51 protein-coding genes (2 of these 51 running past the window's edge) are annotated in these 56599 nt (G+C 71.9%); 27 read left to right on the top strand and 24 right to left on the bottom strand.

From position 1 onward, the window contains the following. A protein-coding gene (locus tag AB0G84_RS08710; protein WP_361317478.1) for a substrate-binding domain-containing protein crosses the window boundary here: on the top strand, window positions 1-850 show its 3' portion. It extends 287 nt beyond the left edge of the window; the window shows 850 of its 1137 coding nt (coding positions 288-1137); its start codon lies off the left edge, out of view; its stop codon occupies window positions 848-850. A 130-nt stretch (window positions 851-980) separates the two neighbouring features. Here AB0G84_RS08710 and AB0G84_RS08705 read toward each other — a convergent pair whose 3' ends face one another. From AB0G84_RS08705 to AB0G84_RS08695, 3 genes are all read right to left on the bottom strand, one after another. Beyond that, entirely contained in the window at window positions 981-1985 is a 1005-nt protein-coding gene (locus tag AB0G84_RS08705; protein WP_361317475.1) for a hypothetical protein, read from the bottom strand. Between the two features lie 746 nt (window positions 1986-2731). Next, on the bottom strand, window positions 2732-3181 hold the full coding sequence (locus AB0G84_RS08700) for a hypothetical protein (protein ID WP_361317473.1): 450 nt from the start codon (window positions 3179-3181) through the stop codon (window positions 2732-2734). 153 nt (window positions 3182-3334) lie between these two features. Continuing rightward, entirely contained in the window at window positions 3335-4036 is a 702-nt protein-coding gene (locus AB0G84_RS08695) for a DUF4232 domain-containing protein (RefSeq protein ID WP_361317470.1), read from the bottom strand. A gap of 290 nt (window positions 4037-4326) precedes the next feature. On the opposite strand from AB0G84_RS08695, the gene AB0G84_RS08690 reads away from it, so the two are divergent. Further along, complete coding sequence (locus AB0G84_RS08690; RefSeq protein ID WP_361317467.1) at window positions 4327-4608, top strand: helix-turn-helix transcriptional regulator; 282 nt, start codon at window positions 4327-4329, stop codon at window positions 4606-4608. Window positions 4609-4708: 100 nt separating this feature from the next. Further along, on the top strand, window positions 4709-5632 hold the full coding sequence (locus AB0G84_RS08685; protein WP_361317464.1) for a transcriptional regulator: 924 nt from the start codon (window positions 4709-4711) through the stop codon (window positions 5630-5632). Between the two features lie 258 nt (window positions 5633-5890). On the opposite strand, the gene AB0G84_RS08680 is transcribed toward AB0G84_RS08685, so the two are convergent. After that, complete coding sequence (locus AB0G84_RS08680) at window positions 5891-6088, bottom strand: hypothetical protein (RefSeq protein ID WP_361317462.1); 198 nt, start codon at window positions 6086-6088, stop codon at window positions 5891-5893. A gap of 395 nt (window positions 6089-6483) precedes the next feature. Here AB0G84_RS08680 and AB0G84_RS08675 point away from each other — a divergent pair, with 395 nt between their 5' ends. Continuing rightward, a complete protein-coding gene (locus tag AB0G84_RS08675) occupies window positions 6484-7218 on the top strand; it encodes a hypothetical protein (protein WP_361317459.1) in 735 nt (244 codons plus the stop codon). 132 nt (window positions 7219-7350) lie between these two features. Here the strand turns inward: AB0G84_RS08675 and AB0G84_RS08670 are convergent, their stop codons facing one another. After that, on the bottom strand, window positions 7351-7854 hold the full coding sequence (locus AB0G84_RS08670; RefSeq protein WP_361317457.1) for a hypothetical protein: 504 nt from the start codon (window positions 7852-7854) through the stop codon (window positions 7351-7353). Between the two features lie 290 nt (window positions 7855-8144). On the opposite strand from AB0G84_RS08670, the gene AB0G84_RS08665 reads away from it, so the two are divergent. The 5 genes from AB0G84_RS08665 (at window position 8145) to AB0G84_RS08645 (ending at window position 13430) form a co-directional block, all read left to right on the top strand. Next, window positions 8145-9227 (top strand): hypothetical protein, encoded by a 1083-nt coding sequence (locus AB0G84_RS08665; RefSeq protein WP_361317454.1) that lies wholly within the window; start codon window positions 8145-8147, stop codon window positions 9225-9227. Between the two features lie 218 nt (window positions 9228-9445). Beyond that, the gene (locus AB0G84_RS08660) at window positions 9446-10126 is read left to right on the top strand and encodes a DUF3159 domain-containing protein (RefSeq protein WP_361317452.1); all 681 of its coding nucleotides are present in this window, start codon (window positions 9446-9448) and stop codon (window positions 10124-10126) included. Between the two features lie 103 nt (window positions 10127-10229). Further along, the gene (locus AB0G84_RS08655; RefSeq protein ID WP_361317449.1) at window positions 10230-11435 is read left to right on the top strand and encodes an FAD-dependent oxidoreductase; all 1206 of its coding nucleotides are present in this window, start codon (window positions 10230-10232) and stop codon (window positions 11433-11435) included. 10 nt (window positions 11436-11445) lie between these two features. Next, entirely contained in the window at window positions 11446-12762 is a 1317-nt protein-coding gene (locus AB0G84_RS08650; protein ID WP_361317447.1) for a histidine kinase, read from the top strand. Next, window positions 12759-13430 carry a response regulator transcription factor gene (locus AB0G84_RS08645; protein WP_361317444.1) on the top strand — a complete coding sequence of 224 codons (672 nt, stop codon included), beginning with the start codon at window positions 12759-12761 and terminating at the stop codon, window positions 13428-13430. Before AB0G84_RS08650 ends, AB0G84_RS08645 begins: the two co-directional genes overlap by 4 nt. A 33-nt stretch (window positions 13431-13463) precedes the next feature. On the opposite strand, the gene AB0G84_RS08640 is transcribed toward AB0G84_RS08645, so the two are convergent. Next, window positions 13464-13997 carry a DUF1648 domain-containing protein gene (locus tag AB0G84_RS08640; RefSeq protein ID WP_361317442.1) on the bottom strand — a complete coding sequence of 178 codons (534 nt, stop codon included), beginning with the start codon at window positions 13995-13997 and terminating at the stop codon, window positions 13464-13466. Window positions 13998-14286: 289 nt separating this feature from the next. Here AB0G84_RS08640 and AB0G84_RS08635 point away from each other — a divergent pair, with 289 nt between their 5' ends. Together AB0G84_RS08635 and AB0G84_RS08630 are read left to right on the top strand one after the other, a co-directional pair. Continuing rightward, window positions 14287-15405 (top strand): amidinotransferase, encoded by a 1119-nt coding sequence (locus AB0G84_RS08635; protein WP_361317439.1) that lies wholly within the window; start codon window positions 14287-14289, stop codon window positions 15403-15405. A gap of 342 nt (window positions 15406-15747) precedes the next feature. Next, complete coding sequence (locus AB0G84_RS08630) at window positions 15748-17967, top strand: NADP-dependent isocitrate dehydrogenase (protein WP_361317436.1); 2220 nt, start codon at window positions 15748-15750, stop codon at window positions 17965-17967. A 218-nt stretch (window positions 17968-18185) separates the two neighbouring features. Here AB0G84_RS08630 and AB0G84_RS08625 read toward each other — a convergent pair whose 3' ends face one another. The 7 genes from AB0G84_RS08625 to AB0G84_RS08595 all read right to left on the bottom strand — a co-directional run bounded on the left by AB0G84_RS08625 (window position 18186) and on the right by AB0G84_RS08595 (window position 27647). Beyond that, window positions 18186-18884 (bottom strand): HAD family hydrolase, encoded by a 699-nt coding sequence (locus AB0G84_RS08625; RefSeq protein WP_361317434.1) that lies wholly within the window; start codon window positions 18882-18884, stop codon window positions 18186-18188. Window positions 18885-18888: 4 nt separating this feature from the next. Further along, complete coding sequence (locus AB0G84_RS08620) at window positions 18889-19563, bottom strand: phosphatase PAP2 family protein (protein WP_361317431.1); 675 nt, start codon at window positions 19561-19563, stop codon at window positions 18889-18891. Window positions 19564-19572: 9 nt separating this feature from the next. Then, window positions 19573-20508: a M56 family metallopeptidase gene (locus AB0G84_RS08615; RefSeq protein ID WP_361317429.1), complete on the bottom strand. Its 936-nt coding sequence runs from the start codon at window positions 20506-20508 to the stop codon at window positions 19573-19575. 151 nt (window positions 20509-20659) lie between these two features. After that, window positions 20660-21274: a DUF5134 domain-containing protein gene (locus AB0G84_RS08610; protein ID WP_361317427.1), complete on the bottom strand. Its 615-nt coding sequence runs from the start codon at window positions 21272-21274 to the stop codon at window positions 20660-20662. Between the two features lie 221 nt (window positions 21275-21495). Next, on the bottom strand, window positions 21496-24891 hold the full coding sequence (locus AB0G84_RS08605) for an NACHT domain-containing protein (protein WP_361317425.1): 3396 nt from the start codon (window positions 24889-24891) through the stop codon (window positions 21496-21498). Window positions 24892-25598: 707 nt separating this feature from the next. After that, window positions 25599-26597 (bottom strand): hypothetical protein, encoded by a 999-nt coding sequence (locus AB0G84_RS08600; RefSeq protein ID WP_361317422.1) that lies wholly within the window; start codon window positions 26595-26597, stop codon window positions 25599-25601. A gap of 663 nt (window positions 26598-27260) precedes the next feature. Further along, window positions 27261-27647 (bottom strand): VOC family protein, encoded by a 387-nt coding sequence (locus AB0G84_RS08595; protein WP_361317420.1) that lies wholly within the window; start codon window positions 27645-27647, stop codon window positions 27261-27263. 154 nt (window positions 27648-27801) lie between these two features. Here AB0G84_RS08595 and AB0G84_RS08590 point away from each other — a divergent pair, with 154 nt between their 5' ends. Beyond that, entirely contained in the window at window positions 27802-28335 is a 534-nt protein-coding gene (locus AB0G84_RS08590; RefSeq protein ID WP_361317418.1) for a GNAT family N-acetyltransferase, read from the top strand. A gap of 16 nt (window positions 28336-28351) precedes the next feature. Here the strand turns inward: AB0G84_RS08590 and AB0G84_RS08585 are convergent, their stop codons facing one another. From AB0G84_RS08585 to AB0G84_RS08570, 4 genes are all read right to left on the bottom strand, one after another. Then, window positions 28352-29170, bottom strand: coding sequence for an amino acid ABC transporter ATP-binding protein (locus AB0G84_RS08585; protein ID WP_361317416.1), 819 nt, complete (start codon window positions 29168-29170; stop codon window positions 28352-28354). Beyond that, complete coding sequence (locus AB0G84_RS08580; protein ID WP_361317413.1) at window positions 29167-30066, bottom strand: amino acid ABC transporter permease; 900 nt, start codon at window positions 30064-30066, stop codon at window positions 29167-29169. Before AB0G84_RS08580 ends, AB0G84_RS08585 begins: the two co-directional genes overlap by 4 nt. Further along, window positions 30063-30944 carry an ABC transporter substrate-binding protein gene (locus tag AB0G84_RS08575; RefSeq protein WP_361317410.1) on the bottom strand — a complete coding sequence of 294 codons (882 nt, stop codon included), beginning with the start codon at window positions 30942-30944 and terminating at the stop codon, window positions 30063-30065. Before AB0G84_RS08575 ends, AB0G84_RS08580 begins: the two co-directional genes overlap by 4 nt. Before the next feature lie 187 nt (window positions 30945-31131). Beyond that, the gene (locus tag AB0G84_RS08570; protein WP_361317408.1) at window positions 31132-31815 is read right to left on the bottom strand and encodes a glycerophosphodiester phosphodiesterase family protein; all 684 of its coding nucleotides are present in this window, start codon (window positions 31813-31815) and stop codon (window positions 31132-31134) included. Window positions 31816-32344: 529 nt separating this feature from the next. On the opposite strand from AB0G84_RS08570, the gene AB0G84_RS08565 reads away from it, so the two are divergent. From AB0G84_RS08565 to AB0G84_RS08550, 4 genes are all read left to right on the top strand, one after another. Further along, entirely contained in the window at window positions 32345-33742 is a 1398-nt protein-coding gene (locus tag AB0G84_RS08565; RefSeq protein ID WP_361317405.1) for a DUF6421 family protein, read from the top strand. A gap of 59 nt (window positions 33743-33801) precedes the next feature. Further along, window positions 33802-34563 (top strand): SDR family NAD(P)-dependent oxidoreductase, encoded by a 762-nt coding sequence (locus AB0G84_RS08560; RefSeq protein ID WP_361317403.1) that lies wholly within the window; start codon window positions 33802-33804, stop codon window positions 34561-34563. Beyond that, window positions 34542-35630 (top strand): low specificity L-threonine aldolase, encoded by a 1089-nt coding sequence (locus AB0G84_RS08555; RefSeq protein ID WP_361317400.1) that lies wholly within the window; start codon window positions 34542-34544, stop codon window positions 35628-35630. The genes AB0G84_RS08560 and AB0G84_RS08555 overlap by 22 nt, the downstream gene beginning before the upstream one ends. 391 nt (window positions 35631-36021) lie before the next feature. Beyond that, window positions 36022-36744, top strand: a complete 723-nt coding sequence (locus tag AB0G84_RS08550) for a phenylalanine--tRNA ligase beta subunit-related protein (RefSeq protein WP_361317398.1) — start codon at window positions 36022-36024, stop codon at window positions 36742-36744. Between the two features lie 121 nt (window positions 36745-36865). Here the strand turns inward: AB0G84_RS08550 and AB0G84_RS08545 are convergent, their stop codons facing one another. Next, window positions 36866-37573 (bottom strand): lysophospholipid acyltransferase family protein, encoded by a 708-nt coding sequence (locus AB0G84_RS08545; RefSeq protein ID WP_361317395.1) that lies wholly within the window; start codon window positions 37571-37573, stop codon window positions 36866-36868. Between the two features lie 277 nt (window positions 37574-37850). Here AB0G84_RS08545 and AB0G84_RS08540 point away from each other — a divergent pair, with 277 nt between their 5' ends. The 4 genes from AB0G84_RS08540 (at window position 37851) to AB0G84_RS08525 (ending at window position 41038) form a co-directional block, all read left to right on the top strand. Then, window positions 37851-38216 carry a thioredoxin family protein gene (locus AB0G84_RS08540; RefSeq protein ID WP_361317849.1) on the top strand — a complete coding sequence of 122 codons (366 nt, stop codon included), beginning with the start codon at window positions 37851-37853 and terminating at the stop codon, window positions 38214-38216. A gap of 234 nt (window positions 38217-38450) precedes the next feature. Then, entirely contained in the window at window positions 38451-38957 is a 507-nt protein-coding gene (locus tag AB0G84_RS08535) for a flavin reductase family protein (RefSeq protein ID WP_361317847.1), read from the top strand. A gap of 212 nt (window positions 38958-39169) precedes the next feature. Continuing rightward, on the top strand, window positions 39170-39958 hold the full coding sequence (locus AB0G84_RS08530; protein WP_361317393.1) for an electron transfer flavoprotein subunit beta/FixA family protein: 789 nt from the start codon (window positions 39170-39172) through the stop codon (window positions 39956-39958). 117 nt (window positions 39959-40075) lie between these two features. Beyond that, window positions 40076-41038 carry an electron transfer flavoprotein subunit alpha/FixB family protein gene (locus tag AB0G84_RS08525; protein WP_361317391.1) on the top strand — a complete coding sequence of 321 codons (963 nt, stop codon included), beginning with the start codon at window positions 40076-40078 and terminating at the stop codon, window positions 41036-41038. 123 nt (window positions 41039-41161) lie between these two features. Here the strand turns inward: AB0G84_RS08525 and AB0G84_RS08520 are convergent, their stop codons facing one another. After that, on the bottom strand, window positions 41162-41677 hold the full coding sequence (locus AB0G84_RS08520; protein WP_361317388.1) for a DinB family protein: 516 nt from the start codon (window positions 41675-41677) through the stop codon (window positions 41162-41164). A 228-nt stretch (window positions 41678-41905) separates the two neighbouring features. Here AB0G84_RS08520 and AB0G84_RS08515 point away from each other — a divergent pair, with 228 nt between their 5' ends. After that, complete coding sequence (locus AB0G84_RS08515) at window positions 41906-43225, top strand: aldolase (RefSeq protein WP_361317386.1); 1320 nt, start codon at window positions 41906-41908, stop codon at window positions 43223-43225. A 745-nt stretch (window positions 43226-43970) separates the two neighbouring features. Here the strand turns inward: AB0G84_RS08515 and AB0G84_RS08510 are convergent. Beyond that, window positions 43971-45011, bottom strand: a complete 1041-nt coding sequence (locus AB0G84_RS08510; RefSeq protein WP_361317383.1) for a LacI family DNA-binding transcriptional regulator — start codon at window positions 45009-45011, stop codon at window positions 43971-43973. Between the two features lie 140 nt (window positions 45012-45151). On the opposite strand from AB0G84_RS08510, the gene AB0G84_RS08505 reads away from it, so the two are divergent. Both AB0G84_RS08505 and AB0G84_RS08500 read left to right on the top strand, forming a co-directional pair. After that, a complete protein-coding gene (locus AB0G84_RS08505) occupies window positions 45152-46108 on the top strand; it encodes an ROK family protein (RefSeq protein ID WP_361317381.1) in 957 nt (318 codons plus the stop codon). A gap of 156 nt (window positions 46109-46264) precedes the next feature. Beyond that, window positions 46265-47056 carry a hypothetical protein gene (locus tag AB0G84_RS08500; RefSeq protein ID WP_361317378.1) on the top strand — a complete coding sequence of 264 codons (792 nt, stop codon included), beginning with the start codon at window positions 46265-46267 and terminating at the stop codon, window positions 47054-47056. A 108-nt stretch (window positions 47057-47164) separates the two neighbouring features. Here the strand turns inward: AB0G84_RS08500 and AB0G84_RS08495 are convergent, their stop codons facing one another. Further along, window positions 47165-49243, bottom strand: a complete 2079-nt coding sequence (locus AB0G84_RS08495; protein WP_361317376.1) for an NPCBM/NEW2 domain-containing protein — start codon at window positions 49241-49243, stop codon at window positions 47165-47167. A gap of 700 nt (window positions 49244-49943) precedes the next feature. Here AB0G84_RS08495 and AB0G84_RS08490 point away from each other — a divergent pair. Continuing rightward, window positions 49944-50996: an NUDIX domain-containing protein gene (locus AB0G84_RS08490; protein ID WP_361317373.1), complete on the top strand. Its 1053-nt coding sequence runs from the start codon at window positions 49944-49946 to the stop codon at window positions 50994-50996. A gap of 201 nt (window positions 50997-51197) precedes the next feature. On the opposite strand, the gene AB0G84_RS08485 is transcribed toward AB0G84_RS08490, so the two are convergent. After that, complete coding sequence (locus AB0G84_RS08485) at window positions 51198-52559, bottom strand: dipeptidase (protein ID WP_361317370.1); 1362 nt, start codon at window positions 52557-52559, stop codon at window positions 51198-51200. A gap of 176 nt (window positions 52560-52735) precedes the next feature. Here AB0G84_RS08485 and AB0G84_RS08480 point away from each other — a divergent pair, with 176 nt between their 5' ends. Then, complete coding sequence (locus AB0G84_RS08480) at window positions 52736-53941, top strand: geranylgeranyl reductase family protein (RefSeq protein ID WP_361317368.1); 1206 nt, start codon at window positions 52736-52738, stop codon at window positions 53939-53941. A gap of 266 nt (window positions 53942-54207) precedes the next feature. On the opposite strand, the gene AB0G84_RS08475 is transcribed toward AB0G84_RS08480, so the two are convergent. Together AB0G84_RS08475 and AB0G84_RS08470 are read right to left on the bottom strand one after the other, a co-directional pair. Then, on the bottom strand, window positions 54208-54990 hold the full coding sequence (locus AB0G84_RS08475; RefSeq protein WP_361317366.1) for a maleylpyruvate isomerase family mycothiol-dependent enzyme: 783 nt from the start codon (window positions 54988-54990) through the stop codon (window positions 54208-54210). A gap of 134 nt (window positions 54991-55124) precedes the next feature. Beyond that, window positions 55125-56300, bottom strand: coding sequence for an MFS transporter (locus AB0G84_RS08470; protein ID WP_361317845.1), 1176 nt, complete (start codon window positions 56298-56300; stop codon window positions 55125-55127). On the opposite strand from AB0G84_RS08470, the gene AB0G84_RS08465 reads away from it, so the two are divergent. Beyond that, on the top strand, window positions 56260-56418 hold the full coding sequence (locus AB0G84_RS08465; protein ID WP_361317871.1) for a hypothetical protein: 159 nt from the start codon (window positions 56260-56262) through the stop codon (window positions 56416-56418). The genes AB0G84_RS08470 and AB0G84_RS08465 overlap by 41 nt on opposite strands. A gap of 136 nt (window positions 56419-56554) precedes the next feature. After that, on the top strand, window positions 56555-56599 hold the start of the coding sequence (locus AB0G84_RS08460; protein ID WP_361317363.1) for an ROK family protein. 1176 nt of this gene lie beyond the right edge of the window; the window shows 45 of its 1221 coding nt (coding positions 1-45); it begins with the start codon at window positions 56555-56557; its stop codon lies off the right edge, out of view.

Below are 56599 nucleotides of genomic sequence, written 5' to 3'. Positions count from 1 at the left end.
GGAAGCGGCCGGGATCGTCGGGTGGCACGCCCGCACCCTCAACGGCCAGGGCACACCGGCCGGCCAGCGCGCCGCCTTCAAGCAGGCCGTCGGTCTCAAGCCGGACGGCATCGTCATCAGCGGTTTCGACCCCGCGACCGCCGCCGAGAGCGTCAAGAAGGCCCGTAAGGCCGGAATTCCGCTGATCGGCTGGCACGCCGCCCCGGCGCCCGGACCCAGTGCCGATGCGCAGCTCTTCACCAACATCACCTCCAGGGTCGAGGACGTGGCGAAGATCAGCGCCGACTGGATCATCGCGCGGTCCCGCGGCCGTGCGGGCGTCGTGCTGTTCACCGACGCCACGGTGCCCTTCGCCAAGCACAAGTCCGACCTGCTCAAGAAGGAACTCGCCACCTGCTCGGACGTCAAGCTGCTGAGCTACACCAACATGCCCATCCCCCAGGTCAACGCCCGCTCCATCGGGGAGGTTCGCTCCCTGCTGTCCCGGTTCGGCCGCAAGTGGACCTACTCCGCCGCGATCAACGACCTGTACTTCCAGCACGCCGCCCCCGCCCTGCGCGCCGCGGGCAAGGACGGCGCCGGCGCCCCGTTCAACATCGGTGCCGGTGACGGCGACCCGTCCGCCTTCCAGCGCGTCAACGGCAAGCAGTTCCAGGCCGCCACCGTGCCCGAGCCGCTCTCCGAACAGGGCTGGCAGATCGTCGACGAGTTCAACCGGGCCTTCGCCGGCGCCCGGGACAGCGGGTACGTCGCTCCCGTCCACATCGCCACCGCCACCAACAGCGGCGGCGCACTGTCCTGGGACTCCGAGGGCTACCGCCAGGCCTACCGCAAGATCTGGGGCCGGTGACGGGCCCCCGTCTGGTGACGGACCCCCGTCCGGGGCCGGATTGCGGCCCCGGACGCCCCGTGGTCGCCGCGATGCCCTGACGGCGGCGCTCCCCGCCGTCGGGGTACGCAGCTGTCACGGCACGCGGGCGTCAGCGGCGGAGGGCCAGCCCCGGAAGGGCCAGCAGGCCGCCGTCCTCGCACCGCACCTCCGTCACCGCCACCTCGCCCGGCGAGCGGACACCCCGCAGCCGCAGTTCCCCGACCGCCATCCGGGCAGCCGCCGCGGCGCCCGCGGCACCGAGGTCGTGGAAGTCCCGCTGCCACCAGCCCATGACCTGCTGCCCCCACCCCCTGCCCACCATGACCGCACCGGGGGTCCCGCCGGGCACCGTGCGGTCGTCCACCAGCAGCTGCACACCGTCCGCCTCCGAGCACAGCACCGACAGCCCGTCACCGCACCGCGCCCGGCCGCCGGGAGCCACGAGGTTGAAACCCGCCACGTCGTGCGGCCCGATCTGCGCCGGTAACTGCTCCCACCACGCACCCAGCAACGCGGTGAGCGACGCCTCCAGCCACGACCAGTCCCGTGCCGCCGGCACCGAGGGCAGGTCGAGCGGCGGGCTGCCCGCCGAGTGCCGGTGGAGCTGCCACAGATAGGGCACCTGGCGGTAGTACGAGGCCGGGTCGGACCGCGACCCCGGCGTGAACCGCGCCCGCTCCTCGGCCTCCAGCTCCGCGGTACGCCGTACCGACAACCGCAGCCCCTCCTCGCCGCGGTCGAGCAGCAGGGTCCGCCCCGTGGTGCGCCACCGGACGACCGGACCGTCGGCAGCGCCGCCGTACAGCGTCGGCGGTCCGATCCGCAGGGTCACCGCATCCAGTACCTCCCGCGTCAGCGCCCTGCGCTGCGCGGCCGACGAGGTCGCGCCGAACGCCCGCACGGTGATCGCCGGCCGGTGTAAGTCCCGTTCCGACGGCCGGTGGTGGAGCCTCTCGGCGAGCTCTCCGACCGCGCCGTCGTCCGGAAGTCCGGCCGTACCGTCGCCTCTCCCACCCGCCGTCGCCCACGCGGCGAGGCGTCCCAGGTACGGGTGGAGCAGGGCGGTTCCGTCCGGCTGTGGGCGGCGGCGCGCACACGGACGGGACGCCGTCATCGGGTCCGTGCCCGACGGGGCGTGCTCCGCGGCCCGACCGGGTGTGCCACTTCGGCCCGCACTCCGCTGCGGAGACGGGCAGGCGTCGAAGGTTGACATGAGGGCCTCCAGAAGCGGTGGGTCCTGGGGGTGGGCGGGACGGGCCGAACAGCGACCGTGCACCGGGTGCCGGTTCCGGTCGCGCTGCCGGGAGCGGCCGTGGTGACCTGCCGGCGCGCGTCCGAGGGACGGCTTCGGCGGCCCGCCACGGGCCTTGGTGGCATCGAGCGAAGGCCTGGTGACCTCCGCGCCGGGACCACGGATCAGGGGACGTGCGCAACCTGCCGGGCCGTTGCTCCGGCACGCCGCACAGGAGGAACGGGGATCACCCCAGGGGGCGCAGCCGTGCCCCGGCTCTGTCGTCTCTGAGGCCGGTAACGGCCCGTGGGCCTTCCGCCACTGCCGTTCCCGTTCCGTCTGCACGCAGCCGCATGCCCCTACCCCCGATTCCGTCCTCTTCCGAGTGCCGTGGCCTCAGTCAACCTGGTTGCCGGGCAGGGTGCCAGGGATTCGATGAGGTTCCAGGCCGGCCGAGGGCGACGAAGAGCGGCGAAAGGCGACGAAGCCCGACGAAGGGTGACGTGGGCAGGCGGTGCGGCCGTGCTGCCCGTGCCGCCCTGCTCGGCTACGGCGGAGACTGCCGGGGTCGGCCCACCGGCACCGGCGGCGACCGGCGCGGGCATCGTGCGCCTCGGCCGGTGTGGCCCTCAACCGGTCTGACGGGCCGTGGAGAAGTAGGCGTGCGAGGGCGGGAGGACCAGCAGGGCCCCGATCGCCGCGATGCACAGGTCGGGGACGTACCGGTGGACGACCGTCCAGTCCAGGCCGCTCATGTTCATGTCGGTGAGCACGAACAGCAGGTGGAGAGCGGCCACGGCGATCAGCAACAGCCGGGCCCAGCTGCGGCCCTGGCACATCCAGAAGGCGCACCACAGCAGCCCCGCACCGAGCACGGCGACGAAACCGGCGGACAGGACGGTCTGCTGGATCGCACCCGCCCACCCCATAGTGCTGCGCAGTTCCTGGAACCCGGTGGGCGGGATGACAAAGGTGTCCAGCACCCACCCGCCGACGTCGAGCAGAACGGCGAGGAACGCCAGCCGGAAGGCGATCCCCACCTCGTGCGGAGGCTTGCGGCCTGCCGTGGCTCGGAACATCAACTCTCCCTCTTCTGGGGCGCGCACGCGTCGTTGACCAAGACGGCGGGCGGCCTCTCCAGGTTCCGCCCACCGCCGCCACACGCCCGAACGTGCCCATGCCGCACCGTGGTCCGGCGAGCCGGCAGGTCCGTAGGCCAGTACGTCGGTACGTCAGTAGGTGAGCGCGTCGGAGGCCGAGGTCTGCCAGTAGGTGACGGCGGCGTTGTCGTCCTTGTGCGTGCCCGAGGGCAGGGTGAGCCGGCTCGGCTCGCCCGTGGAACCCGAGCCACTGCGCGGCGCGAAGTACACCGTGAGCCGCTTCGCGGTCCGGCCACCGGTGTCACCGCCGCCCGCACCGCTGAGCATGATCGAGGCGTACGCGGACCCGCCCGGGGCGACGGTCACCACGGCCTGCGGCTTGCTGTCCTCGATGGTCCGGGTCGCGGCCTGCTCATCGTCGAAGCGCAGCAGGGGAGCGAAGTACGCCTGACAGGCGTGTGAGCCCTTGTTGGTGACCTTCAGGAGCAGGTGATTGATGGGGCGCGTGGGCTTGCTGACCACGGCAGTGGTGTTCGACCCCGTACACGGTGCGAGAGAGCCGTCCCCGGTGCCCGCGGCCGCACCGCCGTTGCCGGCCTTTCCGGAGCTGCCGTTCCGGTGGCCGGAGGCGCCCTTCCCGTCGCCGTGCTGCGTGCCGTGTGCCTGGTCGTCCCCGTCGCCCGCGCCGCCCGGCTGGCTCGCGGCGGCGCCGGCGTTCGTGCCGTCCGTTCTGGGGGTGGGCGTCGTCTTCGTCAGATCCTCGCAAGCGGACAGGGACAGGCTCGCGAGAGCGGCGACGGTGGCGACGGTGGTACGGGCGCGAAGGCTGCGCATGGTGGTTCGAACTCTCCTTGCAGGTGGATTCAGTGACGGCTGATCAGCGCGATCACGACCGCGACACTGGCGATCAGCACGGCGATGGCGAGGACATCGCTGAGGCACAAGCGGGTTCGCATGGCGTCTCCCGTCTCGATGGTGCTGCTCCAGCCTGCGGGGTGATCGCCGGTCCGCCAACGGATCCGGGACAATATGGGAAGCCGGAACGCCGCCAGGGGGGTTGACCTGGGGAAACGCCCTTTCCCTGGAACGCCTACCTGGAACGGCGGAACGAACAGGGGATCAGGGTGGCGGCAGAAACAGAGGCATTCGCACGGCAGTTGCGCCTGTTGAAGGAGCGCTCGGGACGCAGTTACGGCGTCCTCGCCGGGAAGTTGCACATGAGCGTGTCCACGCTGCACCGGTACTGCCACGGCGACGCCGTTCCGCTGGACTTCGCGCCCGCCGACCGCCTCGCCAGGCTGTGCGGGGCGACACCGGAGGAGCTGGTGGAACTCCACCGGAGCTGGATCGTGGCCGACGAGGCCCGCAAACGCAGCCGGTCGTCATCCGCCCGCCACCTCGGCTGACTCACCCGCCTCGGCGGACTCACCCGACTCTCCAGCCCCGGTCGTCGTCGTGGGGGGCCGTGCGGGCGCGGCCGGAGCACCCGCGGAACCGGTGGCGGCCGTGCGCGGCTCCGTGGGGCGCAAGCGCCTCCGCCTCGCCCTCGCAGTCGCCGCCCTGGCCGCTCTCGCCGTACCCGTGGCCCTGGCGGCCGAGGACGTCCCGCAGCCCGCCCCCGCGAGCGCCCCGTCCGCCTCCGTCCGGTCTCCGGCGGCCAGTGGTACGCCCCGGCCGCTCCCGGAAGGCCCCGCGCCGAGCAACACCCCCTCGAAGGGGCGTTCCACCCGCGAGGGGAAGGGGCGGCCCACCCCGTTGGGTACGGGCCGGCCGCAGGATCCCACTGCCGCCCGGACCCCGGCCGACGGTGCGCCTGGTACGGCACCGCAGGTGGGCGTCAGTTCGTACAACTGGGACGAGCCCTGTGGCCTCAACTACCTTCTCGCACAGCCCCCGGACCACGTCCCCCCACCGCCCGCTCCGCAGGATGCGCGCCACTGGGCGCGCGTCCTGGGCGGCGTCGCCGGCGGGCACCAGCTGCTCCAGCTCACCGCGACCAGCGACCGCGAGGACGCCGTCGTCCTGACCTCCCTGCACGTACGGGTGGTGGCCCGGCGCGCCGCCCTGCCCTGGCAGGCCTACTCGATGGGCGACGGCTGCGGCGGCGGCATCACCCCGCAGACCTTCGACATCGACCTGGACGACGCCCGGCCGGTGACGAAGGCGGTGGCCGGCCAGGACGGCGATGTCGTCGTGCCCGCGAAGGACTTCCCGTTCAAGGTCTCCGCCCGGGACCCGCAGGTGCTGAACCTCGATGTGCACACCACGGGGCATGACGTCAGCTGGTATCTGGAGGTCGGCTGGAGCAGTGGCGGCCGGCAGGGAACGGTACGCGTCGACGACGGGGGAAAGCCGTTCCGTACCAGTCCGGTCGAAGGGCGTCAGCGGTACTCCTACTGGGCCGAGAAGAACCGCTGGACCCCCAACTGACGCTCCGGCGGCCCCTGCCGCTGCCGCTGTCCCTGTCCCCGTGCCTGTCCTTGTGCCCGTTCCTGTCCCCGTCCCTGTGCCGGCCGGCCCATGCCCCTGGCTCCTGCTGCTGCGCAGTTCGACGCTCGTCTGCCGTGCGCTGTCAGCCGCTGTACGGACGCAGGCGGTGGCGCACCCGCCGTTGTCGCGAGTGCGCCACCGCCTGCTGCACCGTGCGCCCTGCCGGTGTGTTCTGTCGCTGTGCCCTGCCGCTGGGCTCTACGGCCGGGCCCGCATCACATGGTGGGCCAGCGTCGCCCACAGCCCCTTCAACGTGAGGAGCAGGGACTGGTCCTTGAGGATGCGTGCCTGCTCTTTCGCCAGGTCGCCTGAGCGCAGCACTCCGGCGCGCTGTTCCATATATGCGGCGGGGTTGGCCTGAAACTCCCCGATACGGGGGTCAGTTTCTAATGCCACGCCATTCCAGACACCTGCAGTCGTACTCATGACTGAATCCCCCCAGGATTCTGCATCGCGTGAGCGCTTTTCGCGGTGGTCGGGCATAGAGCATTCCGTCCCTACCTCCCCCCGAGGCGTACACCCGTCGTGGCCCAGATGGCGCCCCAACGAGATCCTTTCGGTGGCCGCTCACTTTCGATCACCCTTTGATCGTTCTCGATGGTGAGTGGCCGTGATCGCGACGCGTACCCCTCGGCAAGCTGGGCACAACGCCCTAACCAGCCCCACACACTAGCCTAGTGGTGCCCGAACCGACCGGAAACTAAACGGTTTTCGCCCATTGGGACTACGCTGTGTGTATCGTCTGTGACCGCACCGGCGGCCTGGGGTTGGGGACAGGGGAGGGGTGGCATATGGGGTGGGGTGCGTTTTCTGCCGGCACTTTGGCGGTGTTGGCCTATGTGGCACAAATGGTCATCGGGTTGGGCATGCCGACGTGGCTGTTCTGGTTGATCGTCGGAATTGGCTGTCTGGCCACACTCGCCACGGTATGGCTGGCCAATCGCCGGGTCACCACGGCGAATGAGGCCGCAAAAGCGGCAACGAAAAACCAACGGCGGGCGTTCGAGGACGTACTGGTGCCGTTGGCTTCCAACCTCGGTGAGATCGTGTCGAGTTCCACCAAGGCCGAGCGGGTGGCGCTGCAGCAGCAGACCAAACAGGCAATCGTCTCTCTCACGGCCACATTGATCGGCCCGCCGGACGCCCGGGCCTGCTTTCTGGAGCAAGTTCCCGGTACGGCGGCGGGGCATCGCGAGGTGAAGTGCCGCAACAGCCTCTGGTCGGGGCGGAATGTGGCGCCCGTGACGACGTTTCGGGAGACGGACCTGCGTGGCAAGGAGTTATTGAAACTCCTCGACGACGGCACCAGTACGTTCGTGGAGGACGTCGACAAGCTGCCGGACGCCTTGAAGCCCGACAGCGACACCTACAAGACGTACACCGCCTGTGCGGTCACGGTGGGGAACGAATCGTTTGGAATCCTGGCCGTTGACTGTCTGCGACCGGGAGACCTGCACAAGGACGATGTGACCATGGTCGGCGTCTTCGCCCGGATGCTGGGGGTCGCCCTGGCCGTGAAGAAGTAACGCGGGCCCGCGGTCCGGGCAGCAGCGCCTCCCGTAGCGGAAGGCGCTGCTTTCCGGGAATTCACGGCGGGTTCAGCGCTGACGGCGCTTTTCCCGCAGGAACGGTGTGCGCCCCTCTGACACGCGGGGCGCTCACGGCATGCGGTGGATGCGCTCCCAATGCGCTCCGCTCAGGGTGTCCGAGAAGTAGGCGTTGGGGCGCTTGCCGGTGGCCGAGGGGAGGCGGCCATCACGCCGCAGGGCGCTGCTGTACCCCTTGAAGACCGCCATCGACATGTGCAAACAGTTGTTGGAGAGCAGGTCGTAGCCCCGCTTGCGGACGGCTTGGTACGCGACCTGTGCGTTGCGGGCGTTCCCGTCCCGGGTGGTGACGCACCGGTAGCGGGTGTAGTTCTCCCACCGGTGGTTCTTCCGGTTCCACACCGGGTTGAAGGAGGCCCGCACACCGCTCCAGGTGCCACCGCGGATCCACGCCTCCTTCACGTTGAACGAGCCCCAGACCCAGTGGTCCCGGTCGCCGCGTACCTGGACGGCCCACGCCACATGGCCCGCCTTGGGGACCTCGACGGGGGCGTTGAACATGCACACCCGTCCGGTGGTGGCGCTCGCCGCGTCGGCGGTCGTGGGTGCGGTCACGGCTCCCCCGGCGAGTAGGGCCACTGCTCCTGCTGCGGACACTGCGGCCTGGGTCAGGCGCCTACGGATGCTGATCACCAGCTGTTCCTCTCTGAGCGGTGCTCTGTGTGCAGTGCTCTGTGCGGTGCGTTCGCTGCTGTGCGCGTTCGCTCCAACGGTTGATCTCCGGCGCCTGGGCGGCGCCCGGACGACTCGGTGCTCGAAGCTTGGCCCGACGCTTGATGACCTGCACTCTTCGGCGAGCTGGTCATCAACTGGTCATCAAGAACCCCGGTGAACGGAGGAGTTGGATGGCGAGCAGGCAGGGGCGCAAGGAGCGGCCGGTCGACCCGGAGGACGGGCCCGTGGAGGCGTTCGCCTGGAGACTGCGGCAGCTGCGGCAAAGCTCCGGCAACCCCACGTACAAGGAGATGGAGCGGTACGCGCAGTACTCGTCCTCGGCCCTCTCCGGGGCGGCGAGCGGGCAGGCCCCGCCCTCGCTGGAGGTCACGCTGGCGTATGTGCGGGCCTGTCTGCGCCATGCGAAGGCGGGCGGGGACCAGGTGAGCGCCGCGCTCGCGGAGTGGACCGCGCTCCGGCACCAGTTGGCGACCGACCTCACGCCTGCTTCAGAACCGGCAGGCCACACGCCCGTCCCGGAACCGGCCGGTCCCACCCCCGCTCTGGCCGCGGATACGGGGGCGGTCCGCAGCGCGGACTCGGACGTCCCCTCGACGACTCCGCCGGGCGCGGTGCGGGCGGCGGTCGCTCCTGACGGTCGCGAGGGCCGGAGGCTCGGCCGGCCCGGCCGCCGCACGCTCGTGCTCGTCGGCGCCCTGGTGCTGCTGGGCCTGGGCCTCCCGGCCGCGATGAAGAGCGTCCGGCCCGGTTCCGCGGAGGCCGGTGCCGGAGCGTCGGGACGCCTCCCGGGCAACGCGTCCTCCGCCCGACCGGACGGCGAGTCGGGCGGCCCGGTGCAGATCGACGCGCTCGGGCCGCAGAGCCGGTGCGGTCCGGCCCGCCCCGGGGCGGCCGGTGTGCTGTTCCGGGTGTGCTTACGCGTGGAGAGCACCCAGGTGCTCTTCGCCCTCAAGGTCAGCAACCCGGGGCCGGCGGCCGCCGAGGTCACCACGAAGCTCAGCTATGTCCGTTCGGGCCGGTACCACTCCTGCCAGCGGTCCGACGGCCTCTGGCACGGCTCGGTACCGGCCGGCAGTACCCATGTGACCGACCCGGTGGGCTGCACCGCGGCGCGCACGCGCGCCGCCTACCAGGCCGACGGGCTCCTCGCACCGGGGACCTCGCAGAACTGGGCCGCACACCAGCTGTCGCCGAACGCGCATGTGCACCCGGACCAGGTGCTGTGGCGCTGCGCGGGCGATGTGCCCTGCTGATCCCGTCGCCGGTGCGCCCGAGGCGGCGGCCGGCCGGCCGCGCCCCGCCGGCCGCCGCACACGCCCTCCACCACCGTCCGCAGTAGGCGGCGCCCGCTCGTACTGCGGTTGCAGCAGGTCGGATGTCTATGAACGGCCGACGACAGGGGCGGGGGCCGGACGGCACGGTGGGTTTGAGAAGCGGCCGAACGAACCCTGCCGAGGAGTCTGGAGGAGCTGTGGACCCCGCAGCACATGGTGACGGCGATGCCGAGGAGGCCCTCCGGGCGGCCTTCCGGCAACGACTGCGCAGCACGGTCATCGACGTGGCACCGGTCCTCGGGTTCACGCTGGCCTTCGCCGTCACCCACCGCCTCGAGGTCGCACTGGGACTCGCGCTGGCGGCGGGCGCCGGGATCTGCGTCTACCGGGCCGTACGCCGCGACTCCGTCCGGCGAACCCTTGCGGCCCTCGCGCTGGTCTGTGTCGCCGGACTGCTGGCCGCCCACACCGGGGAGGCCGCGGACTTCTTCCTGCCCGGCCTGGTGGTGCACTGCGTGCTGGCCGTGGTTACTGGGGTGCTGCTGCTCCTCGGGTGGCCGCCGCTGGGCCTGGTGGCCGGCTGGCTCACGAAGGAGGGCACCGGCTGGCGTCGCTGCGGGGTGCGCCGCCGGGCGTTCACCAAGGGCCACCTGACCATCTACGTCGGGCAGCTGCTGATGCTGGCGGTCCAGCTGCCGCTCTATCTGTCCGGCCAGGCCGTCGCGCTCGGCGCGGTCGACGCCCTCGGGCCGGTCGTCCTCACGGTCGGCGTGCTGCTGGGGTGGCGCGTCTACCGCCGCTCCCTCGGGGCGCACCGCTGCCCCGCCCCTGCCCACCGGGAGGCGGAGGCGTCCCCCGTGCTGGAGAGGACCCGCTGATGGCCGTGGCGGAGCAGCACCCCGTGCACCCCACCATCGACGGCCGGCGGCCCCAGGACGCCGTGGCCCGGTGCCCGGCGCCGGCGACGGGAGCGGGGGAGTAGTGGCGTCCCTGGACCACATCGTCGTGGTGGGCGCCTCGGCCGCGGGCCTCGCCGCGGCCGACACCCTGCGTCTGGAGGGCTTCGACGGTCGGCTGACCCTGGTCGGCGACGAGCTGTGGCTGCCGTACGACCGGACGCCGCTGTCCCGGCACGTCCTCGCCGGCACCTGCGCACCGCACCGGACCAGCCTGCGCCCGGAGGCCGACCTCCAGCGGCTGCGGCTCAGCCTGCGGCTGGGCTGCCGGGCCACCGGCCTGGACCCGGTGGCGCGTACCGTCGCCCTCCCGGACGGGGAGCGCCTGCGCTACGACGGGCTGCTCATCGCCACCGGGCTGCGGCCCCGCCGGCTGCCCTTCGGGCACGACCTGGCCGGGGTTCAGGTGCTGCGTACCCTCGACGACGCCCTGGCGCTGCGCGCCGAACTGCTCACCGGGCCGCGGGTCGTGGTGGTGGGGGCCGGACTGCTCGGCACGGAGATCGCCGCGACCGCACGCGGCCTCGGCCTGGACGTCACCCTCGTCGATGCCCGAACCGCCCCGCTGGAGCGTCACTTGGGCGGGTTCGTGGGGGCCTTGGTGGCGGACCTGCACCGTGGGCACGGCGTCCGCCTGCGGCTGGGCCGGCGCCTCACCGGCGTGGCCGGTGCACGGGGTCGGGTCACCGGGGTGGTCCTCGACGACGGCAGTCGGCTCGACGCCGAGGTGGTGGTGGTCGCCATCGGCTCGGTACCCGCCACCGACTGGCTGGCCGGCTCCGGGATCCCGCTGGGCGACGGGGTGCTCTGCGACCCGACCTGCCGGGTCACCCCGCGGATCGGGGCCGCGGGCGACGTCGCCAGCTGGCCGCACCCGTTCACCGGCGGACGCATCCGGCTGGAACTGCGCACCAACGCGACCCTCCAGGCCATCACCGCCGCCAGGAACCTCCTCGCCGGGCCGGCCGGAGCCACCGCCTACGCTCCGGTCCCGTTCGGTTGGACCGATCAGTACGACACCAGGATCCAGTTCCACGGCTGGAGCCCCGCCGGCGCGACCGTCGAGGTCGTCGACGGTGCGGTGCGGGCGCGCTCCTTCGTCGCACTGCACCGCGCGGGCGGCCGGGTCGTCGGCGCGGTGGGCTGGAACAGCCCGCGCGCCCTGCTCCGGTACGTCAGCCGCATCGACCTCCCCGCCGCCGTCCGGGACGCGTCGGGGTCCGTACGGTAGGGGGGTGCAGATGAGGGAACGGTGCCTGCGGTGGCTGCGGGGCCGGCCGCGGACGACCGACCTGGTCGTCGCGCTCGGCTGCTTCCTGCTGGGCGCCCCGCTGGTGGTCCTCACCGCGCACTTCAGCGGCACGCCCGTCGGACGGTCCCTGCTGGGCCTCGCGCTGTCCTGTGTGCCGCTGCTGGTCCGCGGCCGGTGGCCGGTGCAGGTGGTCGCGGCGACCGTGGTCCTGGACGTGGTCCGGTTCGTCCTCACCCCGATGTCCGCCTTGCCGGCCGCCGCCACCGCGTTCGCGCTGTACACGATGGCGCTCCGCACCGACCGGCGCACCGCCTGGCGGACCGGCGGGGCCGCGGCCTTGGTGCTCGTCGTCGCGGCGTTGGCCCTCCGCCCGGGGTGGGAGAAGCTCCCGCAGGACCTCGGCGTGATCGCCTGGGCGGGGCTGGCGGTCGCCGCCGGCGACGCGGTCCGCAGCCGCCGCCGGCTGATCGTGTCCGCCGCGGAGCGGGTGCAGCGGGCGGAGCGTACGAAGGAGGAGGAGGCCCGCCGCCGGGTCGCCGAGGAACGCCTGCGCATCGCCCGGGAGTTGCACGATGTCGTCGCCCACCACATCACCCTGGTCAACGCCCAGGCCGGAGTCGCCCACCACCTGATGAGCAGCAACCCCGAGCACGCCTACCAGGCGCTCGAACGGATCCGTGACACCAGCCGCACGGCCCTGGACGAACTGCGGGCCACCGTGGGACTGCTCCGGTACGGCGAGGCCCCCGATGCGCCCCGCGAGCCCGCCCCCGGCCTCGCTGGGCTGGACGGCCTGCTGGAGTCCTTCCGGCACACCGGCCTCGACATCACGCTGGACCGGACCGGGCACCACGGCGACCTGGCGCCGCTCACCGATCTGGCCGCCTACCGGATCGTCCAGGAGGCGCTGACCAATGCGCGCAAGCACGCCGGGCCGGTGTCGGTCCGGGTGGGACTGGAGTTCCGCACCGATGCCCTGCGGATCGCGGTGGCCGACGCCGGTCCCGGCACCGGTGCGGACCGTGGCACCGGTGCGGACCGTGGCACCGGTGCGGACCGCGGTACCGACGCCGGCCGCCGCACCGGCGGAGGCCGTCCCGCCGAAGCAGCAGAGGCCCGCCGCAGCCCCGCTTCCGCCGCGGACCGAGCCCCCGTTGACGGCGCCGGCACCGGCCACGGAATGATCGGCATGACGGAACGGGCCCGGGCCGCGGGCGGTACCTTCACCGCCGGGCCGCGCCCCGACGGGGGCTTCGGCATCGAGGCCGAGCTGCCGCTGCGCGCCGACAGGAAGGTCTGCCCATGACGATCCGCGTCCTGCTCGCCGACGACCAGGCGCTGCTTCGTGGCACCTTCCGGCTGCTGATCGACTCCGCCGCCGACATGGAGGTGGTCGCCGAGGCCGCGACCGGCCGCGAGGCCGTCGCCCTCGCCCGCAGCCACCGCCCCGACCTGGTCCTGATGGACATCCGGATGCCCGACCTGGACGGCCTGGCCGCCACCAAGCTCATCAGCGCCGACCGGGACCTCGCCGACCTCAAGATCCTGGTGCTCACCACCTTCGAGAACGACGAGTACGTCGCGGAGGCGCTGCGCGCCGGCGCCGGCGGCTTCCTGGGCAAGGGCGTCAACCCCGATGAACTGCTCGACGCGATCCGGCTCGTCGCGGCCGGCGACGCCCTGCTGTCACCGGCCGCCACCAAGGCTCTGATCAGCCGCTTCCTGGCCCAGCCGGTGTCGCCCCGCCCGGACGCCGCACCGCGGCTGGCCACCCTCACGCCGCGGGAGCAGGAGGTGGTCGCCCTGGTCGCCACGGGCCTGTCGAACGAGGAGATCGCCGCGCGGCTCTACATCACCCCGGTCACCGCCAAGACCCATGCGAACCGCGCCATGACCAAGCTGGGCGCCCGCGACCGCGCTCAACTCGTCGTCATCGCCTACCAGTGCGGCCTGGCCAGCCCGGGCCCTCCGTAGCCACCGGCTCTCCCGTCCGCCACCGGGCACGGCCTACGCGGCGGTCCTCCGGTCGCTCACCGCGGCGGCCACCATCAGCGCGGTGCCGATGACCATCGGTGTGACCAGCGCCGCGAACGACCAGCCGGGCACCTGGGGATCCGGTGCGGAGCGCCACAGCACCCCACAGCCGACCAGCATCGAGACCCCCAAACAGGAGTTGAGCAGCAGCGTGGACCGGGCGAACCGGAGCGCCGAGGCGCGGGTGCGGGGCCGGTTGAGCGTCGCGCCCGCCAGCCCGGTGGCGAAGGAGGCCGCCCCGGTGTCGGGGAGTTCGGCGCGCGGGGTCACCCGCAGCGTCAGCTCCGCGCAGGCGGTCAGCAGCACCGTCCCCCCGAGGTACAGGAACACCAGCCCAAAGGCGCTGCCGACCGACCGGTCCGTCCAGGCATCCACCCCGCCGCTCCCGATGTGCGCGGGTAACCGGCCCGGCAGGTGCGGATAGCGGGCGATGCCCCAGACGATCAGTGCGGCGAGCAGGACGGCGTTAGGCAGCAGCCACAGACGTACGCGCGAGGAGAACACCATGGTGCCGATTCTCCGGTCCCGCACGGGCCGCGGCCACCGGTTTCCGGCCGCGGGCGGTGGCACGGGCGGTGCGTCGGGCGGACGTCCCGCCTCCTCCCGGGGCCGTACCAGGGGCGTCCCCGGCTCCGTGCCCGGGCTATACCAAACCAGAGTCGTCACTTCAAGGTCCGGCTTCCGGCCAACATCCCGGCCGACCTTGCTGGTTGAGCGGGTCGCCGCGTTCAATCGATCTTGATCGCGGCGGCCCGGAACGAGGCGGCCGCGCACCCCCACCACAAGGAGCGTTGGCGTGAGACCCGAGAACCCGCACATAGGCGAGGGTGACGCATATGTGTCGGCCGGACCGGCACAGAGCCCGGTGTGTTCGTACACGGAGTGGGACCCGCTGGAGGAGGTGATCGTCGGCATCGTCGACGAAGCGAGCTTCCCGACGTGGCACCTGGCGCTGCCGCCGGTGCTCCCCGCCGACCAGCACGAGACCTTCCGCAAGCACGCCGGGCAGCCCTTCCCGCCCGAACGGGTCGCCGCCGCCCGCGCGGAGCTGGAGGAGCTGGTGCACATCCTGGAGGGCGAGGGAGTGCGGGTGCGCCGCCCGGAGGTGATTCCGCAGCGCACGCCGTACACCACGCTGGACTGGACCAGCACCGGGATGTACGCGGCGATGCCCCGGGACGCGATCCTGGTGGTCGGCGAGGACATCATCGAATGCCCGATGGCCTGGCGCTCCCGCTACTACGAGAACCTCGCCTACCGGCCGCTGCTGAAGGAGTACTTCCACGGCGGCGCGAAGTGGACCGCGGCGCCCAAGCCGGAGCTGACGGACGCCCAGTTCGACCAGGAGTGGACCGACCCGGGCGAGGACGGCCCGCAGCGGCTGGTGGTCACCGAATTCGAGCCGACCTTCGACGCGGCCGATTTCACGCGCTGCGGGCGCGACATCATCGCGCAGAAGAGCAACGTCACCAATGACTTCGGGATCGAGTGGCTGCGCCGCCACCTGGGCGACGACTACCGCATCCACGTCTTCGAGTTCAACGACCCGCACCCGATGCACATCGATGCGACGCTGGTGCCGATGGCCCCGGGCAAGCTGCTGATCCACCCCGAGCGGGTGTCCGAGGTGCCGTCCCTGTTCAAGGGCTGGGACGTGATGGCCGCCCCCGAGCCGGTCATCCCGGACTCGCACCCGCTCTACATGACCAGCAAGTGGATCAACATGAACATCCTGATGCTGGACGAGCAGCGGGTGATCGTCGAGGCTCAGGACGAGCCGATGATCGCGGCCATGAAGAAGTTCGGCTTCACCCCGATCCCCTGCAACTTCCGCAACTTCAACAGCTTCGGCGGCTCGTTCCACTGCGCCACCGCGGATGTGCGGCGCCGGGGCACGCTGCAGTCGTACCTCTAGCCGCCTCGGACGTACGCCTGGGGACGGGGGAACGGGTGACGGGGGAACGGGGCAGGGCCACGTACGGGGCCCGGACGCGGGGGGCGCGGCCCGTACGGCCGTGGCTCCCCGTCGGCGACCGCTCCGCAGCGTGGCCGGCCCGGTGCCGGGGGTGACCGTCGCGCACCTCCCGCAGGGTGGCCGGCCCGCGCGGCGGGCGGGCGGATGCGCCGCTCACCCCCGGTCGGAACCGATTCCTCCGGATATCTCCGGGGTGGGGTCTTGTGGGGTCCTGTCGAGAGGGGGGCCGTCACGAGATATCTTGATGTCGAGCAATGTTGCAGACGTGGAGCGGAGCACCCGGTGACTGACTCGACCATCATCTACACCCACACTGACGAGGCCCCGGCCCTGGCGACCTATTCGCTGCTGCCTGTGATCCAGGCGTACGCGTCGACGGCTGGCGTCGGTGTGGAGACCCGTGACATCTCTCTGGCCGGGCGCATCATCGCGAGCTTCCCCGAGCGCCTCCAGGAGGGCCAGCGGATCGACGACGCCCTCGCCGAGCTCGGTGAGCTGGCCAAGACCCCCGCGGCCAACATCATCAAGCTGCCCAACATCTCGGCCTCGATCCCGCAGCTCAAGGCCGCGATCGCCGAGCTGCAGGAGCAGGGCTACGCGCTGCCGAACTACCCGGACGACCCGCAGACCGACGAGGAGCGCGACATCCGCGCCCGCTACGACAAGGTCAAGGGCAGCGCCGTCAACCCGGTCCTGCGCGAGGGCAACTCCGACCGCCGGGCCCCCGCGTCGGTGAAGAACTACGCCAAGTCGAACCCGCACCGCATGGGCGAGTGGACCACCGGCTCCAAGACCAACGTCGCCCACATGGACAACGACGACTTCCGCTCCACCGAGAAGTCCTCGGTCATCGGCGAGGCCGGTTCGCTGCGGATCGAGCTCTCCGGCGACGACGGCTCCACCACCGTCCTGCGCGAGTCGGTACCGGTCATCGCCGGTGAGGTCGTCGACGCCGCCGTCATGCGCGTCGCGGCGCTGCGCGAGTTCCTCACCGCACAGGTCGCCCGCGCCAAGGCCGACGGGGTGCTGTTCTCCGTCCACCTCAAGGCCACCATGATGAAGGTCTCCGACCCGATCATCTTCGGCCACGTGGTCCGGGCGTTCTTCCCGAAGACCTTCGCCGCCTACGGCGAGCAGCTGGCCGCCGCCGGCCTGACCCCGAACGACGGTCTGGGCGGCATTTTCAAGGGCCTGGAGTCGCTGCCCGAGGGCGCCGCGATCAAGGCGTCCTTCGACGCGGAGCTGGCCGAGGGCCCCGAGCTGGCGATGGTCGACTCCGACCGCGGCATCACCAACCTGCACGTCCCCAGCGACGTCATCATCGACGCCTCGATGCCCGCGATGATCCGTACCTCCGGCCACATGTGGGGCCCGGACGGCCAGGAGCACGACACCCTCGCGGTCCTCCCGGACAGCAGCTACGCCGGCATCTACCAGGTCGCCGTCGACGACTGCCGCGCGCACGGCGCCTTCGACCCCTCGACCATGGGCTCGGTGCCCAACGTCGGCCTGATGGCGCAGAAGGCCGAGGAGTACGGCAGCCACGACAAGACCTTCGAGATCCCCACCACGGGCACCGTGCGGGTCCTGGACGAGGCCGGCAACGTCGTCCTGGAGCAGGCCGTCAGCGCCGGCGACATCTTCCGGATGTGCCAGACCAAGGACGCGCCGATCCGCGACTGGGTCAAGCTCGCCGTCACCCGCGCCCGCGCCACCGGCAACCCGGCCGTGTTCTGGCTGGACGAGGAGCGCGCCCACGACGCGCAGCTGATCAAGAAGGTCAAGGCGTACCTCGCCGACCACGACACCGACGGCCTGCAGATCGAGATCATGGCCCCGGTCCACGCGACCAAGTTCTCCCTCGACCGCATCCGCCGCGGCGAGGACACCATCTCGGTCACCGGCAACGTCCTGCGTGACTACCTGACCGACCTGTTCCCGATCCTGGAGCTGGGCACCAGCGCCAAGATGCTCTCGGTCGTCCCGCTGATGAACGGCGGTGGCCTGTTCGAGACCGGCGCCGGTGGCTCCGCGCCCAAGCACGTCCAGCAGCTGGTCAAGGAGAACTACCTGCGCTGGGACAGCCTGGGCGAGTTCCTCGCGCTCGCGGTCAGCTTCGAGCACCTCGCGCAGAAGACCGGCAACGCCCGTGCCCAGGTGCTCGCCGACACCCTGGACCGCGCCACCGGCACGTTCCTCAACGAGAACAAGTCGCCCAGCCGCCGCCTCGGTGGCATCGACAACCGCGGCAGCCACTTCTACCTGGCGCTCTACTGGGCCCAGGAGCTGGCCGCGCAGACCGACGACGCCCAGCTGGCCGAGTCCTTCGCGGGTCTCGCGGAGACGCTGACCCAGCAGGAGAAGGCCATCGTCGACGAGCTGATCGCGGTGCAGGGCTCGCCGGCCGACATCGGCGGCTACTACCAGCCCGACCCGGCGAAGGCCGCGGCCGTCATGCGCCCGTCGAAGACCTTCAACCAGGCCATCGACAGCCTCGCCTGACGCCCGTACCCCTCGCGGCACCTCCCGCCCCGGCCGGCAGCACGCCCGGCCGGGGCGGTCGCGTATCCCCACCGAGCGGCCGGGCCTTTTGCCGCGGGGACCGGGGCGTACGGCCCGCTCGGCGGGGCGTGGCCGCTCCTTCGTGCACTGCGCCCGAAACGGCCGGCACTGCGCCCGACGGACGGGGAACCCCGCGCCCGCGGCCCGCGGCGTGCCGGTCAGCCCACGAGGTCCAGCACGGGCCGCAGCCCGTCCGGCCGGCGGTCCGTCGGCAGCGGGTCCACCGGCAGGAACGCACAGCCCAGCGCGGTGGCGCCGCCGTCCTTCCGGCGGTCGTCGCCCACCATCAGGACGGACGACGGGGCGAGCCCCAACTCCCGGCAGGCGACCGCGAACAGCCGGGGGTCCGGCTTCTGCAGGCCCTGCTCGTAGGAGAGCACACAGCAGTCCAGATGGCGGTCGAGGCCATGGGCGCGCAGCACCGGCCGCAGGTCCCAGCCGATGTTGCTCAGGACGCCGGTCCGGATGCCGCGCCGGTGCAGCTCCGTCAGCACCTCGGCGGCATCTGGATAGGGCAGCCAGGCCTCCGCCGTCTTGTGGCGGTCGTACAGCGCGTCGTACAACTCCGGCCGGGGGAGCGGTACTTGGCGGGCCAGCCCGGTGTACACCGCGCGGTGCAGGCGGGCGTCGCGGTCGCGGACCTCCCACTGGCCGGCCAGCCCGGCGGGCAGCCCGGCCGGTTCGCGCCCACCGGGCAGCGCGCCCGCCCGCTCCAGTTCCGCCGCCCGCCGGGCGATCTCGGCGTCGTCCATGGCCGTGCCGGTCGTGGTCAGCGCCCCGCGCAGCCAGGACTCGGGGGACTCGATCCGCAACAGGGTTCCGGAGAAGTCGAAGAGCACACCCTTGATCGTGGTCATGAGGTCATCCTCGCGGGTGCGCGGGCCCTGGCCAATGGGGCCGCCGGTGCGCACACCCGCGGTAGGCCGCCACCGCCCCGGCCACCAGCGCACCGCCCAGCAGCCAGCCGCCGACCACGTCCGACAGCCAGTGCACCCCCAAATACACCCGGGTGAACCCGGTACCGAGCACCGAGACCACGGCCAGCACGCCGGCCGCCCACCGCCACCGCGCCCGCACCCCGTACAGGTGCAGCAGCCACAGCAGCAGTGCCCCCGCGACCAGCGCCGACATCGCATGCCCCGAGGGGAAGGCCGCGTAGTGCGCGGAGTCCACCGGGTCCGGCCAGACCGGGCGCTCCCGGCCGACCAGCGCCTTCAGCGTCTGCTGCACCGCCGCACCGGCGAGCGCGGTGGCCGCCACCCAGGCCGCGAGCGGCCGGGCACCGCGCCGGAGCAGCAGCCAGACCGCCGCGGCGAGCAGCGCTCGCATCGCCCACGGGTCCCATACCCAGTCGCTCAGCAGCCGGTTCAGGCGGGTGAAGCCGGGGGCGGTGACCGCCGTACGGTGCAGCGCACCGGCGACCGAGGCGTCCAGGGACATCAGCGGGCCCCAGCGCAGCACGACTAGCGCCAGCAGGGCCAGCAGCGCGAGGAGCAGAGCGGCGCACGGGAGCGCACGGCGGGCACCACGGAGCATGGTGCGAGCCTACGTCAGCGCGGTCAGCCCCGGGACGAACGTCACCAGCAGCGGTACCACGGGCACCAGCGCGGCGATCGCGGTCATCCGCAGCCGGCGGCCGGGCGAGAAGCGCGGAGCGGGTGCCAGCAGCCGGTCCACCCGGGCGGGCACCTGGGCGAGTTGGTCCGGGCAGGGGCCGAACACCCCGCGGTCCTCGTTGAGTTCGACCAGCGCCAGGGCGATGGTCAGCCGCCCGAAGCGCCGCGAGGCCGCATCGTCGGCGGCCAGCTCGACCAGCCGGTGCACCTGGTCACGGAACGCGGCGAAGACCGGGATCTGCGGATGGCCGGCGGCCAGCGCCGAGGCGCAGTACAGCAGGAGATCGTGCCGGGCCCGCGCATGCCCCTGCTCATGCGCGATCAGCGCATCGAGCTGACGGCCCTTCAGGCGCCGCAACGCCGAGGTGGTGATGACCAGTTGGGGCGAGGAGTGGGCGAGCCACCAGGCCTCCGGACGGTCGCCCTCCAGCACCACCAGCCGCTCCCCGGAGCGCTCCTCACCCGGCAACAGGGGGGCACGCCTGAGCAGATCGGCCCGGCGCTGGCGGCGGCGGGCCCGCGCGGCCCGTACCTCGCGGGTCAGTGCGACGGCCGTCCAGGCGCCGCCGCCCGCCAGCAGCAGGGCCAGCGCCCCGGCCCACGGCCCGTACGCCTGGAGCGCATACGCTTCGACGACCACCCGGGGCGCGAAGCCGAACACCGGGCTGCGGACGGTCTCCCAGGCGGCGGCCGCGCTCAGCGACATCGCGAGCCCGCAGCACAGCAGCACAGCGGCCACCACGCACTGCCACACCCACAGGGCGAGCACCGGTTCACGGTCGGGCCAGTCGGAACGGGCCATCAGCCGGGGCGCCATTGCCGCGGCCAGCACGCCGAGCATGATCAGCGCGAGAGGGACCATCATGCCGTCACTTTATGAGCGCACCACTACTCGTTGGTACGGTCACGCATCGGAAGTGACGCACGCCACCCCTGTCACAGCCAGGAACGACCGAGGGCTGGCTCCGCCCCCGGCGGGCCGTCCGGCGCCTCCCCTCCCCTTTCCTCCCCACCCCTCACAGCGTCAGCAGCATCGCCAGCATCCCGATGCCCATCGCCACCCGGCACGCCCGCAGCACCACGGCCGGCCCGGCACCCGCGGCGGACACCGCCGCGCCCGGCACCGTCCCTTCGACGACCGCGCCCGACGCCGGTACCAGCCGGACCCCCGCGGCGAGGACGTAGACGGTGTAGTAGGCGAGCAACAGCCCGGTCAGCAGCGGCACCCCGCCCGGCGCGGAGTGCGCCAGGGACGCCACCGCCCCGGGGCGCGCCATGGCATCCACCGCCCCGGAGTGGCCGGCATGGCTCATCGCGTCCCCGGGCAGCACCATCGCCAGCGCCATGTACACCATCGCCAGCGCGCCCACCGCGTGGTGCAGATGCCGGTGCACCAGGGACCACAGCCCCGCCGCCCCGAAGCCCGCGGTGAACAGCCACGACGTCCAGGCGGGCGGCGCCACCACCGAGGCCGGCAGCGCCATCGCCGCCATGCCCAGGGCCATCAGCCCCTCGCCGCGCGTCTCCCACCGCCGCGCGGCCGGCGCACCGCGCGCCCGCAGCAGGCAGTACGCGCCGGCGCCCGCACACAGCACCACCAACAGCCAGCCGACCAACGGCGGTCCGTGCACGAAGCGCCTCCCCTGGGGTCCCCGGTACCCGTACGCATCGGCTGCTTGATGCCCGGCCGGCGCCCGGCATACCGGAGCGCACGGACGCACAGGGGGAGCGCAGACGGTGCGCCGGACCGCCGGGCGGCGCCGTCAGGGCCGGTAGCGCAGCGGATGGTCCGCCGGGACCCCGGTCGGCTCCAGGCGAGGGCCGTCCGGGTCTGCGAACCCCTTCCGGCTCCTCAGCTGCGGGCCCTCTGCCGGGCCGTGTCCACATCGTCCGGGTCGAGGTCCCGCGCCCGCTGGCCCATCTCGTCCCAGAACCGGCGCATGCCGGCGACCGGTACCTTCCGCTGCCATGGAGCCTTCCGCCGGAACTGCAGGCCAAGCCACGACCGGGGCCGCCACCACCGCAGCAGATCGTGCTGTTGCAAGCAGAAGACCTCGCTGAACTCCAGCCGCAGGTCCTCCACCTTCGCCGGGTAGGGGCACATCCTCAGCCTGCACTCGTCCGTGCAGTTGGAGCCCGGCTGCAAGGTGCGCTCCACACCCCGTACGGGGTCCAGACGGTTGCGGTCCCTGACCACGCAGGATGGGGTCTGCGTCCGCTCCCGGGAATGGAAGTCCACGACGCGGAACAGATCCTTCGGCCGGTATGCCCGCTCGCCGAGCACCACCAGCAGGAGCACGTCCGACAGCAGCTGCTGAGCGAGCGGGTCCAGGGTGCTCCACCCGGTGGACGGCGGGATCCATAGGTTGTGGGCGCGCTGATCCCCGGGGAGGCCGACCTCCGTGCCCACGCCGTCGGCCATGGTGGCGTCATCGATCCACAGGTACCGCTCGGGCCGCCGGGTCTGCAGCGCGCGGACCGCCAGCTCGCCCGCCGCCTTCACCAGTGGGTGCTCCTTCTTCTTGCCGTCACCCATGGTCAGCCACTCCTGGACCTGCCCCTGGGGGTCGGAACCGTGCCCGCGGAGGGGCATGTCCTCGGTGACGTCATCGGGCAGGGCCCACAGCGTCAAGGCATGCAGGAGTGTCAGGCGGGTGTACCAGAACGAGCTGCGCTTCAACATCTCCTGGGCTTGTTTGACCAGGAACTCCCGGGCTTGCCTGTCGGACTGGGGGACCGGCCGCCGGTTGGCGGCGTACTTGAACCCCTGGGCCAGTGCAACGCCGAGGCCGATGCGCATGCCTGGCGGTTCCTCAGCAGCCGGAGAGTGGGGTTCTCCGGACGCGATGCGTACCCAATTCTCCAGGTCATTGCGTGGGGTACCAATATGACGGCTCATCATGGCCGAGCCGACGAGCATGGGCAGGACCGAGGCCCGCATGGTCTTGGCGTACCAACTCTGCTTCTCCTCAACGGCCTCGTTCACGGCCCACTGCCACTCTTCCCGTACCTGATACCTCACCGACCGCCGCCGGCATGCGCGGCGCACCCTCTCCCCCTGACCGCTGTCCGAAAGCGGCGACCATACGCACGAACGCCCCCCATTTCCGTTGGTCACGATCGCGTCGAGCTTGGGCTCGCACATATACTCGGACACGGCAAGGTACGCCTGCTCGCCACCGGCTCCTATCTCCTCCGCGATCCCGGCGCGCACCCGGTAGTCCATCTCTTTCCAGCCCATCTCGAACAGTTGCCGGTACGCCCGATTACAACTGCGGCCGGCGGCCACCCGGCGTGCCGCCGCTCCGCACTGATTCACCAGAGTGAGCTTTGCCTCGCGGAGACGCACAGGGTCCTCGCCCCGTTCCAAGCTTTCCCAATTCTCTTTGATCCTCTTGATGAGGCACTCCTGTTGCGGGACGGCCGCGACGCTGTCGATCTCCACGGCGGTGCCGAAGAGCTCCAGGGCCCTCAGCCGCGGGCTGCCACGGTCGTCAGGGCCACCCGTCTCCTGCCAACGCCCCAGCATTTTCTCCGCCCTTTCTGCCTGCTGCAGCAGATCCAGGGCCCGGTTCTCCAGCAGCTTGCACATGAGGGAGTCCGCACACGCTTCGGTACTCGTCGTGCCACAAGCACAGCTGCGAAGAGGACCGGCGCAATGTCCTTCCAACGAGCGTGAGCGGAGCGTGAGGGCAATGAGAAGTTCCCGTCCGCCCTCTTCCAGCGCCCGGGCGAGGAGATCTTCCACCGTTTTCCGACCTGACGGCGCATCCCCGACCGTCGGCAGGAGACGGGACCCGAGATATGCCTGCATGATGCTGTGCTGGAAGCGGACCTTCTCCCCTTCCTCATGGACCAGCCCCATACGCCGGCCCCATGTAGCAGCCAACCGGACATCGACCCGCGGGCCCGGCACCGGCCGATTCCGGTCCTCGCTCCCATACTCGGGGCCCCAGCACGGTTGACCCCCGGCGGCCTCCATACGGGCATCGAACGTGTCCGGATCATGCGACCAGCGCAGCGTCAACAGCGCCCGGTCCAGTTTTTCGGCGACGTGTTGGTTCCACGCGGCGGCGGCCGGCCGTGCCGTCGTTCCGTCGCTCCCGAGCTCGCCGTCCCGCCCTGTACTCACGGACGGATCGAGTTCGCGCAGCCCGACATCGGCACGGTCCGACGCCAGCCCGATGCACGCCAGCGCGGAGACGTACTCCACCACCACCTGCCTTGTGTCGCGGCCGATCGGCAGCTCGGGGTGGATCTCCCCGTCGACCAGTGCGTCGACCCACCTCTCCAGAAGGTCCGCCCGCAACGCCCAGCTGTCGTGGAGCATGAGGTCGGCCCCACCCTCGTCCTGCGTCCACAGCGGCTCCAGCAAGGCCTTGCTGTGGAGGTCCCGCGCGATCTGCAGGTAGAGCGGGGATTCCGACATCTTGGCGGCTTCCACGACCCGGTCGAGCAGCATGGGGTCCGAGCGCCAGCCGCCGCTTCTGGCGATGTACTGCAACGCCGCCTCATCGCTCAGCGGCTCCAGCTCGGTGATCGCGGCCTGCATCGCGCGCAGCGGGTCGTGCGGCCGTGAGGCGATGACCAGCGGCAGCCCTTGCTCGTCGGCCCGGGCGATGGCGTCCCGGATCAGGATGTCGCGCTGACCGTTCACATGGCCGTCGTGGCTGAGCGCCTCTTCCAGGCCGTCCGCGAGTACCACGATCCGGTCCGTGTGCTGCCGGAGCCACCGCCAGGCCCTGTCCACTTCGCCGTCGGACCGGGCCACCGGCCGCACGATGTCCTCGAAACGTTTCCGGGCCAGTTCGGCGAAGTCCAGCTCCTCCTGCGCGTCGCGCAGCCGCACCGCAATAGGAACCGCGGCCTCGGCGGCGAGTCTCTCGGCAAGACGGACCAGCACCGCCGTCTTGCCCGTCCCGACCTTGCCGGAGACGACATGCGGACGCCGGACCTTCCTGTCCCGCAGATTGTTCATGATCGCGTTGCAGAGCTGGTCGCGCCCGACCACCTCACGCAGGAGGCTGCCCGCCGTCTGCACGAAACGGCTGGGATCCTTCCTCGCTCGGCGCTCACAGAACCGTCGGATCCGCCTCAAACGCCAGAAAAGGAACAGTGCGGTTGAGGTGGCCAGCAGCAGCACCGGCATCGCCACGTCGTGCACCGAGCTGGGAACGGGAATGTTCACCAACACCGCAACATGGCCATGGACGATGGTGCCCACGATGCCGTTGAGCACCCACGCCACGAGCACCAGAGTAAGGAGGGAGAGGATGGAAGCCCCCAAGGTGGTTCGCCAGGGGTTCCACCACCGATGGGCACGGATCACGCCCCGGTGGAGCAGCCGCCGGGTGCGCAAGCGCCAAAGCGGAGCAACGAACCAGAGCCGAAGGTGCGCCCACCCCTCCCTGAGGACACCGCCCTCCGGCGGACCCGTCACGATCCTGACGCTAGCCGGTCGGATTGTGCCCTTGGGTGAGTGGGGTTCGTGCGCCAAGGCCGCCACCTCCGTACGCTGACACCGGGAGGGGCGCCGACTCTGGGACGGGCGAGAGAAACCCATCGGCCGAGAGAAACCCATCGGCATTGCCGTCCACTCGGACCCCGACGCCGATACATCCGCTGCGGGCTGTTGCGGTAAGGGACCTCCTCCTTCCCACAGTTACCACCCCTCACCCGGCCTCGCCACTGGGCGACAAGGCCCTTTCCGTACCTGCCGGTCCGGTCAGCCCTGGGCACGAGCACCGGTTGAACCTGCCGGTCAAGACAGGGCGCGGACGGCACGCCGACGTCCGCAGCAGGCCGCATGAAAGAGCACTTCGTTCCGGTGGGGGTGCTTGGTTCGGGCTTTGGATGTCGCACCGGCTCAGGGTTGATTCCGGGGTGAGGTGTCCGCTTATGAGGTCAACCTGTGCTCTCCTCTGCGACCGCCGGGTCATCAAATGAGGCCGACTCTTAGCTCTCTCCGCCGTCCTCGACCACCTCCACCCGCGGTGTTCGCAGGTTTCTCGGGTCGACGCGCAGCGCGCGGCGGTCCGCGTTCCGCATCGCGATAAGGTCCTCGTCCCACCGTGCCTCGCGCAGCTCGGTGTCGCTGAGCAGCAGGTCCGGGTCGTTTCGCCCGGTGGCGGCCAGGTGGCCGACGAAGCCGAGCGGCAGCCGCTCGACGCGCCATCCTGGCCAGGCGGCGGCCGTGCGTGCTGTGAGCCGGGGAGGTACGGGCTCCGTGGTCCAGTAGCGGAGTCGGCGCGCGGGGAGATCGACGACCACGCCGGCGTTGACGGTCCCTTCCATCGGCAGGGGGTAAGGGGCGTGGGCCGGCAGCGTCTCGGTGAGGGACTCGCCGTGCCGGGCTAGCCACGGCACGACCTCGCGGATGGCCAACTGGTGGTCCAGCACCGTGTGATCGGCCCTGATGAGGCTCACCACCGCTTCGGCGGGTGCGAGGAAGTCGGCGATGATCTCGCTGTGGAGCACCGAGATCCGCCACTCGCCGGGGTCCCAGCCGACGAACCAGCCCTCCCGTGAGGTCAGCGGCACCTCGGCGAGCAGTGCCGGGCCCGTCTCGACGTCGGTGAAGACCGGCTCGGCCCCCGCCACCATGTCGGCGAAGTCATCGTGTCCGCCCCAGGCGTACTCCACGTCCCAACCATCCCAGTCCGATGCCGCCGCCCGTCGCCGCGCGTGGCAGTCGAGGTAGTGGACGTCCGGCGGGTCACAGCTGTAGTAGCGGTATCGGCGGGCGATCAGGTCGAGGGCGGCGCCGCGGCAGAAGGCACCGTCCAGAAGAACACGGGCACGGCCTTCGTCCACGCGCGTGCCGCCGCGAAGCACCGCCTCGACGAGGCGCACGCGGTCGGTCGCGTCGGCGAGGTCCCACATGCCCCACTTCTCCCCCATGATCCAGATCGTGCCGTCCTCGGCCCGCAGGGCATAAGCCGTCCAGCACCCCATGCCAGCACGATAGAGGAACGAGCAGGCTGCGCCTCGACCAAGCGAGCGCCAGACGAGACCAACTCGGACATGCGTGATGGGTGCACCTTCGATGCCGGACCTCGTCCCAGCAGGCGCTCGGGACAATCCGGGCGCGGACGTCAGACTCGGGGCTCCCCTCCCACCGACCGGCAAGCCGCCGCCACCCAGCTGATGTGGACACGCCGTGAAACGCGATCACGGAGGCATGAGGAACGAAGAGGCGAACGGCCCGGTGCCGTGTCCCGGATGCCCGACGCAGGAGAACGTGCCCGTGACCGAGGCACGTACAGACAGCGGAGAACGGCGCGAGGACCTGACGTCCTGGTGGCTACGGTCGCCATCGTCCGTGGCGAGACCCGGGACGCACGGCGGGCTGAAGAAGGGGCAGCCCGTGCGGCCGCACTCACCGCCGAGGCGCGCTTCTGCTACACCTGTGCGGGAGTTTTTTTCCAAGCCGCCTCCCCGGGCCACGATCGACGTGAAGGAGGCCGGTGGGGATCGCGGTAGCGACGAGTGTCTCTGCCTGGAAAGTAACCCTGTTCGCGCACGATTGGCTGAGGGTTGCTCAGTACCCCGGGCAAGGGTGGCCACTTCGAAGAGTCAATGGAATGCGGCCCGAGGTCCCGTGAGGCTGCGCCTTCGTCAGGGTCGGTATCGGAGTGGATGGTCCGCTGGGATTTCCACGATGACAACTTTGTGACCGTCCGGGTCGGCGATCCACATCTCGATCAGGCCCCAGGGCTCCTGTACGGGCGGGCGCAGCACCTCCACCCCGCGCGCCACCAGCTCCTGGTGCGCCGCCGCGGCGTCCGCCACCTGGAGCCAGAGCTGGAGGGTCTCGGTGGCGGGCCGCTCCGCGCGGCCGGACACCTCAAGGAAGCCGCCGCCGAGGAAGTACACCGTGCCGCGTTCGGGACCGGTGCCGAACTCCCGGTAGATCTCCAGCCCCAGCGCCTCACCGTAGAACGCCCGCGACCGCTCCGGATCGGACGGTCGCAGCAGCACTCTGCTGCTCAGTACGTGCACCATGCCGCGACCCTACGCCGCCGGCCCCGCTCCGCCCGGTGACGCCGCGGGACGAGCGGCCCTGACATCGCGGACGGCTCTCTTGTTAGCCTCACCCCAGCCCTTCGCCCGCCCCGCGCCGGCGGCTTCCGCCCGACCCGAGAGGACGTCGCCCACCATGCCCACCAGCGAGCTCACCTTCCGCTCCGCCCTCGACTCCGATATCCCCGGGCTCGTCGCGCTCATCGAGTCGGCCTACCGCGGGGACGCCAGCCGGGCCGGCTGGACGACGGAGGCGGACCTCCTGGAGGGGCAGCGCACCGACCCCGACGGCGTCGCCGCGGTGGTGCACGCCGAGAGCGGCCGGCTGCTGATCGCCGAACGGGACGGTGAGCTGATCGCCTGCTGCCAGCTGGAACACCGCGGCGACCACGCGTACTTCGGGATGTTCGCGGTGCGCCCGGAGCTCCAGGGCGGCGGCCTCGGCAAGGTCATCATCGCCGAGGCCGAGCGCACCGCGCTGACCGCCTGGGGCGCCCGCGAGATGCGGATGACGGTCATCCGGCAGCGCGAGGAGCTGATCGCCTGGTACGAGCGCCGCGGCTACCGGCGCACCGGGCAGCTCTCCCCGTTCCCGTACGGCGACGAGCGGTTCGGCATCCCGCAGCGCACGGACCTGGAGTTCGAACTGCTGGTCAAGCCGCTGGGCTGACCTCGGCGCCGGCCGGTCAGAGCCGGCCCGCCTGGATGATCCGCTGCAGGAACCGCCGGGTGCGGTCGTGCCGGGGCTCGCCGAAGACCTCCCCGGGGGTGCCGCGCTCCAGCACCACACCGCCGTCCAGGAAGCACACCTGGTCGGCGACCTCCCGGGCGAAGCCCATCTCATGGGTGGCGAGGACCATGGTCATGCCCTCCTCCTTGAGGTCGCGGACCATGCCGAGCACCTCGCCGACCAGCTCCGGGTCGAGGGCCGCGGTGATCTCGTCGAGCAGCAGCAGCCGGGGCCGCCCGGCCAGCGCCCGGACGATCGCCACCCGTTGCTGCTGGCCGCCACTGAGCCGGTCCGGGTACGCGCCGGCCCGGCCGCCGAGCCCCAGCCGCTCCAGCAGCTCATGGGCGCGCGCCTCGGCCTCGGCGCGCGGCACCCCGTGCACCCGGCGCGGCGCCAGCGTGATGTTGTCCAGCACGGTCATGTGCGGGAAGAGGTTGTAGGCCTGGAAGACCGCACCGATCCGGCGGCGCACCGCATCCGCATCGGTCCGCGGGTCGGTGATCTCCTCGCCGTCCAGGAAGATCGCCCCGTCGTCGATCTCCTCCAACAGGTTCGCGCACCGCAGCAGGGTGGACTTGCCCGACCCCGAGGCGCCGATCAGCGCGGTCACGGTGTGCGGGGCGACCTCCAGGTCCACGTCCCGCAGCACCACCGTGCCCCGCCCGTACGTCTTGCGCACCGACGTGAGCCGCAGCACCGGCCCGCCGCCGGGCTCCGCGGCCGACTCCCCGGCTGCCGGCACCGCGGCGTGCCCGCGGTGTTCCGTCGCACTCATACCAGGCCTCCCTGCGCGCGCTTGCGGTCCATCCGGGCGGTGATCCAGTCGGTGAAGCGGGTCATCGGGATCGTCAGCGCGACGAAGACCAGCCCGGCCACGACGTACGGCGTGAAGTTGAAGTCCTTGCCGGCGATGATCTGCGCCGCGTACACCGCGTCCACCGCGCCCGCGATGGAGACCAGGCCGGTGTCCTTCTGCAGGGACACCAGGTCGTTCAGCAGCGGTGGCACCACCCTGCGCACCGCCTGCGGCAGCACGACGAAGCGCAGCGCCTGCCCGCTGGTCAGCCCCAGCGACCGGGCCGCAGCCCGCTGCGAGGGGTGCACCGACTCGATGCCGGCCCGGAAGACCTCGGCCACATAGGCGGAGTACGTCAGCACCAGCGCGGAGCCGCCGAGCAGCACCGGATCGGTGGTCACGCCCTGCAGCCGCAGCGCCGGCACCCCGAAGACCACCATCAGCAGACAGATGATCAGCGGCAGCCCCCGGAAGAAGTCGGTGTAGGCGGTGGCCAGCGCGCGCAGCGGGAAGAACACCGGCCCGCGCAGCGTCCGGGCCACCGCCAGCAGCAGCCCGAGCACCAGCACCGCCGCCCCGCACACCACCAACAGCCGCAGGTTCAGCAGCAGCCCGTCCAGCACCTCGGGCAGCGCCTTGCGGGCGTAGGCGGCGCTGAAGAAGGTCTCCCGGGTACGCGGCCAGCCGGGGGAACGGGTGAGGACCAGGACCAGCACGCCGGCGGTGACCAGGGTGCTCAGCGCGGCGACCGCGGCGGCCCGCCGCGCCCGGGCCCGGCGGAAGCGTTCCCGCTCGATCCGCCGCGCCGAGGGCACATACCCGTCGTCGTCCGCCCGTTCCGCCCCCACGGCCAACTCCTGCTTCGCGTACGTCATTTCAGCACCGGGGCGTCGACGGCGTCGGTGAGCCACTTCTTCTCCAGCGCGCCGAGCGTGCCGTCCTTGCGCAGTGCGTCGACCGCCGCGGTGACGCACCCGGTGAGCGGGCTCTCCTTGTCCAGGACCAGCCCGAACTGCTCCTTGGCCGGGCCGGTGGCGGCGAACTGGCCGACCACCTCGGCGTCCTTTACCTCGGCCGAGGTGATGTAGAAGGCCGTCGGCAGGTCGGTGACGAGCGCGTCGACCTGGCCGTTCTTCAGCGCGGTCTTGGCCAGGTCGTTCTTCTGGAAGGGGGCGGCGAGGCGGGTGGGCCGGATGATGTCGTTGACGACGTCCAGGCTGGTGCTGCCGACCTGCGCGCCGAGCTTGGCGTCCTTGAGGTCGGCGAGGGAGCGGGCGTGCGCGGCCCGGGAGCCCTTGAGGGCGATCACCGCCTGGCGCACGTCGTAGTAGCCGGAGGAGAAGGCGACGGCGTGTTTGCGCTCGGCGCTGATGGAGATCTGGTTGATGTCGAAGTCGAACTTCTTCGCACCGGGCGCGAAGGCGTTGTTGAACGGCACCGTCTGCCACTCCACCGCCCCCTTGCCGAAGCCGAGCCGCTGGGCGACGGCATAGGCGACCGCCGCCTCGAAGCCCTTGCCGTTGGCCGGGTCGTCGTCGACGAACCACGGCGCGTACGCGGGCTTGTCGGTGCCGACGGTGAGCTTGCCGGTGGCCACGGTGGTCAGTTTGCCGTGTGCACAGCTCTGTTTGCCCTGCCCGGCGGCTCGGGGGCCACCGGGGGACTCGTCCTGCGGGGCGCAGCCGACGGCCGCGGTGAGCAGCACGGCGGAGGCGCAAGCGGCAAGGCGGAGAGGGCGGTTGACGAGGCGCATGCCGGGAGATTGGCAGTGCGCGAGGTGATCTGTCGAGATCACCGGGGCGAACGTCCGCATAGTGGAAGCACATGACGCGCAGATGAACGCCGGATGTCCCGTTTCTCCGGGTCGCGCCCGGTCCGGGTCCGCGCCCGGTCCGATCCGGGGCCGCGTCGGTGCCCGTGCCCGCGTCGTGCCGCCCGCGCTACGCCGTGAAGCGCACCGCCCGGCGGATCTCCGGCAGGTCGGTCACCACACCGTCCAGGCCCAGGCCACGGGCCAGCCGGAGCTGGTCGTGGGTGTTGACCGTCCAGGCCACCACCTTCAGGTGCGCGGCGTGCGCCCGCTCGACGAGTTCGAGGGTGAGCCGGCGGATGTTCAGCGAGAGCATGCCCGCCCCGACGGCCTGTGCGCGGTCGACGACGTCGGCGCCGTACCGGCTGCCCACCAGCGCGGTACGCACCCCGGGCAGCAGGGTGCGGATCGCGGCCAGCGCCTCGTCGTGGAAGGAGATCACCTCGACCCGGTCGACCAGATCGCGCGCCCGCATGACCTCCGCCAGCGCCTGGGCGGCCGCCACATCCTTGATCTCCGCCTGCAAAGGCGCCCCGACCGCCGCCACGACCTCCTCGAAGACGGGGATGCGCGCACCGTCACCGGCGTCCAGCTCGCGCAGTTCGGCCAGGGTGTGCTCGGCGATCGGGCCGGTTCCGTCGGTGGTCCGGTCCACGTCCGCGTCGTGCATCACCACCAGCGCGCCGTCCTTGCTTAGATGCAGGTCCAGCTCGATGACGTCGAGGCCCTCGTGCTCGGCGCGCACGAACGAGCGCAGGGTGTTCTCCGGCTCGACGCCCATCATCCCGCGGTGCCCGATGGTGAGAAAGGACATGGCTGCCTCGCTTCTGTCGGCTCGGTACTGCTGTCGGCTCTACGTCAGTGTCGGCCGTCGACCGTCGGCAACGGCGGTACGAAATGGCGCTCAGCCTAACGGGCCAGGGGGGAAATGAACCGTTTGCGGACGGAACCGCGGTGTGTCCAGTACAGCTACCCGCCAGATCCCGGCGCAGTCCGTCACCCGTCCGTGGGGGTGCCCGCGCCGTGCTGACGCGCGGGCGTGCGCCGGCTGCCGGGGGGTAGGAGAAACGCGCGTGACGGGCGGGGCGGTGAGCGGTGTGGCATATGCCATACGGCTCGTCGTGGGCATGTCGTACCCCCTCCGCCCGGCGCCCCGGGTGCCGCAGAAAGCCCGGAATCCCTTGGCTATACGGGCAGTACGTATGGCGACCGTCGGTAACCGCAGGAAAAAAGTGCGCGTGGGTGGGGTGTCGGCAGGATAATTTTCAGCAGCCCCCCTTGAGCGGGTGAACGGTGGCTGGTTACCGTGTGCTGACAGCACGATCTATCGCCGGAGGGCAGTCATGACGGAAATTCTTTCGCCTGTGGGTGTCCAGGGTGACGCTCCCACCGCAGAGCGTGTGGTCGAGCACCCGGCCTGGCCGGTCCTCAAGGAAGCCGTCGAGTCCATCCGCCCCTGGCAGTCCAAGGACGGCTCGATCGACCTGACCGCGGACGGCGCGCCGACCGCCGACGCTGTGCGCGCCGAGGTGGAGCGGGTGATAGCCGCCGTCGCCGAGCTCGCCCCGTTGCTCCCGCACAACGCCGCCTACCACACCGCGCTCGGCGCCGACCTGCGCCGCTGGGTCGACGACGGCTTCGGCGTGCCGGACTTCCTGGACTCGCTGCTCGCCTTCCAGCCCGCCCAGCAGCGCGCCGACGGCCTCCAGCACCTCGTGCTGTTCCCCATGTACACCCAGAACGGCAACCCGGACCGCAACTTCGAGGCCGTCGTGCTGCGCATGGTCTGGCCGGACTGGCTGGCTGAGCTGGAGCGCACCCGCTACGACAACGCCCTCTTCTGCGGGATCGCCTTCGAGGACTTCACGGCCGGCTACGACACCAACTCCGCGGTCCTCTTCCCGGAGACCATCGCGGTCCGCGAGGCCCCCGAGCGGTTCACCTGGGGCGGCATCTTCTGTGACCGCGAAGCCGCCCGCTTCCGCCGGGTCAGCGCCGCCGCCGTCGAGACCCTCGGCCTCGAAGTCCCCGAGGACATCCGCACGATGCTGGCCGACCAGGAGCGCTGCCAGGAGGCGTTCGTCCTGTGGGACATGGTGCACGACCGCACCCACAGCCACGGCGACCTGCCCTTCGACCCGTTCATGATCAAGCAGCGCCAGCCGTTCTGGATGTACGGCCTGGAGGAGCTGCGCTGCGACCTGACCGCCTTCAAGGAGGCCGTCAAGCTGGAGTCCGAGGGCTACTCCCAGGCGCGCGACGTGCAGTTCGCGGTGATCTTCGACCGGATGTTCCGGTTCCCCGTCACCGGCGACCGGGTCCGCAACTACGACGGCCTCGGCGGCCAGCTGCTCTTCGCCTACCTGCACAAGCACGACGTCGTACGCTGGACGGACAACACACTGCACATCGACTGGGACCGGGCGCCCAAGGTCACCAACGAGCTGTGCGGTGAGATCGAGAAGCTCTACCGCGACGGCATCGACCGGCCCAAGCTGGTCCACTGGCTCGCCGCGTACGACCTGGTCTCGACCTACCTGTCGCCGCACCCCGGCTCGGTCTGGGCCAAGGGCCCCGAGGCCCTCGACCTGGATCTGCCGCCGCGCAAGCTCGTCGACGACGTGCTCCCCGACGAGTTCCCGCTCAGCATGTTCTACGAGGCGCTCGCCAAGAAGCTGCGCTCCGTGATCTCCTCGACCAAGGGCATCACGGCCCACAGCGACGCGCTGGCGGCGGCGTGAGCTCCGACCGGCACCACCGGCCGCAGGCCGTCCACGAACACGACCAGGAGGCGACGGAGATGGGTACTTCGACGGGCGGTCAGGGGCCGCTGGAGGGCGCGGTCATCGCGGTGGCGGGCGCGGCCGGGCCGGCCGGCCGCGCCACCCTGCTGCGGCTGGCCGAGGCGGGCGCGACGGTCATCGGGTCGGACGCCAACGCCGAGCGACTGGCGGAGGCCGTGGACGCGGCCCGCTACGCCCACGGCGGCGCCAAGGTCGTCGGGGACACCGTCGACCTCCTCGACCTGGACCAGACCCGTGAGTGGGCGGCCCGTACGGAGAAGGAGTTCGGCCGGATCGACGGCCTGGTGCACCTCGTCGGCGGCTGGCGCGGTTCGTCGACCTTCGCCGAGACGGACCTGGCGGACTGGGACCTCCTGCACAAGCTGCTGATCCGCACCGTCCAGCACACCTCCCTCGCCTTCCAGGACGCCCTGGAGCGCAGCGACAACGGCCGCTTCGTCCTGGTCAGCGCGGCCGGCGCGTCCAAGCCGACCAGCGGCAACGCCGCCTACGCGGCGAGCAAGGCGGCGGCCGAGGCCTGGACCCTCGCCATGGCGGACGGGTTCCGCAAGGCGGGCGGCGAGCAGGGGCCGAACACCGCGGCTTCGATCCTGGTCGTCAAGGCGCTCGTCAACGACCAGATGCGCGCCGAGCGACCCAATGCAAAGTTCGCGGGCTTCACCGATGTCACGGAGCTGGCCGAGGCCATCGCCGGCATCTGGAGCCGGCCCGCGCAGGAAGTGAATGGACAGCGTCTGTGGCTGACCCCCGAGCCGTGAGCGGTGCGAAGACCGACGCGCGGCAGCACCACGATCCTCAGATACGCGGCTTCGCGAGTGACAACTACGCGGGTGCCCATCCGGAGGTGCTGGCCGCGCTCGCCCTCGCCAACGGCGGTCATCAGATCGCCTACGGCGAGGACGACTACACCGAGCACCTCCAGCGCATCTTCCGCAGCCACTTCGGGCAGCGTGCCCAGGCGTTCCCGGTGTTCAACGGCACCGGCGCCAACGTCGTCGCCCTGCAGGCCGTGACCGACCGCTGGGGCGCGGTGATCGCCGCGGACAGTGCACACATCAACGTCGATGAGTGCGGTGCTCCCGAGCGGGTCGGCGGCCTCAAGCTGCTGACCGTGCCGACCGAGGACGGCAAGCTCACCCCGGAGCTGATCGACCGGCAGGCGTGGGGCTGGGACGACGAGCACCGCGCCATGCCGCAGGTCGTCTCGATCACCCAGAGCACGGAGCTGGGCACGGTCTACACCCCGGACGAGGTCCGGGCGATCTGCGACCATGCGCACGAGCGCGGCATGGTGGTGCATCTGGACGGCTCGCGGATCGCCAACGCCGCAGCCACCCTGGACGTCCCGATGCGGGCCTTCACCAATGCGGCGGGCGTCGACATCCTCTCCTACGGGGGCACCAAGAACGGTGCGGTGTTCGGCGAGGCCGTGGTCGTGCTCAACCCCGACCGGGTGCGGCAGATGAAGCACCTGCGCAAGCTGTCCATGCAGCTGGCCTCCAAGATGCGGTTCGTCTCCGTCCAGTTGGAGGCGCTGCTCGCCAAGGACCTGTGGCTGCGCAACGCCCGGCACGCCAACACCATGGCGCAGCGGCTGGCGGCCGGGGTGCGGGAGATCGACGGGGTGCAGATCCTCTACCCGGTGCAGTCCAACGCGGTCTTCGCGCGGCTACCGCACGACGTCAGCGAACGCCTGCAGAAGCGCTTCCGCTTCTACTTCTGGGACGAGCAGGCCGGCGACGTCCGCTGGATGTGCGCCTTCGACACCACCGAGGAGGACGTCGACGGCTTCCTCGCCGCGCTCCGCGAGGAGATCGCCCGCTGAGCCCGGTGTCCGCTACCTGAGGTGCCGTATAGCTATGCGCCCGATTGGAAAGTCATTCCCTTCCGGTCGGGCGCTTCGCTATGCTCGCCGAGCAGGGAACTGATGCAACAAGTCCCGGAAATCGCCGTGTGCTTGGCGGCCGGTGGGCCATTGATCATGAGTACCCGCGGGCGCGGGCCACCGCTGCCCGATTGGCTGCCGCCGTTACCGATGCATATGCATGCATGTATGGAAGCCGCGTTCGCCTTCGTCGTGCGACCCGAGTGCAATGAAGTGGACCATGGGGTGCTGTTTGCTGAACCCCGACCGGTCGTGCTCCAATGCCTCCGGAAGGCCGGCGACCGGCCTCACCTCCGGCAGCTACTGCCCACCGACCTCTGAGGAACGGCCGATGCCCAGCCCCCTGCACCCCGGTACCACCCAGTCGCTGCACCTCTCCGACGAGGTGAGCGCCCTGGCGCCCGGCTTCGGCTACCTCGCCGTCGAGGCGCGCGGCCTGACCAACGGGCCCAGCGACGAGGCCGGCTCCGCGCTCCTGGACGAGGCGGCGCGCCGGTTGGCCGAGCGCCTCGGCGGGCGCGCGGTGCAGGACGATCCGCACCTCGCCGCCTGGCGTGCCGCGTACACGGCCTTCGGCAGCAAGGCCTCCCGCACTCGCAACTCCGCCGAGGCGCTCGCCCGGCGCGCCCTCGCGGACGGCGGGCTGCCCCGCATCAACCGCCTGGTCGACCTCTACAACGCGGTCAGCGTCGCCCACCTCATCCCGGTGGGCGGCGAGGACCTGGACCGGATCCAGGGCGGGATGCGGCTCGTACGGGCCACCGGTGACGAGCCGTTCGTCACCGTGGCTGGTGGTGCCGAGGCCGTCGAGTACCCGGACCCGGGTGAGGTGGTCTGGTGCGACGACGAGGGCGTCACCTGCCGCCGCTGGAACTGGCGCCAGGGCACCCGCACCCGGCTGACCGAGGACTCCGTCAACGCCCTCTTCCTGCTGGAGCGGATGGCCCCGATGACCCTCGACGCCCTGCGGGCCGCGGGCGCCGAACTGGCCGAGCTGCTCCAGCAGGCCTGCCCCGACGCCCGGATCCAGGTCGGTGACGTGCGGACCGTATGACGGGGTGGCCCCCCTCCGGTGACGGGGAGAGGCCCCTCCGGGCCGGGAGCGCGGCCCGAGGCCCGGAGCGTCCGGCCCCGGCCTGCGCGCTCTGTACGCCCGGTGCGCTACGCCCGCTGCGCTACGTGCCCGGTGCCGGAGCGGTGCCGCCCAGGTGCGCCGGGATCCACCAGGTGTCGTCGGGGCCCTTGGCGCGCACGGGGTAGGCGCGCTGCGCCGCCTCCAGCAGGTCCTGCACCCGCGTCCGCAGCCGGTCGGTGATCTTCTCGGCCTGCTCGTCCGGATCGGCTGCCACCGGCTCGCCCACCCGGATCGTGATCGGGAAGTGGTTGCGGCCCAGGTCGCGCTTGTGGCCCTTGGTCCACAGCCGCTGGGTGCCCCACAGCGCCACCGGCAACAGCGGCACCCCGGCCTCCTGGGCCAGCCGTGCCGCACCGGACTTGAAGTTCTTCAGGGTGAAGGACTCGGAGATCGTCGCCTCCGGGAAGACGCCGATGATCTCGCCCGAACGCAGCGCGGACAGCGCGTGCTTGTAGGCGTGCATCCCCTGGGCGCGGTCGACCGGGATGTGCTTCATCGCGCGCATCAGCGGGCCCGACACCTTGTGCCGGAACACCGCCTCCTTGGCCATGAAGCGCACCAGGCGCTTGGCGGGCCGGGCCGCCAGGCCCGCGAAGACGAAGTCCAGGTAGCCGATGTGATTGCTCACCAGCACCGCTCCGCCGCGGCGCGGGATATGGTCCGTCCCGGCGATGTCGAACTTGAGATCGAGCGCCTTGAACAGCGTGCGCGCGGCGCCGATCACGGGCGGATAGACCAGTTCTGCCATTGTCCGGAGGACCCCTTTTTCCATGCCTGGGGAGGGTTCTCCCGGCGGAAACCTACGCAGTCGTAACTGCGGCTTTCGGGAGATCGTGCCCCATCGAAGCCGAAGCGGCCAGCGCATGGGGCGCCCCGGACGGGAGATCCTCGTCACGTGGACGGCCTCCGACGGGAATCCTTGCGCTCGCCGGAACCGGGAATCTTTGCGCCGGTCGGAACGCTGCACCCGGGGACGACGAGGATGCGCGGTGTGCGGCGCGGTGCCCGCGGCGGCGGGCGTCGGCGTGTGGCACCACGTTGGGAAAGCGAGGCTGACGGTGCGGGAGCAGGGCGACCAGGGACGGCTGGGTGCGGCCAGGATCGGTGCCGCGCTGGGGGAGCGGGCCACCTTGTTGCAGTTCTCCAGCGCCTTCTGCCAACCGTGCCGCGCCACCCGGCGCACCCTCGCCGAGGTCGCCGGGATGGTCGACGGGGTGGCGCACGTCGAGCTCGACGCGGAGGCGCACCTCGACCTCGTACGGGAGCTGAAGGTGCTGCGCACCCCGACGGTCCTGGTGCTCGACGCGGACGGCCGGATCGTGCGCCGCGCAGCGGGCCAGCCCCGCAAGGCCGATGTCATCGCGGCGCTGGGGTCGGCGGTCCGTGATTGATCTCCCAGTGGGTGGGCGCCCCTTGACGCTGTGGCGCGCCTTTCGTCACCCTGACGTGATGCGGCCAGGACCCCTTCTCCCCCTTCTGCACGGACGTGCCCACGTCGATCTGCTGCGCACCGCCAGCGCCCGCTGTCCGGGCGTGTGAGTAGCGACGACACCCGTGCCGCCGGCCGTTCCCCGGCCTTCTGCGGCGCCACCCCGGCTCGTTCACCCCAGGAGAAGGACAACTCCATGACGGTCTCGCCCGACCTCGGCACGCCCCGCACCGCCTCCCCCGACCTCCTGCGCTCCGTCTTCCGGCAGCACGCCGCCGGCGTCGCCGTGATCACCGCACCCGGCGCCGCCCCGGTCGGCTTCACCGCGACCTCCCTCACCTCCGTCGCCGTCGATCCGCCGCTGCTGTCCTTCGGCATCGGCACCGGAGCCTCTAGCTGGCCCGCGGTCTCCGAGGCCACGCACATAGGCGTCCACCTCCTCGGTGAGCACCAGCAGGAGCTGGCCGCCACCTTCGCCCGCAGCGGCGCCGACCGCTTCGGCCCCGCCACCTCCTGGCGCACCGGCCCGGAGGGCGTGCCCCTCCTGGACGACGTCCTGGCCTGGCTGGTGTGCCGGGTCGTGGCGCGGGTGCCGGCCGGCGACCACCGGATCGTGTTGGCCGAGCCCGTCGTCGGCGACCCCGCGGGGCCCGGCCGCCCCCTCCTCTACCACCAGGGGCGCTTCAACGCTCTGCGGGACTGACGGGTTCCTTCTCCGGCTGCTCTTTCCCCGTTCAGGGTCGTTGGCAAGGTCACATTTCGACGGCCTTGATTCGGGGCACGAGACTGGATGTACTGGCGAGTAATATGACGGTCGGCGTGGGGATCCGCTTCCGGCCGGGAGTCGCCCCGAGAGGCGCCTATGCTGCCAGCACAAGGCAGTTCTGAAGAGACGAAGCAGGTAGGAGAGCCGGCGTGAGCCTGAGGATCGTTGTCTGTGTGAAGTACGTGCCCGACGCCACCGGCGACCGGCACTTCGCCGAGGACCTGACCGTCGACCGTGACGACGTGGACGGTCTGCTCTCGGAGCTCGACGAGTACGCCGTCGAGCAGGCCCTGCAGATCAAGGAAGCCGCCGACGACGACGCGGAGATCACGGTCCTGACCGTCGGTCCCGAGGACGCCAACGACGCGCTGCGCAAGGCTCTTTCGATGGGCGCCGACAAGGCCGTCCACGTCGAGGACGACGACCTGCACGGCACCGACGCGCTCGGCACCTCCCTCGTGCTCGCCAAGGCCATCGAGAAGACCGGCTACGACCTGGTCGTCTGCGGTATGGCCTCCACCGACGGCACCATGGGCGTGCTGCCGGCACTGCTCGCCGAGCGGCTGAACGTCCCTCAGGTCACCCAGCTCTCCGAGGTCTCCGTGGCCGGCGGCAAGGTCACCGGCCGCCGGGACGGCGACACCGCCAGCGAGCAGCTTGAGGCCGCGCTGCCGGCCGTTGTGTCCGTCACCGACCAGTCGGGCGAGGCGCGCTACCCCTCCTTCAAGGGCATCATGGCCGCCAAGAAGAAGCCGGTGGAGTCGCTGGACCTGGAGGACCTGGAGATCGAGGCGGACGAGGTCGGCCTCGAGGGCGCCTGGACCAAGGTCGAGGACGCGGCCGAGCGTCCGGCCCGTACGGCCGGCACGATCGTCAAGGACGAGGGCGAGGGCGGCAAGCAGCTGGCCGAGTTCCTCGCGGGCCAGAAGTTCATCTAGCGGCCGGGGCACGGGGCCCGCGGCGCAGCCGCCGCACCACCCGCCCCGGGTCGTCACCGCACCACAGGCCCGTCCTCATCACAACCGCCCTCATTCTTCCCGCAGGAGAGCAATCCCATGGCTGAAGTCCTTGTCTACGTCGACCACGTGGACGGCGCCGTCCGCAAGCCCACCCTCGAACTGCTCACCCTCGCCCGCCGCATCGGCGAGCCGGTAGCCGTGCACCTCGGTGCCAACGCCGAGGAGGCCGCCAAGGTCCTCGGCGAGCACGGTGCCGTCAAGGTGCTGGCCGCCGACGCGCCGGAGTTCGCCGAGTACCTCGTCGCCCCCAAGGTCGACGCGCTGCAGGCCGCCTACGACGCGGTCTCGCCGGCCGCCGTGCTGCTGCCGTCCTCCGCCGAGGGCAAGGAGATCGGTGCCCGCCTCGCGGTGCGCATCGGTTCCGGCATCATCACCGACGCCGTCGACCTGGAGGCCGGCGACGAGGGCCCGGTGGCCACCCAGTCCGTCTTCGCGGCCTCGTACACCACCAAGTCCCGCGTCTCCAAGGGCACTCCGGTCATCACCGTCAAGCCCAACTCCGCCGCCCCGGAGGCCGCGCCGGCCGCCGGTACGGTCGAGCCGCTCGCGGTGACCGTGGCCGACTCCTCCAAGGGCACCAAGATCGTCTCGCGCACCCCGCGCGAGTCGACCGGCCGCCCGGACCTGACCGAGGCCGCGATCGTGGTCTCCGGCGGCCGCGGCGTCAACGGCGCCGAGAACTTCCCGGTCATCGAGGCGCTCGCCGACTCGCTCGGTGCGGCCGTCGGTGCCTCGCGCGCCGCCGTGGACGCCGGCTGGTACCCGCACACCAACCAGGTCGGCCAGACCGGTAAGTCGGTCTCGCCGCAGCTGTACATCGCGGCCGGCATCTCCGGTGCGATCCAGCACCGCGCCGGCATGCAGACCTCGAAGACCATCGTCGCCATCAACAAGGACGAAGAGGCGCCGATCTTCGAGCTGGTCGACTACGGCGTGGTCGGCGACCTGTTCGACGTCGTCCCGGCCCTGACCGACGAGGTCAAGTCCCGCAAGGGCTGACCCGGCCGGCCCACCGGGGCCGTCACGGCACCCGGACCAGGCCCTCGCACGAGGCCCCGTACGCACCATGCGTACGGGGCCTCGTGCGGTCCGGGCTCGTCGGCCGGGCGGGGGCGTCCGGCCTCAGCTGCCCGTCGAGCCGTCGAGCCGCTCGCGCAGCAGGTCCGCATGGCCGTTGTGGCGCGCGTACTCCTCGATCATGTGGACGTATATCCAGCGCAGGTTCCGGGTGTGCCCCCGGATCATGAAGGTCTCGTCCAGGCCGCGGTCCGCCACCGCCCGGTCGCACTCCTCGATCTCGGTCCGGAGGGCGGCGAAGTCCCGCTCGGCGGCGGCCGGGTCGAGGTCGTCGAAGTCGGCGTCGGGGTTCTCCTCGGTGTAGTAGTGCTCGCCGACCCGCTCACCGAGGAAACGCTGGCGGAACCAGCTCCGCTCGACATCCGTCATGTGGCGCACCAGCCCGAGCAGGGTGAGGCCGGACGGCGGGTTGGCGGCGTGGACGAGCTGATCGGCCGTGAGACCGGCGCACTTGGTGAACAGGGTGTCGCGGTGGAAGTCGAGCCAGCCCTGCAGCATCTCCCGCTCGCCGACGGCGGCCGGAAGTGCACTGCGCTGGATGGAGGGTGCGGTCCATGTCATGACGGGGAGTCTGGCGTGCCCCGGCCGGGCGCGCCACGGGTTTACCGGCCCCGTGGGAGCGCGCTTCTGGCCGGTCGGCCCCGCCGGGCGCCGGTGACCTGCGCCGCCCCGGGCGGGAGGGTGTTGACCTCGGCAATCGACCCGGATAGCTTCGCTCTACGGATTGTTGATTCCATTAGGCGGAAAAACGCCCGGCGGGCTGCCGGCGTGCGCACCGGGAGGGTATCGATGGGGCAGCAGGAGACCGTGGCGACGAGCCTTGCGGACACCGTACGCGAGGGGATCGGAGCCGCGCTCGCCCAGGTGGACGCGGACCTGGCCCGGCGCTACCCGGGCGACCCCGGCACTCGTCAGCCGGTGCACACGGTCTACGTCCCCGGCGATGTCTTCGCCGCCGACACCATCCGCTCCTGGGGCGACCAGGCGCTCGCCGCCCTCGACGAGCACGCCCCCGACGCCGGCGCGCTCGCCGCCGTACTGGGGCTCCCCGACGGCCTCGCCGCCGAGGTCCACGACCGCGTCCGCGCCAAGCTGACCCGCGAGCCCATCGAGGACCTGCGGATCGACTTCGAGGACGGCTACGGCCCGCGCCCGGACGCCGAGGAGGACGCCGCGGCGGCCCGCGCCGCCGCCCTGGTGGCCGCCGCCTACGGTGGGGGCACCTCCCGGCCGGGGGCTGGCGGAGGTACCGCGTCCCCCTATGTGGGCATCCGGATGAAGTGCATGGAGGCCGCCGTCCGCGACCGCGGCATCCGCACCCTGGACATCTTCCTCACGGGGCTGATGGAGGCCGGCGGCCTGCCCGACGGCCTGGTCCTCACCCTCCCCAAGGTCACCTACGCCGAGCAGGTCACCGCCATGGTCCGCCTGCTGGAGGCCTTCGAGAGGGCGCGCGGCCTGGAGAGCGGCCGGATCGGCTTCGAGATCCAGATCGAGACCACCCAGTCGATCCTCGGCGCCGACGGCCGGGCCACCGTCGCCCGCATGATCGAGGCGGCCGAGGGCCGAGCCACCTCCCTGCACTACGGGACCTTCGACTACAGCGCGTCCTGCGGTGTCAGCGCCGCCCACCAGTCCCTCGACCACCCGGTGGCCGACCACGCCAAGGCCGTGATGCAGGTGGCCGCAGCGGGTACGGGCGTGCGGCTGTCCGACGGCTCGACCAATGTGCTGCCGGTGGGCGCCACCGCCCAGGTGCACGACGCCTGGCGGCTGCACCACGGCCTGGTCCGCCGCTCGTTGGCCCGGGCGTACTACCAGGGCTGGGATATGCACCCGGCCCACCTGCCCACCCGTTACGCAGCGGTTTACGCCTTCTACCGCGAGGGCCTCGAACCGGCCGCGGCCCGGCTCGCCGCGTACGTGGCCAAGGCCGGCGGCGATGTAATGGACGAGCCGGCCACCGCCAAGGCCCTCAGCGGCTACCTCCTGCGCGGCCTGGACTGCGGCGCCGTCGACCCCGCCGAGGTGGCCGGCCTCACCGGGCTGACGCGGGGGGACCTGGAGGTCTTGGCGGGGCGTGTGACGGGGGCCGGTGCGGGTGCGTGACGGGGAGCGGTGGAGCGCGTGAGGGGGGCCGGCGCGGGCGCGTGACGAAGACCGGCCGGGGCGTGACGGAGGCCGGCGGGGGCGCATGACGGAAGCCGGCCGGGGCGCGTGACGGAGGCCGGTGGGGGCGCGTGACCACGGTGGGCTGACGCGTGGCCGCCGTCCCCTCCCGTGCGGTTGGCGCGGCGCTCCCTCATGGTGCTTCCCTCCGGGGGCTCCTCAGGACGCGGGTCCCCTCCGTCCGTGCGTACGGCAACGGCCCATGGCGGCGGGCGCGTCGGTACGCCCATCGGCGGTTCGTCGACGGGCCGTTGCCGTGCCGTGGGTGCCGCTTTGCCCGGGCGCCGGCGCGCCGTCAACTGCCGCTGCGACGCTGTCGCCGGAGCGTTGTCAGTGGCGCGTGCGAGCATGGCTCTGCGGTGGAAACGGAGCCACAGCGGGGGGAGCCATGAGGTCGGGAACGGGCGCTGTCACAGGGCAGTTGACGGTGGAACAGCAGGCCGGGCCGCCGGCGTTCGGCCGCGCTGAGCGAGGGCGCGCCGGCCGCGCAGGAAGGTGTCCGCACGCCGGACGTCGCACGGTCCGGGGGCTGATCCGGGCGGTCGGCGACCGTCGCACGGCCGCCCCTGCTGCGAGCCGCGCCGGGAACTCCGCCGGGGACCGTGCCGGGGGCCGACTCCGTGCGGCGCGGGTCGCGGGCGTCGTACGCGTCGTACGGCGCGCTGCCGTGGTCCGCCTCTTGCGGTCAGTCCTCCGCCGGCGGGATCTCGCCGGAGCCGCGGGCGATCAGGCGGGTGGGGATCTCCGTGCGCTGCGTGGGGTCGGCGATGCCGTCGAGGCGACGGAAGAGCAGACCGGCGGCCGTACGGCCCATGCGGGCCGGGTCCTGGGCGACGACGGTGATCGCCGGCCGGACGAGATCGGCCAGCTCGAAGTCGTCGAAGCCGACCAGCGCCACCGGGCGCAGACGGGCGCCGAGGACACGTACGGCGGTGACGGTGACGCGGTTGTTGCCCGCGAAGAGCGCGGTGACCGGCTGCGGCCCTTCCAACATGGCGTCGGCGGCGGAGCGGACCCGGTCCGGAGCGGTGGAGCCCAGCGACACCCAGGAGTCGTCAACGGGCAGGCCCGCGGCGGCCATTGCGGTGCGATAGCCACGCAGCCGCTCCCGGGTGGTGTGGATCCGCGGCAGGTCGCCGATGAAGCCGATCCGCCGGTGGCCGTGCGCGATGAGGTGGGCCACCGCGTCCCGGGCGCCGCCGAAGTTGTCGGAGAGCACCACATCCGCGTCGATCCGGCCCGCCGGGCGGTCCACGAACACGGTCGCTATCCCGGCCGCGATCTCCGGTTCCAGATACCGGTGGTCGTCGGCGGCCGGGATGATGACCAGCCCGTCCACCCGCCGTGCGCAGAGCGCCAGGACCAACTCCTGCTCGCGGGCCGGGTCTTCGGCGCTGGACCCGTTGATCAGCAGTGCGCCGTGGCTCCGGGCGACCTCTTCGACGGCGCGGTTGAGCGGCCCGTAGAAGGGGTCGGCGAGATCCTCCAGTACGAGGCCGATGCTGGCGGTGCGGCCCTTGCGCAGGATGCGGGCGGAGTCATTGCGACGGAAGCCGAGGGCGGTGATGGCCTCCTGGACCCGGCGTTCGGTGTCGGGGGTGACGCCCGCCTCGCCGTTGACCACACGGGAGACCGTTTTGAGGCCCACCCCGGCACGCGCCGCGACATCCTTCATCGTGGGCCGGGTGCCATAGCGGCGAGAGGTGCCTCGGGCGGAGTCGGTCACGGATGCGGCCCTGTTTCTTTCGGCGTCGAGTGTGGCGTCGAGCATAGCCTCTAGACAACGTTGTCAAAGGGCGAAAGACTGGCGTTCTCGCGCCGGGTACGTACGCCCCGGCCCCAGGCCCACCAGGAGATTCCACACCGATGCAGACGGACCTCAGCGCAGCCCTGGACATCGGCGGCACCAAGATCGCCGGCGCTCTGGTGGACGCACACGGCAGACTGCTCGTACGGGCGGCCCGGCCCACGCCGGCTGACCGGGACGGGGCGACCGTGATGCGTGCGGTGGCCGAGGTGGTCCGGGAGCTGGCCGCGGAGCCGGACTGGCGCCGGGTGACGGCGGTCGGCATCGGCAGCGCGGGCCCGGTGGACGCCCAGGCCGGCACGGTCAGCCCGGTGAACATCCCCGGCTGGCGGGACTTCCCGCTGGTCGCCGGAGTGCGGGCGCTGGTCGGGGGCCGTCCGGTGGTGCTGGTGGGCGACGGTGTGGCGATGACCGCGGCCGAGCACTGGCAGGGTGCGGCGCGTGGCCATGCCAACGCCCTGTGCATGGTGGTCTCCACGGGAGTCGGCGGCGGGCTCGTCCTCGGCGGGCGGCTGCACCCCGGACCGACGGGCAACGCAGGCCACATCGGACACATCAGCGTTGACCTCGACGGCGACCCCTGCCCCTGCGGGGCCCGCGGCTGCGTCGAACGGATCGCCAGCGGCCCCAATATCGCCCGCCGGGCGCTGGCCAACGGCTGGCTGCCGGGCCCCGACGGGGACACCAGTGCCGCCGCCGTGGCCGCCGCGGCGCGGGCCGGCGACCCGGTGGCGCGTCGCTCCTTCGAGCGAGCCGCCCAGGCGCTGGCCGCGGGGATCGCCGCCACCGCCACCCTCGTCGAGATCGACATAGCGGTGATCGGCGGCGGCGTCGCGGGCGCGGGTGACGTCCTGTTCGCCCCGCTGCGCTCGGCCCTGCGGGACTACGCCAAGCTCTCGTTCCTCGCGGACCTGACGGTCGTACCGGCCCAGATGGGTACGGACGCCGGTGTGGTGGGTGCCGCCGCGGCCGCGGCGCAACACTCCCGCCTCGATGCGTTCGTCCCCGCTCCCTGACCCCACCACGACGCCCTTCCCGCACGCCCCTTGGCCTGTTGCGTCCGCAGCTCCCGCAAGGAGCCGGCCGACCCCGCGATGCCGGCCAACCGGTGGATCCCGCTTGCCTGCGGTTCCCACTGGGCTTGCCACGCTTCCCTGAACAGCCGTTGCCACGTGCTCGCCGTGCAGCAGACTGATGTCATGGCGGTGGATTGGGCTCTGTTACGAGGTCTCGTCACAGCGGCGAAGACCGTGCAACAACTGGTGGCCGACGAGTCGGCACAGCGCATGTCGGAGATCCTCGGTGCCGTGGCAGAGGTTCACTGGGAGACAGCTCGCCGCCAGTGGCTCGATGTCAGAAAACTGGAGGGAACGGAGCGGGCGCTGAAGCTGGAGGCGGTGGCGAATTGCCTTGAGGTGGCGTTCACCGCTCGCGAGAAACAGCTGGATCCGTACCGGCCTTGGGAATGGCTGCCTGAACGCTGGGAGCAGACCGGGAGGTTGAAGCGGCTACGGCTGAAGTCCTCGGAATGGCTGCCCGAGCACCTCAAAGGCACCAAGAAGTTGCGACACTTCCGCGAGGCCGCGGAGTCGGCGAGTCAGATCGCTCTGATCAATGCATGGATCTACCTCTTGCTCGGAAACCGGGCGCCCACCGTGCACGACCGAGTCGACGACGCCCTGCACAGGTTCCGGCAGTACATGGCGATCCAGACCGAACTGTTCACCATATACGGGGAGGTGTACGAGTACGGCAGGACTCCGGCTCTGACCGTTGAGAACTCCGCTGCGGAATACGACTACGTCAACGCGATGGCCGCCGCCAGGAACGCCAGGGCCCTCCACCGCGAGTCGTCCGCCGCGCTGCTGTCCATCAAGGCGATGACCAGAGCCCTGACCGGGGTGGAGGCCGACATCGCCCCCTTGGACAGCGCTCGTTATCCGGACCTCGAAGATCAGCGTTGAGTGTGCGAGCGGCCCCCGGAGCAGGGCGACGGACGGGCGCCGGGGCAGAAGGGGGCGGGGTTGCCGCGCCCGGCGCCGTGCCCCGGCGGCCCGCGTTCAACTCGGGTATCAGCAGGTGAACTTGGCGTCTCCCCAGTCGGCGTGGTCGTAGTCGATGCCGTCCCCGCCGTCGGTCACCACCAGGCGGACGGTGGTGGCGCCGGTGATCCGAGCGTCGATCGTGGCTGCCGCGTCGGCGCCGGTCAGGGTGCCGCTCTGGGCGACGCGTCGGCCGTCGGCCCACACCTCGAAGCCGACCGAGCCGCGGTCGCCGACCTCGTCGTCGACCCCGGTCCGGGCGCTGAAGGCGGTGCACCGCCCGCCGGTGTAGAAGCTGACCTCGGAGGGTGCGTGGACGCCCAGGCCCTTGGCGAAGCCGCTGCCGCCGATGCTGAGCGGCCTGCCGTCTCCGGCGCCCTGCTCCCCGACGCTGGAGTTCCGCTCGACCGGTCCCCAGCCGTTGGACGAGGTCAGCCAGGGCAGTTCGGCGGCGTCCGCGGTCCCGGACGGCGGCGGCACCACGACGTGGGCCGTGCCGGGGAGGGCGGCGGTGGCGCGGGTGCCGCCAGGTGAGCGGTAGTCCGCGGTGAGCGGGAGCGCGTACGCGCCGGGCTTGGTGCCGGCCGGTGCGGTGATCCGCCAGCTGGTGGTGAGGGTCCGTCCGGCGGGCAGGGCGCGGGTGGTGGCCGGCGAGGTGGCCTTGATCCGCCAGCCCTGTGGGGCGTTGAGCGTGACCGTGAGGTTCCGGGCGGGGGTGCCGCCCAGGTTACGGACGGTGGAGCGTAGTCCGCCGGCGGTGCCGGCCTCGACCAGCGGACTGCCGTCGGTGCCGGGCTCGACCGCCGGCGGGTAGTGCGCCCACTGTCGGTCGGCGGTGACGCGGTAGACGACGGTGCCGTGGGCGGGCACGGTCGCGGAGAGGTCGCCCGCGGTGTGGGTGTCGCGGTGCTGCCACAGATCGCGCAGACGGTAGCCGGCTGCCTGCGGGAGGCCGACGTCCTTGGCGGTGGTGGAGATCCGCTGCGGACGGTCGGTCTCGTTGAACAGCGCCACCGCGCGGGCGCCGTCGGCCAGTTGCTTGACCAGGGTCCACCGGCCGGAGTCGGAGTTCAGCACGGTGGCCTGCTTGCCGAGCGGGTCCTGGTCGAGCGCGATGACGTCCTTGTTCGACAGGATCTCGAAGGTCTCCGGCGCCGCCTTGCGCAGGTCGGAGCCGATCAGCAGGGGCGCGGACATCATCGACCACAGCGAGAAGTGGCTGCGGTACTCGGTGTCGGTCATCCCGCCGTTGCCGACCTCCAACATGTCCGGGTCGTTCCAGTGCCCCGGGCCGGCGTACTGCGCCAGCGGCAGGTTCTGCTTGGCGATGGCGAGCATGCTCGACCAGGAGTCACTGATGTCGCCCGTGGTCCGCCACAGGTGCCCTACGTCCGACGCCCACTCCCAGGGCTTGTTCTCGCCCCATTCGCAGATGCTGTAGACGATGGGCCGGCCGGTGGCCTTCAGCGCATCGCGCATGGTGCGGTACCGCTGCTTGGCGTCCACACCCCAGTTGTTGCAGTTGTCGTACTTGAGGTAGTCAACGCCCCAGTCGGCGAACTGCCGGGCGTCGGACTGCTCGTGCCCCAGGCCTCCGGGGAATCCGGCCTCGTTACAGGTCTTGGTGCCGGCGCTGGTGTAGATGCCGAACTTCAGCCCCTTGGAGTGGACGTAGTCGGCGACCGCTTTGATGCCGTGCGGAAAGCGCTGGGGATCCGGTACGAGCTTGCCGTTCGCGTCGCGGGAGGGCAGCGCCCAGCAGTCGTCGAGGTTGACGTACTGGTAGCCGGCGTCCTTGAGGCCCTTGGTGAGGAAGAGGTCGGCGATGCCCTTGACCATCTCCTCGTTGAACTCCGCCCGGCAGTGGGTGGAGTTCCAGTTGTTGAACCCCATCGGGGGCGCCGCGGCGAGTCCGCCCGGAAGGCGGGGTGCGGGGGTGGTGCGCCCGGCGTCGGTGGTGTGGGGGACCGCGGCGGGGGCCGGGGCGTGCGGCACGGCCGCCGCAGCGGGCAGGGCGGTCACCCCTGCCGTACCCAACAGCGCGGCGGACAGCACTCCGATGATTCTTCGGTGTCCTCGGCGGTGCATGGTGCGGATACGAACGCGCATGGTTCGCGTCCTCCGTCTTCGTGAGAGGTGTGGTGAGGGCGTGTACCTGTCACTGGCGAGTGTTTACGGTAGGGCTTGTTGGAGACTGTTGGAAGAGGGGTGGTGAGGGTGCGGAATCCGTCGGTCAAATCCCTGGATGTGCCGAGCTGTTCGGAGTGCCTTCCCGTCCCTGGCGTTTGTTTCTGTTTGGTTCCCCTCCGTAGGGGCGTGGGGTGCGGCCCGGGTACCGTTCCGCGACGGCGGCGCTGAGGCCCACGGATGCGGAAGGGCCGTCGGAGACGGAGCTCGGATGTCCCGGACCGTGCGGCGGGACGCGGCGGGCGGGGCGGGAGTGGCGGGCCGGGGCGGCGGCGAGCCCGCCGCCACCCTCCGGCGGCTCGATGCGCCGCCGTCATATGCGGATTTCGCGGTGCCGGCGCAGGTGCGCACACCCGGTGTGCGGGTGAGGGTTTCGGTGCAGGAGGGGCTGGGGAGCGCTTGTTTGCCGGGGACTTCGCGGCGGGGGACACGTGACCGGCGTCCCCCTCGCGATGCCACGTCACGATCGATGCGTCCACGGGGGCGGGAAACGGAGCGCCCCCGGCCGGGCCGGTGACCGAATGCGCTGCGTTCCCGGTGTGCGCGCAGCCCGTGGACCCCCAGCGTTTCCGTGGCAGGGTGTGGCGGGCAACTCACCTGGGTCTAGGGAAGAGGGGAAACCGTGATCGTCTGGCTGAACGGCACGTTCGGTGCGGGCAAGACCACTGCGGCTCATGAATTGCTCGACCTGCTTCCCGGAAGCACGCTCTACGACCCTGAACTCCTCGGCGACGGGCTGCGGTTGATGCTGCCCGCCAAGCGGTTCGAAGAGGTCGACGACTACCAGGACCTGCCGTCCTGGCGGCGGATGGTCGTCGACACCGCGGCCGCGCTGCTCACCGAGGTGCCCGGCCCGCTGGTGACGCCGATGACCCTGCTGCGCCAGGAGTACCGCGATGAGATCTTCGGTTCCCTGGCGGCCCGCCGGATACCCGTCCGGCACATCCTGCTGCATGCGGAGGAAACGATCCTTCGGCAGCGTATGGCGCACCGCGAGGAGAACGCGGAGAACGGGGAGAACGCGGAGGAGGCGCAGGAGCCCACCGCCGTCCGCCGCTGGTCCCTCGCGCACCTAGAGCCCTACGCCGACGCGCTGTCGTGGCTCAAGGGCGATGCGCACCTGGTGGACACCAGCCGGCTCACGCCCCGGCAGACCGCGGAACGCGTTGCCGAGGCCCTCCGCACCGGCGCCGGCGCCTGCGACATCGTGCAGACCCCCGAACCGACGGCCGAGACCCTCGCCTCGGGCGTCCTGCTCTTCGACGACCAGGACCGGGTGCTGCTGGTCGATCCCACCTACAAGGCCGGCTGGGAGTTCCCCGGCGGGGTCGTCGAGCGCGGGGAGCCGCCCGCCCAGGCCGGCGTACGGGAGGTCGCCGAGGAACTGGGCATCGAGCTGCCGCGCGCCCCCCGGCTCCTGGTGCTGGACTGGGAGGCCCCCCAGCCCCCCGGCTTCGGCGGCCTCAGACTCCTCTACGACGGCGGCACCCTCACCGACGAACGGATCGGCAAACTGCTGCTGCCCGGCGCCGAGTTGCGCGCCTGGCGCTTCGTCACCGAGGCAGAGGCGGAGCTCCTGCTGCCGCCGGTGCGCTGGAACCGGCTGCGCTGGGCCCTGCGCGCCCGGGAACGCGGCTGCCCGCTTTACCTGGAGGCCGGAGTGCCGGTCGGCTGACCGGGGGGAGACTCGGGCGCCGCACCCTCCGGCCGTTCGGCGGCCCGGGTGGCCGTACGCCCCCCGGTGGTCGTCGTACGTCCCCGGTGGTCGCCGTACGGCCGGCCGGGCGCTCGTACGTACGGCCCCGGGGGCGTCTACCGGCCGGTCCGTCGTCCGTACGGCCCGGCCGGGCGCCCGGCTTGTCTACGTGCCTGCTGCCTACTCGCGGCCCTCCGCGTACCGCTGCAGGAAGAGTGCCTCCGCCAGTGAGAGCCGCTCCAACTCCTCCGGCGAGACGCTCTCGTTGACCGCGTGGATCTGCGCCTCCGGCTCGCTCAGCCCGATCAGCAGGATCTCCGCGTCCGGGTAGAGCCCGGCGAGGGTGTTGCACAGCGGGATCGAGCCGCCCATACCGGACGTCTGCATCTCCGCGCCGTCGTACGCCTCCTGCAGCGCCGCCGCCATCGAGGCGTACGCCGGGCTGCTGGTGTCCGCGCGGAACGGCTGGCCCTGCCCGATCTGCTCGACGGTGACCCGGGCGCCCCACGGGGCGGCGTCCTCCAGGTGCGCGGTCAGCAGCTTGGCCGCCGCCGCCGCGTCGGTGCCCGGCGGCACCCGCAGGCTCACCAGCGCCCGCGCGCCCGCCTGCACGGAGGGGGTGGCGCCGATCACCGGCGGGCAGTCGATGCCCAGCACGGTGACCGCCGGCCGCGCCCAGATCCGGTCCGCGACCGAACCGCTACCCAGCAGCCCGACACCGTCCAGCACCTTGGCGTCCTTGCGGAAGTCCTCCTCCGCGTACTGCAGGCCGTCCCAGGTGGCGTCGGCGGCCAGCCCCGCCACCGTCGTCGAACCGTCCTCCGCGCGCAGCGAGTCCAAGACCCGGATCAGCGCCGCCAGTGCGTCCGGGGCCGCCCCGCCGAACTGGCCCGAGTGCAGATTGCCCTCCAGGGTGTCGACCTGGACCCGCACCAGGGTCATCCCGCGCAGCGTCGCGGTCACGGTCGGCAGCCCGACCCGGAAGTTGCCGGTGTCACCGATGACGATGGCGTCCGCGGCCAGCAGCTCCGGGTGCGCCTCGGCGTACCGCTCCAGTCCGCCGGTGCCCTGCTCCTCCGAACCCTCCACGATCACCTTGACGTTGACCGGCACCCCGCCGTGCTCCTTGAGCGCGCGCAGCGCCGTCAGGTGCATGATCAGGCCGCCCTTGCAGTCCGCGGCGCCGCGGCCGTACCAGCGGCCGTCCCGCTCGGTCAGCTCGAACGGCGGGGAGACCCAGGCGGCTTCGTCCAGCGGCGGCTGCACGTCGTAGTGCGCGTAGAGCAGCACCGTGGGGGCGCCGGCGGGGCCGGGCAGGAAGCCGTATACGGACTGGGTGCCGTCCGGGGTGTCCAGCAGCGCCACGTCCTGGAAGCCGTCCGACCGCAGTGCCTCGGCGATCCAGTCGGCGGCCGCCTCACACTCGCTCTTGGGGAACTGGGCCGGATCGGCCACCGACTTGAAGGCCACCAGTTCGGCCAGCTCGGTCCTGGCGCGGGGCTGCAGTGCGGCGACGGTCTGCGCGAGCGGGCTGTCAGACATGGAACGCTCCTTGTGGGCGCGGCGTTGTGAGATACGGGCCGTCCGATGGTGTGAGCCGGACGAGCCGGACGTACGCAAGAGTGCCACCGATCTTCCCACAGGCCGTCCGCCGAGGAGCGGCCCGTAGGATGCGGGCGGTACGCGCAGCCAGCCATCGAACGGGAGCAGTAGCACAGGTGAGCAGCGAGCGGGCAGCGGAGGACGAGCAGCAGGTGTGGGACGTCGTGGTGGTGGGCGCGGGGCCGGCGGGCGCCTCGGCCGCGCACGCCGCGGCCTGTACGGGACGCCGGGTGCTGCTCCTGGAGAAGGCGCAGCTCCCGCGCTACAAGACCTGCGGCGGAGGCATCATCGGCCCCTCGCGGGACGCGCTGCCGCCCGGCTTCGAGTTGCCGCTGCGCGACCGGGTGCACGCGGTGACCTTCTCGCTCAACGGACGGCTGGCCCGTACCCGCCGTTCCAAGAACATGCTGTTCGGGCTGATCAACCGTCCCGAGTTCGACGCCCGGCTGGTGGAGGCGGCCAAGGACGCCGGCGCCACGGTCCGTACCGGCGTCACCGTCTCACGGGTCGAGCAGCACGGCGCCGAGGTGCCGGACCGACGGACCGTCGCGGTGGTGTTGGGCGACGGCGAGGTGCTGCTGGCGCGCGCGGTGGTCGGCGCGGACGGCAGTGCCGGCCGGATAGGAGCACATGTCGGCGTCAAGCTCGACCAGGTCGACCTCGGCCTGGAGGCGGAGATCCCGGTGCCCGCGCCGGTCGCCGAGGACTGGGCGGGCCGGGTGCTCATCGACTGGGGCCCGCTGCCGGGCAGCTACGGCTGGGTCTTCCCCAAGGGCGACACCCTCACCGTCGGTGTGATCTCCGCACGTGGCGAGGGCGCGGCGACCAAGCGCTATCTGGAGGACTTCATCGGCCGCCTGGGCCTGGCCGGCTTCGAACCGAGCATCTCCTCGGGGCATTTGACGCGCTGCCGCGCCGACGACTCGCCGCTCTCCCGCGGCCGGGTCCTGGTGTGCGGCGACGCGGCCGGACTGCTGGAGCCGTGGACGCGGGAGGGCATCTCCTTCGCGCTGCGCTCCGGGCGGCTCGCCGGCGAGTGGGCGGTGCGGGTCTCCGAGGCGCATGACGCCGTCGACGCCCGCCGCCAGGCGCTCAATTACGCCTTCGCCATCAAGGCGGGCCTGGGCGTGGAGATGGGCGTCGGCCGCCGGATGCTCAAGATCTTCTCCCGCCGCCCCGGCCTGCTGCACGCCACCCTCACCGGCTTCCGTCCGGCCTGGCTCATCTTTGCGAAGATCACCCGGGGGACGACGACCCTCGGCGAGATCGTCCGCACGAGTGGGTTGGCCCGCCGGGCGATGGAGGCCATGGACCGGGCGTGAGGGGCGGCCGTCCGGTCGGGTGTCCTTGGGGCGCCGGGCTGTCGGGACGGCACCATGCCGCCGTGACACGGGGCCGTGGACGCCTCGGCCCCGCACACGTCGGCCCGCACGCATCGGCCCGCACCCGGTAGGTGCGGGCCATCCCTTCGATCTCTGGCGTCGGCCCGCACGCGTCGGCACGCGTCGGCCCGTACAGGTCACCCTGGCACGCGTCCGCCCCGCAGCCGTCGGTCCCGCAGACGTAGGCCCCGCATGCCGCCGCGCGCTCAGATGCCCGCGCGCTCCCGCCACAGATCGATCAGCGCCGGGTCTCCGGTGACCGTCATCGCGTCCCACGGCAGGCGGTTCCACAGCGCGAGGTAGAGCTCCTCGGCCGGGCCCTCGATCGTGCAGTCGGCCGGCTTCGCGGCGTCCGCGGCGGCCTCGCCGGCGTCGGCACCGGAGCCCGGGACGGGCGTGCGCACCGTACGCGGCGTGGCGTCGGAGAGGTGGACGGTCCACTCGGCGCCGCGGGCGTTGGTGGTCCGCACCCGGAGCGTACGGGGCACCTCCGTACGCAGCTGGCTGCGCTCGAGGGAGTGCAGGCCCGTCAGGAGTTCGTCGATGCCGTCGGCGGCGAAGGCGGCGGGCAGCGGGGTCAGGGAGGCGCCGGCGGCCTGCTGGGCGTCGACACGGTGCACGGACGTCTCGTGGGCCTGGCGGCGGGCCCAGAAGGCCAGCGGCGACGGCGCGGGCAGGAAGCTCCAGGCCGCCAGGTCCCGCGGGGCGGCGTGCAGCGCCAGGACGAGCTCGTGGTGACCCTCGCGCAGCCAGTCGACCAGCTGGTCGTCGGACAGTTCCGGTGCTGCGTCCGGCCGGGTGGGCTGCTGTGCCCCCTGTGTCACGGTCCTCGCCGCCCAGCGGTGGACCCGCCCGACGTGGGTGAGCAGGTCCCGCACCTGCCAGTCGGGACACGCCGGGATCGTGGCGTCCAGGCCCGCCTCCTCGGCGGCGTCTGCGAGCAGGCCCCCGTCCAGTCGCAGCGTTTCGACGAACTCAGTGATCTCCATGGTCACGAGTGTGCCAGCCGCCACTGACAGCCGGCCGCGGCGGGGCTGCCCCGCGGCCGGCGGCGCTCCGTGTCAGGACCGCCGGGCAGGGTGCGCCCGCTGTGCCCCGAACGCCGGGCGTGCCCCTCGCCGTGTCACGGCCGCCCGGTACGGTGCGCCCCGCGGGTGGCGTACGCGATGCCGGCCGCGACCGCGGCGAGCAGCGCGAGGGTGGTCAACGCGACGGGCAGGCCGCAGGCCTCGGAGAGGAACCCGATGGCCGGCGGGCCGAGCAGCATGCCCCCGTAGCCGATCGTCGAGGCCACGGCGACGCCGTCCGAGCCGCCGGTCTCGCCGGCCCGGGCGATGGCGATCGGGAAGATGTTGGCGAGCCCCAGCCCGGCGACGGCGAAGCCCAGGCAGGCCGCGCCCGCGCTCGGGGCGAGCGCGCCGAGCAGCAGGCCGGCGGCCGCCGTCGTACCGCCGGCGATCAGGGCCCGGGTGGGTCCGAAGCGCTGCACCACGGCCGTTCCCGACAGCCGGCCCGCGGTCATCGCCAGCGCGAACACCGCATAGCCGGCGGCGGCCAGGCCGGGCCCGGCGGCCAGGTCCTGCGACAGGTGCAGCGCGCCCCAGTCGGCCAGCGCCCCCTCGCCGTACGCGGTGCACAGGGCGATGAGGCCGAAGACGGCCACCAGACGCCGTCGTCGGCCCGGTGCGGCGGCCCCCGGCTCGTCCTCTTCCGCCGTTTCGTCCTCCGCCGGCAGCCGCTCCGGCACGGACGGAGCCGGGTGGGTGTGCAGGGTGCGTCCTGCAACGGCCGTCGCCAGCAGGCCGATACCGGAGAGCAGCGACAGGTGGACGGTGGGGGAGAGGTGGCCCGCGACCAGTCCGCCGAGCCCGGCGCCGAGCATGCCGCCGAGGCTGAAGGCGGCGTGGAAGCTGGGCATCACGGGCCGCCGTAGCGCGGCGATGAGGTCCACCGCGGCGCTGTTCATCGCGACGTTGAGGGAGCCGTACGCGGCGCCGAAGACCAGCAGGACCAGGCCCAGCGCGGTGGCGGAGCGGGTGAGCGGCGGCAGCAGGATGCTCAGGGCGAGGGCGACGGCGGAGGCCGTGGTCACGGCGTGGCTACCGAACCGCCGGCAGAGCCGTCCGGTGAGCAGCATGAAGGCGACCGCGCCGGCCGACACGCCGAGCAGGGCGAGCCCCAGGGCGCCCGCCCCGGCGCCGGTCTGCGCCTTGATCGCGGGGATGCGGACGACCCACCCGGCGAAGAGGAAGCCGTCCATGGCGAAGAATGCGGTGACGGCGATGCGCAGCCGGGTCAGTTGGGCCGACTGGTCCGACCGGGGCGACCCGGCAGGCGGGGCCGAGTGGGCCGACCGGGGACGGGCATCGGAGCCGGAGCGAGAGGTGAGGTCGGAGGCGGAGTCGGGTGGGGAGTGAAGAGAGGAGTCGGGTGGGGTGTGGGCCTGGGCGTGGGGTCGGGTGCGGGGGTGTCGATCGGCAGTGACGGAGCCGAGGTCCCCCGTAAGGACCCTCCGTATTTTGTTTAACATCGGCACAAAGTCAGAATAGAGGTGTGACCCAGACTCGGACAACCAGGTTGGACCGCGGCCGTGGTGCC

This window comes from Streptomyces sp. NPDC020742 (assembly GCF_040641675.1).
GTDB lineage: Bacteria > Actinomycetota > Actinomycetes > Streptomycetales > Streptomycetaceae > Streptomyces.
The sequence above is the reverse complement of the archived record's forward strand: the minus strand, read 5'-3'. Positions and strand labels throughout refer to the sequence as shown.

Bases quoted from the DNA above. Each gene is read 5' to 3' on its own strand.
- AB0G84_RS08705 (WP_361317475.1), bottom strand. From the start codon at position 1,985: ATGACGGCGTCCCGTCCGTGTGCGCGCCGCCGCCCACAGCCGGACGGA.
- AB0G84_RS08700 (WP_361317473.1), bottom strand. From the start codon at position 3,181: ATGTTCCGAGCCACGGCAGGCCGCAAGCCTCCGCACGAGGTGGGGATC.
- AB0G84_RS08695 (WP_361317470.1), bottom strand. From the start codon at position 4,036: ATGCGCAGCCTTCGCGCCCGTACCACCGTCGCCACCGTCGCCGCTCTC.
- AB0G84_RS08675 (WP_361317459.1), top strand. From the start codon at position 6,484: ATGGGGTGGGGTGCGTTTTCTGCCGGCACTTTGGCGGTGTTGGCCTAT.
- AB0G84_RS08665 (WP_361317454.1), top strand. From the start codon at position 8,145: ATGGCGAGCAGGCAGGGGCGCAAGGAGCGGCCGGTCGACCCGGAGGAC.
- AB0G84_RS08650 (WP_361317447.1), top strand. From the start codon at position 11,446: ATGAGGGAACGGTGCCTGCGGTGGCTGCGGGGCCGGCCGCGGACGACC.
- AB0G84_RS08645 (WP_361317444.1), top strand. From the start codon at position 12,759: ATGACGATCCGCGTCCTGCTCGCCGACGACCAGGCGCTGCTTCGTGGC.
- AB0G84_RS08640 (WP_361317442.1), bottom strand. From the start codon at position 13,997: ATGGTGTTCTCCTCGCGCGTACGTCTGTGGCTGCTGCCTAACGCCGTC.
- AB0G84_RS08625 (WP_361317434.1), bottom strand. From the start codon at position 18,884: ATGACCACGATCAAGGGTGTGCTCTTCGACTTCTCCGGAACCCTGTTG.
- AB0G84_RS08620 (WP_361317431.1), bottom strand. From the start codon at position 19,563: ATGCTCCGTGGTGCCCGCCGTGCGCTCCCGTGCGCCGCTCTGCTCCTC.
- AB0G84_RS08615 (WP_361317429.1), bottom strand. From the start codon at position 20,508: ATGATGGTCCCTCTCGCGCTGATCATGCTCGGCGTGCTGGCCGCGGCA.
- AB0G84_RS08600 (WP_361317422.1), bottom strand. From the start codon at position 26,597: ATGGGGTGCTGGACGGCTTATGCCCTGCGGGCCGAGGACGGCACGATC.
- AB0G84_RS08595 (WP_361317420.1), bottom strand. From the start codon at position 27,647: ATGGTGCACGTACTGAGCAGCAGAGTGCTGCTGCGACCGTCCGATCCG.
- AB0G84_RS08590 (WP_361317418.1), top strand. From the start codon at position 27,802: ATGCCCACCAGCGAGCTCACCTTCCGCTCCGCCCTCGACTCCGATATC.
- AB0G84_RS08585 (WP_361317416.1), bottom strand. From the start codon at position 29,170: ATGAGTGCGACGGAACACCGCGGGCACGCCGCGGTGCCGGCAGCCGGG.
- AB0G84_RS08580 (WP_361317413.1), bottom strand. From the start codon at position 30,066: ATGACGTACGCGAAGCAGGAGTTGGCCGTGGGGGCGGAACGGGCGGAC.
- AB0G84_RS08575 (WP_361317410.1), bottom strand. From the start codon at position 30,944: ATGCGCCTCGTCAACCGCCCTCTCCGCCTTGCCGCTTGCGCCTCCGCC.
- AB0G84_RS08570 (WP_361317408.1), bottom strand. From the start codon at position 31,815: ATGTCCTTTCTCACCATCGGGCACCGCGGGATGATGGGCGTCGAGCCG.
- AB0G84_RS08565 (WP_361317405.1), top strand. From the start codon at position 32,345: ATGACGGAAATTCTTTCGCCTGTGGGTGTCCAGGGTGACGCTCCCACC.
- AB0G84_RS08560 (WP_361317403.1), top strand. From the start codon at position 33,802: ATGGGTACTTCGACGGGCGGTCAGGGGCCGCTGGAGGGCGCGGTCATC.
- AB0G84_RS08550 (WP_361317398.1), top strand. From the start codon at position 36,022: ATGCCCAGCCCCCTGCACCCCGGTACCACCCAGTCGCTGCACCTCTCC.
- AB0G84_RS08545 (WP_361317395.1), bottom strand. From the start codon at position 37,573: ATGGCAGAACTGGTCTATCCGCCCGTGATCGGCGCCGCGCGCACGCTG.
- AB0G84_RS08535 (WP_361317847.1), top strand. From the start codon at position 38,451: ATGACGGTCTCGCCCGACCTCGGCACGCCCCGCACCGCCTCCCCCGAC.
- AB0G84_RS08525 (WP_361317391.1), top strand. From the start codon at position 40,076: ATGGCTGAAGTCCTTGTCTACGTCGACCACGTGGACGGCGCCGTCCGC.
- AB0G84_RS08520 (WP_361317388.1), bottom strand. From the start codon at position 41,677: ATGACATGGACCGCACCCTCCATCCAGCGCAGTGCACTTCCGGCCGCC.
- AB0G84_RS08515 (WP_361317386.1), top strand. From the start codon at position 41,906: ATGGGGCAGCAGGAGACCGTGGCGACGAGCCTTGCGGACACCGTACGC.
- AB0G84_RS08505 (WP_361317381.1), top strand. From the start codon at position 45,152: ATGCAGACGGACCTCAGCGCAGCCCTGGACATCGGCGGCACCAAGATC.
- AB0G84_RS08495 (WP_361317376.1), bottom strand. From the start codon at position 49,243: ATGCGCGTTCGTATCCGCACCATGCACCGCCGAGGACACCGAAGAATC.
- AB0G84_RS08485 (WP_361317370.1), bottom strand. From the start codon at position 52,559: ATGTCTGACAGCCCGCTCGCGCAGACCGTCGCCGCACTGCAGCCCCGC.
- AB0G84_RS08475 (WP_361317366.1), bottom strand. From the start codon at position 54,990: ATGGAGATCACTGAGTTCGTCGAAACGCTGCGACTGGACGGGGGCCTG.
- AB0G84_RS08465 (WP_361317871.1), top strand. From the start codon at position 56,260: ATGGCGAAGAATGCGGTGACGGCGATGCGCAGCCGGGTCAGTTGGGCC.